The 54,333-nt window shown below is 75.9% G+C and carries 54 protein-coding genes, 1 pseudogene and 1 riboswitch (2 of these 56 only partly in view); of the genes and pseudogenes, 25 read left to right on the plus strand and 30 right to left on the minus strand.

Features of this window, described 5'->3' with window-relative positions; all coding sequences use genetic code 11:
- A protein-coding gene (locus tag ACFYUY_RS22530) for an amidase (RefSeq protein ID WP_387902881.1) crosses the window boundary here: on the minus strand, window positions 1–1,340 show its 5' portion. The gene continues 397 nt to the left of window position 1, outside the view; the window shows 1,340 of its 1,737 coding nt (coding positions 1–1,340); the start codon lies at window positions 1,338–1,340; its stop codon lies off the left edge, out of view.
- Between the two features lie 152 nt (window positions 1,341–1,492).
- Here ACFYUY_RS22530 and ACFYUY_RS22535 point away from each other — a divergent pair, with 152 nt between their 5' ends.
- On the plus strand, window positions 1,493–2,215 hold the full coding sequence (locus tag ACFYUY_RS22535; RefSeq protein WP_387902883.1) for a TetR/AcrR family transcriptional regulator: 723 nt from the start codon (window positions 1,493–1,495) through the stop codon (window positions 2,213–2,215).
- 116 nt (window positions 2,216–2,331) lie between these two features.
- Here ACFYUY_RS22535 and ACFYUY_RS22540 read toward each other — a convergent pair whose 3' ends face one another.
- The gene (locus ACFYUY_RS22540) at window positions 2,332–3,375 is read right to left on the minus strand and encodes a zinc-dependent alcohol dehydrogenase family protein (RefSeq protein WP_387902886.1); all 1,044 of its coding nucleotides are present in this window, start codon (window positions 3,373–3,375) and stop codon (window positions 2,332–2,334) included.
- Between the two features lie 112 nt (window positions 3,376–3,487).
- On the opposite strand from ACFYUY_RS22540, the gene ACFYUY_RS22545 reads away from it, so the two are divergent.
- Window positions 3,488–4,417: a LysR family transcriptional regulator gene (locus ACFYUY_RS22545; RefSeq protein WP_387902888.1), complete on the plus strand. Its 930-nt coding sequence runs from the start codon at window positions 3,488–3,490 to the stop codon at window positions 4,415–4,417.
- Between the two features lie 56 nt (window positions 4,418–4,473).
- Here the strand turns inward: ACFYUY_RS22545 and ACFYUY_RS22550 are convergent, their stop codons facing one another.
- The 4 genes from ACFYUY_RS22550 to ACFYUY_RS22565 form a co-directional block, all read right to left on the minus strand.
- A complete protein-coding gene (locus ACFYUY_RS22550) occupies window positions 4,474–5,250 on the minus strand; it encodes an anti-sigma factor domain-containing protein (RefSeq protein ID WP_387902891.1) in 777 nt (258 codons plus the stop codon).
- Window positions 5,247–5,831 (minus strand): ECF RNA polymerase sigma factor SigK, encoded by a 585-nt coding sequence (sigK, locus tag ACFYUY_RS22555; protein WP_387902894.1) that lies wholly within the window; start codon window positions 5,829–5,831, stop codon window positions 5,247–5,249. Before sigK ends, ACFYUY_RS22550 begins: the two co-directional genes overlap by 4 nt.
- A 211-nt stretch (window positions 5,832–6,042) precedes the next feature.
- On the minus strand, window positions 6,043–6,543 hold the full coding sequence (locus ACFYUY_RS22560) for an ATP-binding protein (protein ID WP_387902897.1): 501 nt from the start codon (window positions 6,541–6,543) through the stop codon (window positions 6,043–6,045).
- A gap of 156 nt (window positions 6,544–6,699) precedes the next feature.
- Window positions 6,700–7,065 (minus strand): hypothetical protein, encoded by a 366-nt coding sequence (locus ACFYUY_RS22565; RefSeq protein ID WP_387902900.1) that lies wholly within the window; start codon window positions 7,063–7,065, stop codon window positions 6,700–6,702.
- A 289-nt stretch (window positions 7,066–7,354) separates the two neighbouring features.
- Here ACFYUY_RS22565 and ACFYUY_RS22570 point away from each other — a divergent pair, with 289 nt between their 5' ends.
- The gene (locus ACFYUY_RS22570; RefSeq protein WP_387902903.1) at window positions 7,355–8,185 is read left to right on the plus strand and encodes a MerR family transcriptional regulator; all 831 of its coding nucleotides are present in this window, start codon (window positions 7,355–7,357) and stop codon (window positions 8,183–8,185) included.
- A 46-nt stretch (window positions 8,186–8,231) separates the two neighbouring features.
- On the opposite strand, the gene dmpI is transcribed toward ACFYUY_RS22570, so the two are convergent.
- The 5 genes from dmpI to ACFYUY_RS22595 all read right to left on the minus strand — a co-directional run bounded on the left by dmpI (window position 8,232) and on the right by ACFYUY_RS22595 (window position 12,440).
- Window positions 8,232–8,468: a 4-oxalocrotonate tautomerase DmpI gene (dmpI, locus tag ACFYUY_RS22575; protein WP_360216743.1), complete on the minus strand. Its 237-nt coding sequence runs from the start codon at window positions 8,466–8,468 to the stop codon at window positions 8,232–8,234.
- Between the two features lie 45 nt (window positions 8,469–8,513).
- Complete coding sequence (locus ACFYUY_RS22580) at window positions 8,514–9,407, minus strand: LysR substrate-binding domain-containing protein (protein WP_387902906.1); 894 nt, start codon at window positions 9,405–9,407, stop codon at window positions 8,514–8,516.
- Between the two features lie 125 nt (window positions 9,408–9,532).
- Complete coding sequence (locus ACFYUY_RS22585) at window positions 9,533–10,129, minus strand: GNAT family protein (RefSeq protein ID WP_360216748.1); 597 nt, start codon at window positions 10,127–10,129, stop codon at window positions 9,533–9,535.
- Window positions 10,130–10,239: 110 nt separating this feature from the next.
- Window positions 10,240–11,499 (minus strand): glutamate--cysteine ligase, encoded by a 1,260-nt coding sequence (locus ACFYUY_RS22590; protein ID WP_387902908.1) that lies wholly within the window; start codon window positions 11,497–11,499, stop codon window positions 10,240–10,242.
- The gene (locus ACFYUY_RS22595; RefSeq protein ID WP_387902911.1) at window positions 11,412–12,440 is read right to left on the minus strand and encodes an SDR family oxidoreductase; all 1,029 of its coding nucleotides are present in this window, start codon (window positions 12,438–12,440) and stop codon (window positions 11,412–11,414) included. The genes ACFYUY_RS22590 and ACFYUY_RS22595 overlap by 88 nt, the downstream gene beginning before the upstream one ends.
- A 159-nt stretch (window positions 12,441–12,599) precedes the next feature.
- Here ACFYUY_RS22595 and ACFYUY_RS22600 point away from each other — a divergent pair, with 159 nt between their 5' ends.
- Both ACFYUY_RS22600 and ACFYUY_RS22605 read left to right on the plus strand, forming a co-directional pair.
- Window positions 12,600–13,274 (plus strand): HAD family hydrolase, encoded by a 675-nt coding sequence (locus ACFYUY_RS22600; RefSeq protein ID WP_387902913.1) that lies wholly within the window; start codon window positions 12,600–12,602, stop codon window positions 13,272–13,274.
- 261 nt (window positions 13,275–13,535) lie between these two features.
- Complete coding sequence (locus tag ACFYUY_RS22605; RefSeq protein WP_360216760.1) at window positions 13,536–13,967, plus strand: ATP-binding protein; 432 nt, start codon at window positions 13,536–13,538, stop codon at window positions 13,965–13,967.
- Between the two features lie 95 nt (window positions 13,968–14,062).
- Here the strand turns inward: ACFYUY_RS22605 and ACFYUY_RS22610 are convergent, their stop codons facing one another.
- Window positions 14,063–15,016 (minus strand): TIGR03557 family F420-dependent LLM class oxidoreductase, encoded by a 954-nt coding sequence (locus tag ACFYUY_RS22610; RefSeq protein ID WP_387902915.1) that lies wholly within the window; start codon window positions 15,014–15,016, stop codon window positions 14,063–14,065.
- A 230-nt stretch (window positions 15,017–15,246) separates the two neighbouring features.
- On the opposite strand from ACFYUY_RS22610, the gene ACFYUY_RS22615 reads away from it, so the two are divergent.
- The 7 genes and pseudogenes from ACFYUY_RS22615 to ACFYUY_RS22645 all read left to right on the plus strand — a co-directional run bounded on the left by ACFYUY_RS22615 (window position 15,247) and on the right by ACFYUY_RS22645 (window position 19,088).
- Window positions 15,247–15,435, plus strand: a complete 189-nt coding sequence (locus ACFYUY_RS22615) for a hypothetical protein (RefSeq protein WP_360216766.1) — start codon at window positions 15,247–15,249, stop codon at window positions 15,433–15,435.
- Window positions 15,436–15,610: 175 nt separating this feature from the next.
- Window positions 15,611–15,817 carry a hypothetical protein gene (locus ACFYUY_RS22620; RefSeq protein ID WP_360216768.1) on the plus strand — a complete coding sequence of 69 codons (207 nt, stop codon included), beginning with the start codon at window positions 15,611–15,613 and terminating at the stop codon, window positions 15,815–15,817.
- A 121-nt stretch (window positions 15,818–15,938) separates the two neighbouring features.
- Window positions 15,939–16,262 (plus strand): STAS domain-containing protein, encoded by a 324-nt coding sequence (locus ACFYUY_RS22625; protein WP_360216771.1) that lies wholly within the window; start codon window positions 15,939–15,941, stop codon window positions 16,260–16,262.
- A 100-nt stretch (window positions 16,263–16,362) separates the two neighbouring features.
- Window positions 16,363–16,494 (plus strand): annotated as a pseudogene (locus ACFYUY_RS22630) (ANTAR domain-containing protein); the annotation flags it as partial.
- 490 nt (window positions 16,495–16,984) lie between these two features.
- Entirely contained in the window at window positions 16,985–17,698 is a 714-nt protein-coding gene (locus ACFYUY_RS22635; RefSeq protein WP_387902920.1) for a hypothetical protein, read from the plus strand.
- The gene (locus ACFYUY_RS22640; RefSeq protein WP_360216777.1) at window positions 17,695–18,042 is read left to right on the plus strand and encodes a hypothetical protein; all 348 of its coding nucleotides are present in this window, start codon (window positions 17,695–17,697) and stop codon (window positions 18,040–18,042) included. The genes ACFYUY_RS22635 and ACFYUY_RS22640 overlap by 4 nt, the downstream gene beginning before the upstream one ends.
- On the plus strand, window positions 18,039–19,088 hold the full coding sequence (locus ACFYUY_RS22645; protein ID WP_387902923.1) for an iron-containing redox enzyme family protein: 1,050 nt from the start codon (window positions 18,039–18,041) through the stop codon (window positions 19,086–19,088). Before ACFYUY_RS22640 ends, ACFYUY_RS22645 begins: the two co-directional genes overlap by 4 nt.
- Here ACFYUY_RS22645 and ACFYUY_RS22650 read toward each other — a convergent pair.
- From ACFYUY_RS22650 to ACFYUY_RS22660, 3 genes are all read right to left on the minus strand, one after another.
- Complete coding sequence (locus tag ACFYUY_RS22650) at window positions 19,008–19,325, minus strand: CDGSH iron-sulfur domain-containing protein (RefSeq protein WP_387902926.1); 318 nt, start codon at window positions 19,323–19,325, stop codon at window positions 19,008–19,010. The two genes, ACFYUY_RS22645 and ACFYUY_RS22650, sit on opposite strands and share 81 nt — an antisense overlap.
- Window positions 19,309–19,965, minus strand: coding sequence for a HemK2/MTQ2 family protein methyltransferase (locus ACFYUY_RS22655; protein WP_387902928.1), 657 nt, complete (start codon window positions 19,963–19,965; stop codon window positions 19,309–19,311). Before ACFYUY_RS22655 ends, ACFYUY_RS22650 begins: the two co-directional genes overlap by 17 nt.
- Before the next feature lie 76 nt (window positions 19,966–20,041).
- A complete protein-coding gene (locus ACFYUY_RS22660) occupies window positions 20,042–20,929 on the minus strand; it encodes a Rieske (2Fe-2S) protein (RefSeq protein WP_360216789.1) in 888 nt (295 codons plus the stop codon).
- Between the two features lie 239 nt (window positions 20,930–21,168).
- On the opposite strand from ACFYUY_RS22660, the gene ACFYUY_RS22665 reads away from it, so the two are divergent.
- Together ACFYUY_RS22665 and ACFYUY_RS22670 are read left to right on the plus strand one after the other, a co-directional pair.
- Window positions 21,169–21,891, plus strand: coding sequence for a GAF and ANTAR domain-containing protein (locus tag ACFYUY_RS22665; RefSeq protein ID WP_360216792.1), 723 nt, complete (start codon window positions 21,169–21,171; stop codon window positions 21,889–21,891).
- A gap of 10 nt (window positions 21,892–21,901) precedes the next feature.
- The gene (locus tag ACFYUY_RS22670) at window positions 21,902–22,684 is read left to right on the plus strand and encodes a GAF and ANTAR domain-containing protein (protein ID WP_360216795.1); all 783 of its coding nucleotides are present in this window, start codon (window positions 21,902–21,904) and stop codon (window positions 22,682–22,684) included.
- A gap of 41 nt (window positions 22,685–22,725) precedes the next feature.
- On the opposite strand, the gene ACFYUY_RS22675 is transcribed toward ACFYUY_RS22670, so the two are convergent.
- The 3 genes from ACFYUY_RS22675 to ACFYUY_RS22685 form a co-directional block, all read right to left on the minus strand.
- Window positions 22,726–23,370, minus strand: a complete 645-nt coding sequence (locus ACFYUY_RS22675; RefSeq protein WP_387902931.1) for an HAD-IIIA family hydrolase — start codon at window positions 23,368–23,370, stop codon at window positions 22,726–22,728.
- Window positions 23,371–23,451: 81 nt separating this feature from the next.
- Entirely contained in the window at window positions 23,452–24,012 is a 561-nt protein-coding gene (locus ACFYUY_RS22680; protein WP_360216800.1) for a hemerythrin domain-containing protein, read from the minus strand.
- A gap of 116 nt (window positions 24,013–24,128) precedes the next feature.
- Window positions 24,129–25,673, minus strand: coding sequence for a cryptochrome/photolyase family protein (locus tag ACFYUY_RS22685; RefSeq protein ID WP_360216803.1), 1,545 nt, complete (start codon window positions 25,671–25,673; stop codon window positions 24,129–24,131).
- A 243-nt stretch (window positions 25,674–25,916) separates the two neighbouring features.
- Between ACFYUY_RS22685 and ACFYUY_RS22690 the strand changes: the two genes are divergently transcribed.
- A complete protein-coding gene (locus tag ACFYUY_RS22690) occupies window positions 25,917–26,402 on the plus strand; it encodes a DUF427 domain-containing protein (RefSeq protein WP_360216806.1) in 486 nt (161 codons plus the stop codon).
- An 85-nt stretch (window positions 26,403–26,487) separates the two neighbouring features.
- Here the strand turns inward: ACFYUY_RS22690 and ACFYUY_RS22695 are convergent, their stop codons facing one another.
- Window positions 26,488–28,038: an MFS transporter gene (locus ACFYUY_RS22695; protein ID WP_387902935.1), complete on the minus strand. Its 1,551-nt coding sequence runs from the start codon at window positions 28,036–28,038 to the stop codon at window positions 26,488–26,490.
- 107 nt (window positions 28,039–28,145) lie between these two features.
- Between ACFYUY_RS22695 and ACFYUY_RS22700 the strand changes: the two genes are divergently transcribed.
- The 3 genes from ACFYUY_RS22700 (at window position 28,146) to ACFYUY_RS22710 (ending at window position 32,813) form a co-directional block, all read left to right on the plus strand.
- Window positions 28,146–28,811 (plus strand): TetR/AcrR family transcriptional regulator, encoded by a 666-nt coding sequence (locus ACFYUY_RS22700; protein WP_387902938.1) that lies wholly within the window; start codon window positions 28,146–28,148, stop codon window positions 28,809–28,811.
- Window positions 28,812–28,946: 135 nt separating this feature from the next.
- Window positions 28,947–29,609 (plus strand): TMEM175 family protein, encoded by a 663-nt coding sequence (locus tag ACFYUY_RS22705; RefSeq protein WP_360216815.1) that lies wholly within the window; start codon window positions 28,947–28,949, stop codon window positions 29,607–29,609.
- 186 nt (window positions 29,610–29,795) lie between these two features.
- Complete coding sequence (locus tag ACFYUY_RS22710) at window positions 29,796–32,813, plus strand: hypothetical protein (RefSeq protein WP_387902941.1); 3,018 nt, start codon at window positions 29,796–29,798, stop codon at window positions 32,811–32,813.
- A 133-nt stretch (window positions 32,814–32,946) separates the two neighbouring features.
- Here ACFYUY_RS22710 and ACFYUY_RS22715 read toward each other — a convergent pair whose 3' ends face one another.
- The gene (locus tag ACFYUY_RS22715) at window positions 32,947–33,711 is read right to left on the minus strand and encodes a TioE family transcriptional regulator (RefSeq protein WP_387902944.1); all 765 of its coding nucleotides are present in this window, start codon (window positions 33,709–33,711) and stop codon (window positions 32,947–32,949) included.
- 59 nt (window positions 33,712–33,770) lie between these two features.
- Between ACFYUY_RS22715 and ACFYUY_RS22720 the strand changes: the two genes are divergently transcribed.
- Window positions 33,771–34,985, plus strand: coding sequence for an erythromycin esterase family protein (locus ACFYUY_RS22720; RefSeq protein ID WP_387902947.1), 1,215 nt, complete (start codon window positions 33,771–33,773; stop codon window positions 34,983–34,985).
- A gap of 193 nt (window positions 34,986–35,178) precedes the next feature.
- On the opposite strand, the gene ACFYUY_RS22725 is transcribed toward ACFYUY_RS22720, so the two are convergent.
- From ACFYUY_RS22725 to ACFYUY_RS22735, 3 genes are all read right to left on the minus strand, one after another.
- On the minus strand, window positions 35,179–37,263 hold the full coding sequence (locus tag ACFYUY_RS22725) for a HelD family protein (protein WP_387902949.1): 2,085 nt from the start codon (window positions 37,261–37,263) through the stop codon (window positions 35,179–35,181).
- A 276-nt stretch (window positions 37,264–37,539) separates the two neighbouring features.
- On the minus strand, window positions 37,540–38,859 hold the full coding sequence (locus tag ACFYUY_RS22730; RefSeq protein ID WP_387902951.1) for a lipase family protein: 1,320 nt from the start codon (window positions 38,857–38,859) through the stop codon (window positions 37,540–37,542).
- Between the two features lie 176 nt (window positions 38,860–39,035).
- Window positions 39,036–40,487, minus strand: coding sequence for a condensation domain-containing protein (locus tag ACFYUY_RS22735; protein WP_387902953.1), 1,452 nt, complete (start codon window positions 40,485–40,487; stop codon window positions 39,036–39,038).
- A 423-nt stretch (window positions 40,488–40,910) separates the two neighbouring features.
- Window positions 40,911–41,114: riboswitch (cobalamin riboswitch) on the plus strand.
- A gap of 178 nt (window positions 41,115–41,292) precedes the next feature.
- On the opposite strand from ACFYUY_RS22735, the gene metE reads away from it, so the two are divergent.
- Both metE and ACFYUY_RS22745 read left to right on the plus strand, forming a co-directional pair.
- Window positions 41,293–43,608, plus strand: coding sequence for a 5-methyltetrahydropteroyltriglutamate--homocysteine S-methyltransferase (gene metE, locus ACFYUY_RS22740; RefSeq protein WP_387902955.1), 2,316 nt, complete (start codon window positions 41,293–41,295; stop codon window positions 43,606–43,608).
- A gap of 274 nt (window positions 43,609–43,882) precedes the next feature.
- On the plus strand, window positions 43,883–44,791 hold the full coding sequence (locus ACFYUY_RS22745) for a hypothetical protein (protein ID WP_360221114.1): 909 nt from the start codon (window positions 43,883–43,885) through the stop codon (window positions 44,789–44,791).
- Between the two features lie 40 nt (window positions 44,792–44,831).
- On the opposite strand, the gene ACFYUY_RS22750 is transcribed toward ACFYUY_RS22745, so the two are convergent.
- The 5 genes from ACFYUY_RS22750 to ACFYUY_RS22770 form a co-directional block, all read right to left on the minus strand.
- The gene (locus tag ACFYUY_RS22750) at window positions 44,832–45,452 is read right to left on the minus strand and encodes an L-threonylcarbamoyladenylate synthase (protein WP_387902957.1); all 621 of its coding nucleotides are present in this window, start codon (window positions 45,450–45,452) and stop codon (window positions 44,832–44,834) included.
- 72 nt (window positions 45,453–45,524) lie between these two features.
- Window positions 45,525–46,481: an SDR family NAD(P)-dependent oxidoreductase gene (locus ACFYUY_RS22755; RefSeq protein WP_387902960.1), complete on the minus strand. Its 957-nt coding sequence runs from the start codon at window positions 46,479–46,481 to the stop codon at window positions 45,525–45,527.
- 110 nt (window positions 46,482–46,591) lie between these two features.
- A complete protein-coding gene (locus ACFYUY_RS22760) occupies window positions 46,592–47,215 on the minus strand; it encodes a serine aminopeptidase domain-containing protein (RefSeq protein ID WP_387902963.1) in 624 nt (207 codons plus the stop codon).
- Window positions 47,216–47,346: 131 nt separating this feature from the next.
- Window positions 47,347–48,954: a molybdopterin-dependent oxidoreductase gene (locus ACFYUY_RS22765; protein WP_387902966.1), complete on the minus strand. Its 1,608-nt coding sequence runs from the start codon at window positions 48,952–48,954 to the stop codon at window positions 47,347–47,349.
- Between the two features lie 76 nt (window positions 48,955–49,030).
- Window positions 49,031–49,249 carry a DUF6480 family protein gene (locus ACFYUY_RS22770; protein ID WP_360221128.1) on the minus strand — a complete coding sequence of 73 codons (219 nt, stop codon included), beginning with the start codon at window positions 49,247–49,249 and terminating at the stop codon, window positions 49,031–49,033.
- A 329-nt stretch (window positions 49,250–49,578) separates the two neighbouring features.
- Between ACFYUY_RS22770 and ACFYUY_RS22775 the strand changes: the two genes are divergently transcribed.
- Entirely contained in the window at window positions 49,579–50,436 is an 858-nt protein-coding gene (locus ACFYUY_RS22775; RefSeq protein WP_387902969.1) for an S-methyl-5'-thioadenosine phosphorylase, read from the plus strand.
- Here the strand turns inward: ACFYUY_RS22775 and ACFYUY_RS22780 are convergent.
- Window positions 50,402–50,836 carry a hypothetical protein gene (locus ACFYUY_RS22780; RefSeq protein ID WP_360221134.1) on the minus strand — a complete coding sequence of 145 codons (435 nt, stop codon included), beginning with the start codon at window positions 50,834–50,836 and terminating at the stop codon, window positions 50,402–50,404. The genes ACFYUY_RS22775 and ACFYUY_RS22780 overlap by 35 nt on opposite strands.
- Window positions 50,833–51,948, minus strand: coding sequence for a molybdopterin-dependent oxidoreductase (locus ACFYUY_RS22785; RefSeq protein WP_387903130.1), 1,116 nt, complete (start codon window positions 51,946–51,948; stop codon window positions 50,833–50,835). The genes ACFYUY_RS22780 and ACFYUY_RS22785 overlap by 4 nt, the downstream gene beginning before the upstream one ends.
- Before the next feature lie 195 nt (window positions 51,949–52,143).
- Between ACFYUY_RS22785 and ACFYUY_RS22790 the strand changes: the two genes are divergently transcribed.
- From ACFYUY_RS22790 to ACFYUY_RS22800, 3 genes are all read left to right on the plus strand, one after another.
- Window positions 52,144–53,481 carry a glycosyltransferase 87 family protein gene (locus tag ACFYUY_RS22790; RefSeq protein WP_387902971.1) on the plus strand — a complete coding sequence of 446 codons (1,338 nt, stop codon included), beginning with the start codon at window positions 52,144–52,146 and terminating at the stop codon, window positions 53,479–53,481.
- Window positions 53,482–53,545: 64 nt separating this feature from the next.
- The gene (locus tag ACFYUY_RS22795; RefSeq protein ID WP_360221140.1) at window positions 53,546–54,259 is read left to right on the plus strand and encodes a molybdopterin-dependent oxidoreductase; all 714 of its coding nucleotides are present in this window, start codon (window positions 53,546–53,548) and stop codon (window positions 54,257–54,259) included.
- On the plus strand, window positions 54,243–54,333 hold the beginning of the coding sequence (locus tag ACFYUY_RS22800) for a cytochrome b/b6 domain-containing protein (RefSeq protein WP_360221143.1). The gene runs 530 nt beyond the window's last position; only the first 91 of its 621 coding nucleotides appear in the window; it begins with the start codon at window positions 54,243–54,245; its stop codon lies beyond the right edge, outside the window. The genes ACFYUY_RS22795 and ACFYUY_RS22800 overlap by 17 nt, the downstream gene beginning before the upstream one ends.

Consider the following 54,333-nt stretch of genomic DNA (forward strand, 5'->3'; position numbering starts at 1 on the left):
GTGAACGAGGCGTACGGGCGCTCGCGCACGAAGCGCGGGTACTCGACGATGGTGTCGTCGAAGCCGTCGTAGCGGTCCGGGAGTTCGCCCTGCTGCTTGGGCCAGATCCGGTCGCCGTCGACCTCGGTCAGGGTGGCGAGCGCCGGGTCGCCGTTGGCCCGCAGGAAGTCGTCCCACGCCCAGGCGGAGAGGTCCTCGATCTCGACCTTGAGGAAGTCGGCGCCGACCAGGCCGCGGGTGGCGAGCGAGGGGGCACCGGGGCGGTCGGACTCGTAGTTCGACACGACGGGGAAGTCGACCTCGACGACCTCGGCGCCGGCCGCCTCCAGGTCGCGGCGCGCGGCCTCCCACCGGTCGATCACCGAGGGGCGGGTGTCGATGCGCTGGCCGGTCTGGCCGCCGATGCCGCCCTCGGGGTTGGTGCCGGCCTCATGGTCGGCGTTGATGTACATCCGGGGGACGCCGACGCGCTTGCCGGCGAGCGCGTCGCGGGCCGCCTGCGCGTCCGAGGGGGCGAGCGCCGGGTACGAGGCGGGGCGGACCTGCGACGGGGCGGGCAGCTGCACCCACGGCTGGGCGCGCCACAGGTCGCCGCGGGTGTCCTGGTCGTCGGCCACGATGACGTCGAGCAGCTCGAACAGGTCGGCCATGGTGCGGGTGTGCGGGACGACGACGTCCATGGTCGGCACCAGCGGCCAGTTGCCGCGCACCGAGATCACGCCGCGGCTGGGAGTGTAGGCGCACAGCGCGTTGTACGAGGCGGGCGCGCGGCCCGAGGACCAGGTCTCCTCGCCGAGGCCGAAGGCGCCGAAGGACGCCGCGGTCGCGGTGCCCGAGCCGTTGGACGAGCCGGAGCCGTAGGCGCTGGTGAGCCAGTCGGCGCTGTACGGGCTCTCCGCGCGGCCGTACACGCCGCGCTGCATGCCGCCGTTCGCCATCGGGGGCATGTTGGTCAGGCCGATCAGGACGGCTCCGCCGGCGCGCAGCCGCTCGATGGCGAAGGCGTCGCGCTGAGCGACGAGGTGCTCGAAGGCGGGCGAACCGGCCGCGGCCGTCAGGCCCTTCGCGAGGTAGCTGTCCTTGGCGGTGTACGGGATGCCGTCCAGCGGGCCGAGCGTCTCGCCGCGCGCGCGGCGGGCGTCGGAGGCCTCGGCCTCGGCGCGGGCCTCGGGGTTCATCACGACCATCGCGTTGAGGGCGGTGGGGGTGCCGGGCCGGTCGTACGCGTCGATCCTGGCGAGGTAGGCGTCGAGGAGCTCGACCGCGGTGGTCTCGCCCTTCTCCAGCGCCGCGCGCAGAGCGGCGATACAGGTCTCCACAACGTCGAATCGGCGCGTCATTCGGGTGCCTCCTGGAGGGTTCGGGTCGTACGGGCGGACCGGGGGACGTCGCTCCGGCCGGCCGCGCATGCGGGGCCGTCGCGCGTCCGGTCGCACTGGCTAGATTTTCAGTCTAGACTAAGAATCTAGATCCCCAGCACCGAGGTGAGGCCATGTCGACGCCAGAGACCGAGCCCGCACCGCCGCAGCGACCCGTCCCGTCGGAGGGCGCGACCAGGCCCGCCACGGGCACGGAGCCGGGCGCCGCGCCCCAGCCCGCGCTGGCCTCGGTCGACCGGAAGCGGCAGCCCAGCGGTGACGAGGCGCGGGGACGGGCGATGCGGGCCGCCATCAGCGCCATCGCCGAGAAGGGCCCCGCGGCCGTGCGGATGACGGACATCGCCGCGCGGGCCGGGATGAGCACCGGCCACATCCTGTACCACTTCGGCAAGAAGGATCGTCTGCTGCTGGAGGTCCTGGCCTGGAGCGAGGCGGACCTCGTGGCGCAGTTCCAGCAGGCCGCGGAGCGGGCCGCGTCCCCCGCCGAGAAGCTGGCGCTGTTCGTCCGCTACTACCTACCCCGTCACCAGGGCGACGAGCGCTACGCCCTGTGGACGCAGGTCCTGGCGCAGCGCCACGACGACGCCGGCCGGCAGCTCCTCACCGCGCTGTCCGAGGCCTGGGAGGAGCAGCTGGAGGCCATCGTCCTGGAGGGGCGGGCCCTCGGGCAGTTCGCCGACGTGGACCCGTCCGAGTTCGTCATCAGGACGGTGGCCATGCTCAACGGGCTCTCCGGCGACGTGATGTTCGGGCGCCCGCGCTGGCAGCAGGACTCCGCGCACACCTTCGCCCTGTCCGCCCTCGAACGCGAGCTGCGGCCGCCCGGGAAGGCGTGAGGTGCGCAGCCGGGCGTGAGGTCGCCCGGGAGTGAGGCTGCCCGGGAAGGCGTGAGGCCGCTCGCCCTCCGCGGGAGGGCGAGCGGCCTCGGGCGTCGTCCGGGACGGACGCCGTGTCAGAAGGCGATGCGCACCTTCAGCGCGGTGCGCTCGTCCATCGCGCGGTAGCCCTCCGGCACGCCGTCGAGGCCGACGGTGCGGTCGAAGACCAGGCCGGGATCGATCGCGCCGGACAGCACGTCGGGCAGCAGCTCCGGGATGTAGGCGCGGGCGGGGGCCACGCCGCCGCGCAGCGAGACGTTCCGGTCGAACATCTGGGCGATGTCGACGCCGGCGGGGCCGCCGTGTGGCACGCCGACGTAGCCGACCGCGCCGCCGTCCCGCGCGATGGAGATCGCCGTGCGCATCGACTCCTCGGTGCCGACGGCCTCCAGCACGGCGTGTGCGCCCTGACCGCCGGTGAGCGTCTTGACCGCCTCGACCGCGTCCGCGCCGCGCTCGGCCACCACGTCGGTCGCGCCGAAGGTGCGGGCGATCGCCGTGCGCGCCTCGTGGCGGCCCAGTGCGATGATCCGGCCGGCGCCGAGGCGCTGCGCGGCGAGCACCCCGCAGAGGCCGACCGCGCCGTCGCCGACCACCGCGACGGTGCTGCCCGGCCGGACGCCGGCGGTGACGGCGGCGTGGTGGCCGGTGCTCATCACGTCGGAGAGGGCGAGGAGGGCGGGCAGCAGCTTCTCCTCGCCGGCCGCCTCCTTCGGCAGCCCGACCAGGGTGCCGTCGGCGAACGGGACGCGGACTGCTTCGCCCTGGCCGCCGTCGGAGCCGACCTCGCCCCAGAAGCCGCCCTGCGGGCAGGAGGTGTGCAGCCCCTCGCGGCAGTGGTCGCAGGTGCCGTCGGACCAGACGAAGGGGGCGACCACGAAGTCGCCGCGCGCGAAGCCGGTCACCTCGGCGCCGACCTCCTCGACGATGCCGAGGAACTCGTGGCCGATCCGCTGGCCGGGGACCCGGGACGCCACGCCCCGGTAGGCCCACAGGTCGCTGCCGCAGATGCAGGCGCTGACGACCCGCACCACGGCGTCGGTCGGCCGTTGCACGACCGCGTCCGGCACCTGCTCGATCCGGATGTCGTTGGGGCCGTGGATGACGGTGGCACGCACGAGGCACTCCTGGCACTGTTTGATGGGGGTGGAACCGGCAGCAGCCAGGGTCGCCGGACAGGGTGCACGGCGTCCAGCTACATCTCCTACAGTCGTTCGTTAAGATGGACTGATGCTCGATGTTCGTCGCCTCGTCCTGCTCCGCGACCTGGAGGTGCACGGCACGGTGACCGCCGTGGCCGATCTCCACGGCGTCACCCCCTCCGCCGTCTCCCAGCAGCTGCGGCTGCTGGAGGAGGAGACCCGCACCCGCCTGCTGGAGCGCACCGGCCGCTCCGTCCACCTCACCGCCGCGGGCCGCCGCCTGAACGGCGACACCGAGCACGTGCTCGCCGCCCTCGAACGCGCCCGCAGCCGCCTGCACACGGCCGCCGGTTCACCCGCGGGCCCCCTGCACCTCGCCTGCTTCCCCAGCGCCCTCGCGCCGGTGGCCGCGCCGCTGGCCACGGCCCTGGAGGACACCCACCCGGACGTCCGGCTCCACATCACCGAGGCCGAACCCGAGGCCGCCGTGCGACTGCTGCTGCAGCGCCGCGCCGACGTCGCCCTGGTCTACCGGTACGACAACCTGGCCACGCCCCCGCCCGAGGGCGTGGAATCCCGGACGCTGCTCACCGACCCCCTGGTCGCCGTCCTGCCCCGCCACCATCCGGCCGTCCGGCCGGACCGAGCCCCCCTCGACCTGCGGGAGCTCGCCGACACGACATGGATCACCGCCCCGGCGCAGACCGCCTGCGGGGACGCGGTGCTCCAGGCCTGCCGGTCGGCCGGCTTCACCCCCCGGGTGCGGCACGTCTGCACCGACTTCACGGCCATGATCGCCCTCGCCGGGAGCGCGGGCCACGCCGCCCTGATCCCCCTCCTGGCCGCCTCGCACCTCCCGCCCGCACTCACCGCGCTCCGGGTGACAGACACGGCCCTCGCCCGCACGATCGAGGCCGCCGTCCGCCCCGGCACGGGGCACGAGCCCGCGATCGCCGCCACCCTCGCCGCCCTGCGCGCCCTCCGGCCGGAGCCGGTCGGGTGGCCGCCGGCCGCCTAGACGCTCGGTGCGCCGCGCCGGGGTGTCCGGCGCGCCCGGGTGTGCCGGCCGCGCCCTCACGCGCTGCGCGAGGCGCCCAGGGGCAGCACCATGATCGGCGCGGTGGTCGGGTGCGGCGATCCGCCCGCGGGTTCGTCGGTGACGGCGACGGCGCGGGCGCGGTCGAGCGGGGCGGTGAGGACGAGCGAGCCGTCGCCGCCGGGCAGCAGGCCGGCCGGGCTCATGGTCCCGTCGTGGTTCAGCCACAGTTCGTAGACCCGCCCGGGAGCGGGCTGGGGCATCCCGGCGGCGAGGAACCCGGCCTGGTTGTGGCTGGGGGACCAGACCACGGTGCCGGTGCCGGTCCCGGGTGTTCCCGAGGCGGTGGTGGTGACGCGGGCGTCCGGGGCGGTGAGGAGCTCCCCGAAGACGGTCTGCTGCTCGCGGAGTTCGGCGGCCTGGCTGCGCGCGGTGTCGGCCCGGTCGTGCTGCTGGTAGGCGAGGACGCCCAGGGAGGTGGCGAGCAGCGTCGACGCGGCGAGCGCGAACCGGGGCCAGCGGGTGCGGCCCGGCCCGCGCCGCGGCGCGGGGAGCTGGGTGGACCGGGTGCGGGGCGGCAGCTGGCGGGTCTGCTCCAGCCGGCCCAGGACCCGGGGTCTCAGCGCGGGAGGGGGCAGGACGGCCTGGGCGGCGCCGAGCCGGGCCAGGGTGGCGGCGAAGCCGTCGACCTCCAGTGCGCAGGCCTCGCAGTCGGCGAGGTGCCGCTCGAACGCCTCGCTCTCGGCGGCGTCCAGGGCGTGGGCGGCGTAGGCGCCGGTGAGCAGGTGGACGTCGGCGTCGTGTGTGATGGTCATGAGCCGGCTCCCAGGCAGTCGCGGAGCCTGATCAGGCCGTCCCGCAGGCGGGTCTTGACGGTGCCGAGCGGTGTGTCGAGGTGGGCGGCGACCTCGCTGTAGGTGAGCCCCCGGTAGTAGGCCAGCAGCACGGACTGACGCTGCAGCAGCGTGAGTTGGCGCAGACAGCGGCGGACCTGCTGGTGCTCGAGGGCCGTCTCGACCTCCTCGGCGACGACGTCGAAGGGGGTCTCCCCGGTGGTGGCGGCGACCTTGCGGTCGCGCTCGGCCGCGGCGCGGCAGTAGCGGACCCGGTCCACGGCCCGCCGGTGCGCGATCGTCATCACCCACGGCACCACGTCACCGCGGTCCGGCTCGTAGCGGGCGGCGCTGCGCCACACGTCGAGCATCACCTCCTGGGTCACCTCCTGGGACTGCGCCTCGTCGCGCAGCACCCGGCGCACCAGGTTGTAGGCGCGGACCGCCAGCGCGTCGTACAGCTGCGTGTAGGCGTCCCGGTCGCCCTTGGCGACGCGGGCGACCAGCGGCTTCAGGTCGGGATCGGGCTCGGGGGCGGGGGACAGGTGGGCGATCGTGTTCATGGCCGGGCCCGTGCCGTCCGTCCGGAGCGGTGTCCTGGCGGAGGTGCGGTGCGGCCGGGTGTGACGGGCATGGGGATCTCCAGGGGAGGGCGGGCGGAGCGGTGGCGGGGGGCTGCTCCTACCTGGCATTCGAGGCCGCCGGGGTGGCCGATTGGTCCTCTTCCTCGCCGCGCCCTCGGGCCCGCCGCGGCGGTGCCGGCGGTTCTGCGGCCTACCAGGTCCGCGTGCGCCCCTCCGGCCGTGAGGTGGCCCGGGCCACCGGTGGCCGGTCGGTCAGCGTGGCGCGCAGGGTCTTGCCCGCGCCCGGGTCGAGCGTGACGTCGAGGCGTTCGCAGACCGCGGCGACGAGGACGAGGCCGCGCCCCGAGAGGCCGCCCGGGCTGCTCAGGCGGATGACGGGCAGTCGGCGGCTGCCGTCGCCGACCGTGACCTCGGTGCCGTCCGCCCGTGCGGTCAGGGTCAGCAGACCGGGGCCCTCGGTGTGGCGGACGACGTTGGTGGCCAGCTCGGTGACCACCAGCAGCACGTCCGCGAGGTGAGCGGCCCGCCCCGGGCGGGTGCGCAGGACGAACGTCCGCGCGAAAGACCGCAGTTCGGGGATCCGGCGGACGTCCCGGTCGAACCGGAGCGCGGCGGACGACGGGTCGGGCGGCAGCTGGTCGGCCGGGCGGTCGGTGCGGTCCGGCCGTCGGAGGGGTGCGGTGGTGGTCATGGCTCTCACGGCATTTCCACGGCGGTGCGCCGTCGGCAACGGCGGCGCGGGTGTCCTCGGACCTGCCGGCAGCCGTGCGGCGGCTGCCGGCCTCGCCGGTGCGCGGCCCCACGGGTGGGAGCCGCGCACCGGTGCGTGGACGGGGCCCGGGCAGGGTCACGTCCAGTAACCGGCGTACCAGACCTTCTCCCAGTGGGCGCTCTGCCAGCGGTTCTCCCACCAGCCCGGGTGCCACATCTTGTACCAGTAGCCGTGGTGCCAGTGGTGGTGGCCGTCCCACCAGCCGGGGTGCCACTGGGTCTGCCACCAGCCGGCGTGCCAGACCTTCTCCCAGCTCCCGGAGACGAGCTTGTTCTCCCACCAGCCGGGGTGCCAGGTGTACCGGCCCTGCTGCTGGGACTGGGAAGCGGCCGTGACGGGCGCCGCCGAGGCCGACGCGGCGGTGGTCAGGGCCGTACCGCCGGCCAGTGTCACCGCGACGGCGGCAGCCGCCAGCGAGTTCCTCATCCGGTTCGTGCGCATGGCTGTACACCTCCTCTCACAGACGTGCCGTCAGGGACGGGAAGGCGGCCGGGCGCACCCGGCGGACGAGCGCGGAGACCGCTCCCTCCGTGCGGAATCGGGCTCGGGGCTCCGTCCTGCAGGGGGCGGCTCCGGGGATTCACGCCGGTGGGCGGAGAATCCGTCGCCTTCCTGCCCTTGATTCGCCGCCACCCGCCGCGCCGGATTGCCGGGTTCCGTCTCCGGTCCGGACCGCGGCCGGAGCGGTGGGGCTTGCCCCTTCCCCAGGGGCAGACGGCACAGTGACGGCGTGCAAGAGGACTTGATCACCATCGGGGAGCTCGCGGCCAGGACCAGGCTCAGCCCCAAGGCCCTACGGCTGTACGGGGACCGCGGACTCCTGCCGCCCGCCCGGGTCGACCCGCGGACCGGGTTCCGCCACTACGGCCCCGCCCAGGTCGAACGGGCCCGCCGCATCGCCCTGCTGCGCGCCGCCGACATGCCGCTGGCACGGATCGCGGCGGTGCTCGACGCGGACGGCGAGGAGGCGGCGCGGCTGCTCGACGCCTACTGGCGGGAGCAGGAGTCCGTGCACACGGCCCGCCGGGAGGCGGTGGGCTACGCCCGGGCGGTACTGACCGGAGGGAACCCGACCATGTACGAGATCGCCGAGCGCGACGTGCCCGAACAGAAGGTGCTGTTCACCCGGCGCCACGTCACCGCCGCCGACCTGCCCGGCTTCCTCGCCGAGGCGAGCGAGCGGCTCTTCACGCGGCTGCGGGAGACCGGGGCGTGCCTGTCCGGCCCCGTCTTCGCCGTCTACCACGGCCTGGTGAGCGAGGACTCCGACGGCCTGGTCGAGGTCTGCGCCCCCACGCGGAACACGGTCGAACCGTCCGGACCGATCGGGGTGCGGATCGAGCCCGCGCACCGCGAGGCGTACACCGCCCTGACGAAGCGGCAGGACGGCTACCGGGCGATGGCCGCCGCCCACGACGCCGTCGGCGCCTGGCTCGCCGAGCACCGGCACGTCCGCAGCGCCGCCGACCGGGAGGTGTACTACCCGAACTGGGGCACCGCCGAGCCGGGCGAGCACGTGGCGGACGTCGCCGTGCCCTTCCACCCGCGCTCCGACGGGTAGGCGGGCGCTCCGGCCGGTGGGCGGGCGCTCCGACCGGGCCGCCCGGCTACCGGTCGGCGGTGAGCTTGCCGGCCACGCCCCAGTTCTGCGCCGGGTACTCCTGGATCCACACGAACACGCTCTCCGCGGGGACCTCCAGCGCCTCCACGAAGGCCTCGGTGATCTTCTCGACCAGCTCGCGCTTCTGCTCCACGTCGCGCGGGCCCTGCTGAATGGTGACGATCGGCATCCTCGGCTCCTCACCGGACTCCCGGCCGGTCTCTCCGGCCGGGAGACAGTCCATCCGATTCCGCCGCCCGCACCCAGACCCGAATCGCTCCGGCAGCGATCACGAATCGTGATCGTCGTAGCCCGGGAGCGTTCGGCAGGCCTCCAGGAGCAGCCGGGGGAGCGGGGCGGAACGCCGGACGGCGACCGAGGTGGGCAGGGACAGCGGGGTGCGGCAGGGGCGGAAGACGACCCGGCGGGCGTTGGTCATCCGGGCGTTGGCCGCGTACACCACCGTCCACATCGGGGCACCCGTGCCGATGGCGGCCAGGGTGTCCTGAAAGGTGGTGTGGGCGGGGCCGGGCACCGGGCGGAAGCCGGCCCGCGCACAGGCCTCCGTCACCAGGTCCACCAGCGCCGGGTGGTTGCGGCGTTCGGTCATCCGCAGCGGCAGGTCGGCGAGTTCGGCGAGATCGACCTCGGGTTGCCCGGCGAGGGGGTGCCGGGCGGGCAGCGCGATCACCAGTTCGTCCTGCCAGCCGGGCAGGAAGCGCAGGTCCGGGCTGTCGTCGGGGACGGCGCCGCGGACGAAGGCGGCGTCGAGCCGGCCGTCCGCCAGTCTTGCCAACCGGTCGCGGACCGGGGCGGCGTGGAGTTCGACGCGCACCCGGGGGGCACGGAGCTGGTAGGCGTCCAGGATCCGGTCGAGCCGCTCGCCGAGCCCGGTGACGGTGCCGAGCCGCAGCACGGCGGGCGCGGCCAGGTCGGCGGCGAGCGCGCGGGCGGCGCCCTCCGCGGCGAGGACGTCCCGCGCCGCGGGCAGGAAGCGCTCGCCGGCCGGGGTGAGCCGCACGTACCGGGGTGAACGGTCGAACAGCTCGACCTTCAACTCCCGTTCCAGCCGCCGGACCTGTTGGCTCACGGCGGGCTGGCCGAGCAGCAGCCGCTCGGCGGCCCGGCCGAAGTGCAGCTCCTCGGCCACGGCGACGAAGCAGCGCAGCTGCCGTAGCTCCATGCGGTCCCCCTGCTCGGTGCGGAAGGGGACATGGTCGCAGGCCGGCGCACGGCCCCGGGACGGCGGGTCGGTGGCCCGGGGCCGTGCGGGCGGGGGTCAGCGGTCAGGGTTTCAGTGGTCGGGTTTCAGCGGTCGGGGGTGGCGCGGGCGAGGCGTTCGGTGAGCGCCTCCCTGACCGCCGGCCAGTCCGGGCGGACGACGCTGAACAGCACCGAGTCGCGGACGTGGCCGTCGCGCATCACCATGTGCTGGCGCAGGACGCCCTCCTGGGTCGCGCCCAGCCGGGCGATGGCGGCCCGGGACGTCGCGTTGCGCAGGTCGGTCAGGAACTCCACCCGGTTCATGCCCAGCGTCTCGAAGGCGTGGGTGAGCATCAGGAGCTTCGCCTCGGTGTTGACGGCCGTGCGCTGCCAGGACCTGCCGAGGAAGGTGAAACCGATCTCCAGTCGGCGGTAGGGCAGGTTGACCGCCAGGAACCGGGTCGATCCGGCGACCCGCCCGGTCCGCGCGTCGACGGTGGCGTACGCGAGCTGGGTCCCGGCCACCCGGGCGGTGTGCGCGTCCTCGATGAACGACCGGACGTCGTCCGGGTGCGGCACCAGCGTCACCGCGAGGTTCCACAGCTCGCCGTCGCGGATCGCCGCGCACAGGCCGTCGTGGTGGCGGTGGTCGAGCGGCTCCAGCCGCACGTGGGTGCCGGCGAGCGGTGTGGCGTCGAGCATCGTGTCGTCCCCCGGGGGTCTCGTGGTCGTGCCGGGCGCACGCTACCGGTGGTCCCGTGCGGGCGGCGACGGATTTCGAGGGGCGGACGAACCGCGCCGGCGGGTCCTGCTCAGGGCACGGCGGCGGTGAGGTCGGCGAGTTCGTCGACGACGGCCGTCAGCCGGCGGTGGTGGTGGAGGGCGCGCCGCTGGCGGGCGGCGCCGGTGCCGAGCCGGCGCAGGCCGCCGAGGGCGTCCTCCACGAAGGCCAGGTCGCCGGCCGCGTCCAGGCCGGGGGCGGCGCGTTCCAGGAGCCGCTGGACGAGGACGGTCATCGGGGTGCGCCGCCGGGTGCCCGGGTCGACGCCGTCGCCGGCCAGCCCGGTGCGGGCGGCCTGCCAGTGGGCGGCGCCGAGGAGCCCGGCCGGGAAGGCGGGCGCCGGACGCCCGTCCTCGACCTCGCGGAGCAGGACGGCCGCGAGGCCGCGCAGCAGGGCGGCGAGCAGCAGGACGGTCGTCAGGTCGGCGTTGACGTCGGCGATCCGCACCTCCAGCGTGGGGACGTGCTCGGAGGGCCGGGCGTACCAGTAGATCATCCGGCGGTCGAGCAGGACGCCGCACGCCACCAGGGCGTCCGCCAGCGCCTCGTACTGCTCCTCGTCCAGGACGGGGGCGGGGCCGACGGTCGGCCAGCGGGCCCACTGGACGGTGCGCCAGCTGGCGAAGCCGCTGTCCCGGCCCGCCGTGAACGGGGAGTTGACGGTGAGTGACTGGAGGACCGGGAGCCAGGGCCGCAGGTGGTTGCCGAGGGCCAGGGCCTGCCCCCGGCCGGCCACGCCGATGTGCACGTGGCAGCCGCAGAGCGCGCCGTCGTAGCCGTCGAGCACGCCGGCGTAGTGGGCCGCGATGGTCCGGTAGCGGTCGCTGTCGGTGATGCGGTCGGGCCCGGGTGCGGACAGGACGGGGGTGCCGGAGGCCACCAGCAGGCAGTCGGCGCCGTCCGCGGCCGCGGCGACGACGGCGCGCAGCCGGACGAGGCCGGCGCGCAGGTCGTCGAGCCGCCCGGCGGGGCGGGTGCACACCTCGACCTGCACGGGGAAGAACTCCGCCTGGACCTGGTCGCCCAGCACCGTCGCCGCCTCGGCGATCACCTCGGGGGCGCGTTCGGCCGGAAGCCGGGTGCGGCGGTCGACCAGCAGGAACTCCTCCTCGAACCCCGAAGGTCGGTACGGCGGGTCGCCGGTCGGTCGCGGGCCTCTGCCGGTCCGTCGCGGGCACCTGCCGGTCCGTCGCGGGCATCGCGTCACCGCCCCCGGGCGAGGGCGCCGGCGGCCGCGCCGATCAACAGCACCGCGCCGGCGGCGAGCAGGCCGTGGTGCTGGGAGGCCCACAGCTGGGCGCTGCGCTCGCGCGCCTCGTCGTCGAAGCGGCCGTGCGCGCCGTGGTCGTCGGTGGAGTCGGCCGGCGCCCAGAGGTTGGCCCGCTCCCCGGAGCGGCGCGGCCGGTCGTCCTGCTGGGAGCCGATCCCGGTACGGGCGAGGTAGCGGTCGAGCAGGCCGGGCGCGATCGCGTTGGCGATCAGGGTGGCGGCGGTACTGGCGCCCACCCAGTACTCGCGGCGCCCCGGGTGGTCGGCGGCGTAGCGGACGCCGTGGGCGGCTACCTCGGGCTGGTGCACCGGCGGGACGGGCCTGGCCCGGCGGGGCAGCCGGTTGAGGACCCAGTCGAACTGCGGGGTGTTGACCGCGGGCAGCTGCACCATGGTGACCCGCACGCCGGATCCGCTCGCCAGCAGCTCGCAGCGCAGTGCCTCGTGCCAGCCCTGGATGGCGTGCTTGGCGCCGCTGTAGGCGGTCTGCAGCGGGATGCCCCGGTAGGCGATCGCCGAGCCGACCTGCACGATCGTGCCGTGGTCGCGCGGCAGCATGCGGCGCAGCGCGGCCCGGGTGGCGTTGACGTAGCCGAGGTAGGTGACGTCGGTGACGCGGCGGAACTCCTCGGCGGTGATCTCGGTGAAGGGGGCGAAGACGGAGGTGAAGGCGTCGTTGACCCAGACGTCGATCTGCCCGAACTCGGCCTCGGCACGGGCCGCGGCGGCCTCGCAGGCCTCCGGGTCGGCGACGTCGGCCTCGATGGTGCGTACCGGTGAGCCCGCGGCCTCGGCCTCGGCCGCGGCGGCGCGCAGTCCGGCCTCGCCGCGGGCGATCAGCACGAGACGGTCGCCGTCGGTGGCGAAGGCCCGGACGCAGGCGCGGCCCACGCCGGCGGTGGCGCCGGTGATGACCACGGTGCGGGGCTCCTGGCGGGGTTTCGGGTGCGCGCGGGTATTCATGGCAGGCGTCTTGCCGCGCCGGCCCGGCCGAAACACCGGCACGCGGCGGATGCCCGGAACGCGTCGCGGGGTTTCCCGGGCCGTGGAGCGGTCAGCCGCCCTGCGGGGGGCCGTCGGTGTGCGGGGGGAACACCGTGTCCGCGAGCGAAGGGACCACCCATGACACCCACCGCGGCAGCGCTGTTCGACGTGGACGGCACGCTGCTCGACACCACGTACTTCCACGCCCTCGCCTGGTGGGAGGCCCTGCGCCAGTACGACCGCACCGTCCCCGCCGCGCGGGCCCACCGGGCCGTCGGCATGGGTGCGGACCAGCTCCTCGACCACCTGCTCGGCACCGACCGGGACCGCGACGACGACGAGGCCATCACCGCCGCCCACGACGCCCTGTACGGCCGCTTCTGGCCGGCGATCACCCCGCTGCCCGGCGCCGCCGAGCTGCTCCGCGCCTGCGCGGCCCGGGGCTGGCTGGTGGTGCTGGCCAGCTCGGCGGCCGACCGCGAGCTCGCGGTGCTGCGCCGCGCCCTCGGCGCGGACGACGTCATCGCGGCGGCCACCACCGCCGACGACGTCGCCGCGACGAAACCGGCGCCCGACGTCGTCCGGGTGGCGCTCGAGCGCGCGGGTGCCGACCCCGGGCACGCCGTGTTCGTCGGCGACACCGTCTGGGACGTCACCGCGGCGGGCCGCGCCGGCGTGCCCTGCATCGCCGTGGAGAGCGGCGGCTTCTCGGCCAGGGAACTGCGCGCGGCCGGCGCCGTCGAGGTCCACTCGGGCCCGGCCGAGCTGCTCGCCGACCTCGACGGCAGCCCGCTGGCCCGCCCGCCGGCCTGACGGTCCGGGCGACGGATGCGGCGCGCAGCGTTAGCGACGGTGCTGCCCGGGTAGGCGCGGAGTGAGCGGGCCGACCGAATGCGGACGGAAGGAGATCCCCAGGATGCCGCCAGGACTCCTGACGACAGCGACCTCGCGCGCCTCCGGCGCCTTCGAGGGCCGTGGACGACCGGTCCGCCGCGGAGGCGGCGGCGACCACGCGCGGGCCCCCGCCCGCTCGGCGGGCGGGGGCACCCCGACCGGCGAGGGAGGTGGGGCGGCATGAACGGCACGCGGCTCTCTCCGACGGGGCTCGCCGAGCCCGCGGCGCGCAGGCTGCCGCTGACGGCCCGGCCCGGCGCGGTCGCCGAGGCGCGCGAGTTCACCGCCGCGTTCCTGGCCGACGTCGGGGATCCGATGATGGTGGCCGATGCCGTCCTGCTGGTCTCCGAACTCGTCGGCAACGCCGTGCGGCACACCCGCGGGCCGCGGGCGCTGCTGCTGATCCGGGCCGGCGGACGGCTGCGGATCGAGGTCAGCGACGAGAGTCCGCGCCCGCCGACGCCCCGGCCGCCGCACGGCCCGGACGAGAAGGGTGGCCTCGGACTCTTCCTGCTGCTCAGCATCGCCCTGCAGTGGGGCTGGCGTCCGATGGGCCCGGGCAAGACGGTCTGGTGTGACCTGCGGCTGCCGGGCGGCCCGCCGCAGGGGTGACGGCCTGCCCGACCGGGCGACCCGCCACCCGCGGTCGCCCGGCCGGGCCTGCACACCCGCCGCGGTCCTCCACAGGGCACGCACGCCCACCGGAGTCAGGCGGCCTGCGGCAGGATCTGCTCGCGGTAGAAGTCGAAGAAGCCCTCCTGCTCCGGGCCGATCTGGCCGACGTAGACCTCGTCGAAGCCCGCCCCCACGTACGAGCGCAGCCGGTCGAGGTGCTCCTCCGGGTCGTCCCCGCAGGTGACCGACTGGCCGACCATCTCCTCGGTGACCAGCTCGGTGGCCTGCTCGAAGTGCCGCGGCGTGGGCAGCACCTGGGCGAGCTCGCCGGGGAGCAGCTCGCTCGGCCACAGCCGGTGGGCCGTCTCCACCGCCCGTTCGCGGTCCGCCGACCAGCAGACCTTCAGCCCGCCGACCACCGGCCCGCGGCCGCCGGCCGCCCGGTAGCGGCCGATCAGCTCGGTGTCCGGGCCCATGGTGACCAGTCCGTCGGCGAACTCCGCCGCCGTTTCGGCGGCCTTCGGTCCGAACGCCGATACGTAGACGGGCAGTCGGCCGTCCTTCGGGGGCGTGTAGAGCCGGGCGTTCTCGACCGTGTAGTGCGCGCCGCGGTGGGAGACGAGCCCGCCGGTGAAGAGCTCGCGCAGCACCGCGACGGCCTCCGCCAGCATCTCCGCCCGGACCTCGTACGGCGGCCAGCGGTCGCCCAGCACGTGCTCGTTGAGCGCCTCCCCGGTTCCCACCCCGAGCCGCAGCCCGCCCGCCAGCTGCACGTCCGCCGTCGCGGCCGCCTGGGCGGTGACGGCCGGGTGCAACCGGACGGTCGGGCAGGTCACCAGGGTGGTCACCGGCAGCGGGACCGCCTGGGAGAGCGCCCCGATGACGCCCCACACGAACGGGCTGCTGCCCTGGGCGTCGTTCCACGGGTGGAAGTGGTCGGAGATCGCGAGCCGGGTGAAGCCGGCCCGCTCGGCCAGCCGCGCCTGCTCGACCAGCTCGGCGGGGGTGAACTCCTCGCAGGACAGGAAGTAGCCGAATTCGGTCATGTCAGCCTCACTCGCATGTCAACCTCGGTCGTCGACGTCCCCGGTTCCGTCGCCGGAGCGGCTAACCGGGGCGCGTGCGCCGAAACCTCGACGGCTCCCGCCGCGCTGGCTCCTCGCACCGTGCCGGCGCCCGGTGCCCGGACCACGTCGTCGTTTGTCGGTCGCGCCGCCGGGTAGCCGGTTCGGTCCGAGGCGCCCGCCCGGGGCGCCACACCCGGAGGTGACGGTCCATGGACGCGCGCGAAGGTGACGGTGGCCCGGCCCGGGCCGTCAGCACCCCCGGCCGGCCCGATGCCGGCAGGCCGGCCGACCGGTCCGAGGCCGGCGGGCCCGCCCGCCCCCGCCCGTCGGGCGCCTCGACCGACGAGAGCAGGGAGCGCGACGATGCGGAGACCTACGCCGTCCTCGGTGAGGACTGACCGGGCCGCGGGCGCCGTGCACGACCCCCGCCCGGGGCCCTCGCGCGCCGTCCGGCGGCCGGTTCGCCACCGGCCCGGCCGCCGTTGGCCGGGTGTCGGCCACGGCGCCCGCTACCCGGCCCAGCACGGGCTCCGACTCGAAGGCCGGGGCCGACGGACCTGAGGAGGAACGATCATGGAGGACACACCGCAGGGCGGCTCCGGAGGCGTCCCGCTGCACCACGACGACGACCCGCCCGCCGGGCGCGAGCAGCCCGACGAGCCCACGCCCGTCGAGACCGTTAAGACCGTCCGGGCCGGCACGTCCGTCGCGGACCAGAAGGCAGCGCTCGCCGGAGACGGCGACGCGGACGACGCGGCCGGGGAAACGGCCGGTAGCTGACCGGGGCCGGCCGGTTCCGCCACCCCCGCGCGCCGCTGCCCGGGGCGTTCTCGGCCTAGCCTGGAGGGCGGGGGCCGAGAAGCGGCCGGATGCGGCCGGGAACTGAGGACGGTCGGTCCGGATGAAGGACTTCCCGGAGGTCGACGGCTGGACGGTGGTCCCGCTCAGCGGGGACCTCGACGACTACACGGCGCAGGAAGTGCGCCTGCTCCTCGACGCCCTCGTCGCCGACGGCGCGACCAGGGTGGTGATCGACCTCGCCTCCGTGCCCTTCGTCGACTCGACCGGCCTCGGCGTCCTCATCGCCGCCGCCCGGCGCGCACGGGAGGGCGACGGCGCGATCCGACTCGCCTGCGTCGGCCCCAGGGTGCAGGACGTCATCGAGCTCAGCGGCGTCTCGGCGCTGCTGCGCACCTACCCGGACGTGGCGGCGGCCTGTGCCTGAGCACCGCGACCCCGGCGCAGCGGCCCGGCCCGACGACGGCGCGGTGCTGCGGGAGGCCGTCGAGCGGCTGCGCGCCGAGGCCGACGGGCTGCGCCGGGCGATGCGCACCCGCGGCGTCATCGAGCAGGCCAAGGGGATGCTCACCGAGCGGCTCGGCTGCACCCCCGACGAGGCCTTCGGTCACCTGGTGCAGCTCTCCCAGGACTCCAACCGGCGGCTGGTGGACATCGCCGCCGCCCTGGTGGGCCTGGCCGCACCGATCGCGGACCTCGGCGGGGACGCCCCGGCCCCCGGCCCCGACCCGGTCGCCGCCCGGCCACGGGCGCCCGCCGCGGTCCCCCCCGGGCCCGGGCCGCTGACCCCGGTGCCCGGCCTCGCCGCCCGCTACCACCTGGCGGCCTCGGCCCTCGCCGGGGCGGACACCCCCGAGGAACCGGCCCGCCTGGTGCACGAGGTGGCCCTGGGGCCGCTCGGCGTCGTCGCGGTGGTGCTGGGCCTGCTGGAGCCGGACGGCGCGCTCGCCCTGGCCGGCAGCCACGGGGTCGAGGCGCCGGGTCAGCCAGTGGAGGCGGATCCCGCCGGAGACCGGCGCGCCCCTCGTCACGGCGGCCCACGGCGGCGGCCCGGTCTGGGAGTCCGGCGCCGAGGAGGGCGACGGGCGGCCGCCCGGGGTGGACGGGACCGTGCGCGGGCGGATCGTGCCCGGACGTACGGTCTGCGCCGTGCCGCTGAGGCGCGGGGACCGGACCGTCGGGGCGATGGGCCTCGGCTGGCGGGAGCCGCTCCGCCGGGCCCGCGCGGCCGCCCGCTACGTGGACGCGCTGGCCGGGCTGGTGGCGGAGCACCTGGTGCGGGTGACGGCCACGGGCGGTGGCGAGCCGGACCTGGTCGTCCCGGGCGGCGAGTACTGGTTCCGGGCCGTGCTGGACGCCGTGTTCGAGCCCGTCCTGGGGCTCTCCGCCGTCCGCGAGGGCGTCACCGGCGGTGCGGTCGGAGACCTGCGCGTCGGGCTCGCCAACGCCGCGGCCGGCCGGGAGGCCGCGACGGGCCGGCTGGTCGGGCGGCGCCTCAGCGAGCTGCACCCCGGGCTGGTCACCGCGGGCGCCTTCGGCCGGATCCTGGACACCGCCGCGACGGGTGTCGGTTACGAGGGGCGGGTCGAGGGCCTTACGGGCAGCACCGCGCCGACCGCCCTGCGGGCGGCGCCCTTCCTGGACGGAGTGCTGCTCACCTGGCGGCCCGGCGAGGGCGCCGCGGAGCACGCGGCGGGTCCCGGCGGGGCGCAGCGGCTGGCGGGTCTCGGCTGCTTCGCCTGGCCGCCCGCCTCCCGGGGCGGTAGTGGCTCCCGGGGCGTTAGTTCCCGCGATTCCGGGGCACCCGCCCGCAGGACCCGGGGGGACGCGCCGGGGGACGGCCGTACGAGGAGGACAGGGTGAACGCACAGGAGCGGGACGTGCTGCTCGGGATCGAACGGGAACTGCGCCGGGACCGCGCCCTCGACGCGCGGCTGCGCGGGTTCGGCCTCGGACTGCGCAGCCGGGCCTGGGACATGATGCGGGGCGTGCGGCCGCGGACCGTCCTCGGGCTGGTCCTGCTGTCGCTGGGCCTGCTGACCGCGGGCCTGCGGACCTCGGCGGCGCCGGTGCTGTGGGCCTTCACCGGCTGCTGGGCGCTGACCCTCGCGATCGCCTTCGCCGTGCTCTGCGCCTGCGCCGAGGGCCGGGGCACCGGAGCCGGGGGCCGGGTCGGTGGAGCGGCGGGCCCGGGGAGCGGGCGATGAGCGGCCCGCTGCGCCCGCGCGGTCCGCTGTCGGCGGCGGTGCTCGGCCTGGTGACCGCCGGGCCGCCCGGCGCCGGGCGGCTGCTCGCCCCGCCCGGGCCGTTCGACGACCCCTGGGGCGAGGACCACCAGCTCGCGCTCTTCCTCTGCTACGAACTCCACGACCGCGGCCTGCCGGGCGTCCACCCCGGGTGGGAGTGGGAGCCCGAACTCCTCATGCTGAGAAGGGCGTTGGAACGCCCCTTCCTCGCGGCGGTGCGCGCCGCGGCGGAGCCCGTACCACCACTGCCGGAGGCCCTGGAACGGCTGCTGCTGGAGCCCGCCGGGGGCACCGGCCCCTCGCACCACCTGCTGGCCGCGGGTGACCGCACCCAGGCCCGGGAGTACCTGGTGCACCGGTCGCTCTACCACCTCAAGGAGGCCGACCCGCAGCTGTGGCTGCTGCCGCGGATCCACGGCCCGGCGCAGGCGGTGCTGATGGCGATCACCTTCGACGAGTACGGTGCCGGGCGCCCCGAGCGGGCCCATGCGCTGCTGTTCGCCCGCATGATGGCGGCCTTCGGGCTGGACCCGGCCTACCGGCACTACCTGGACCTCGTCCCCGCGTCCTCGCTGGCGGTGGTCAACCTGATGACGCTGTTCGGTCTGCACCGGGCTCTGCGCGGAGCGGCGGTGGGGCAGTTCGCCGCCATCGAGATCACCTCCTCGCCCGGCGCCGCCCGGCTGGCCGCCGCGCTGGACCGGCTGGGCGGCGGCCCGGACGGCACGCTGTTCTACCGGGAGCACGTCGAGGCGGACGCCGTCCACGAGCAGCTGGTGCGCCGTGGCGTCATCGCGGAACTGGTGTCCGCCGAGCCGGAGACGGCGCAGGACGTCGCGTTCGGCATCGCGGCCGCGGAGGTCGTGGACGGCCGCTTCGCGGAGCACCTGCTCGGGTGCTGGCGGTCCGGGCGGTCGTCGCTGCGTTCACCCCTGCCCGACCTGCCCGACCTGCCCGACCTGCCCGACCCGGCCACCCTGCCCGGCCCGGCCGCCGCCCGCGGCTGAACCGCCACCGCCGCCGTCCGCCGCCGGGTCGCGGTCCGGGCGGCGGTGCCGCCGGTGGCTGGTGTCGCAGAACGGGTACGTCCGGCTGCGCCGGCAGGCGCACAGCGCCACCACCGGCCGCTCCGAGACCCGGACGGTGCCGTCCGGCAGGACCACCTCCACCGGCCCCTCGACCAGCAGCGGGCCGCCCGGGACCACGACCACCCGGACGGCCTCCCGGTCAGTACCCGCGGACACCGCGCACCACCACCAGCTCCTCCTCGCGTTCGCCCGGGCTGATCAGCCCGAGGTGCTCGAACAACCCGGCCCGGGCCGTCATCACCGGCCCGAAGGGCTGCCACCGCCGGGCCGCCACGTCGGCCCGCAGCCCGGCCGCGCGCAGCACCGCGAGGGTCGCCGGGACGTCGGCCAGCGTGGACTGGACGAGCAGCAGGACGCCGCCGCGGGTCAGTACCCGCGGGGCCGTCCGGCAGATCCGGTCCAGCACCAGCCGGCCGTACGGTCCGGCGTCCCAGGCGAGGGCGGCGCCCCGGCCGGGACCGTCCCGGCCGGGGCCCGCCGGGACGTAGGGCGGGTTGGCGGTGACGAGGTCGAAGCGCTGCCCGGCCACCGGGGCGAGCAGGTCCCCCCGGTGCAGCCGGACCCTGCGGTGGTGCAGCCGGGTGTTGCACCAGGCGGTGGCCACGGCCCGGGTGGAGACGTCCACCGCGGTGACCCGGGCCCCGCGGCGCGCGGCCGCGAGCGCGACGGCGCCCGTCCCGGTGCACAGGTCGAGCACCCGGCTGGAGCCGTCCAGCGGCTCCCGGCGCACGCAGTGGGCGAGGAGTTCGGTGTCCCCCTGGGGCGGATAGACGCCCGGCGGTCTGATCAACAACATGCCGGGCGGCTGCCCGGGCCGGCGGCCTTCACACCTGCCGCGGCGGCCCCGCGCCCTGACCGGACCCACCTGGCGGTCAGGCCGCGCCGGGCCGGCGCACCTCCAGGTGCCCCGAGAGCACCCGGGTCTCCAGCACCGGCTGCGGCGCGGTCGCCGGGCCGCGCACCACCTCGCCGTCGCGCAGCCGGAACTCGCTGCCGTGCCAGGGGCAGTGCAGGCAGCCGTCGGCGACGGTTCCCTCGGCGAGCGGGCCCGACAGGTGGGAGCAGCGCCCGGCGAGCACGTGGAAGTCCCCGCCGTCGCGCACGACGACCACGCCGAGCTCGCCCACCGTCCGCTGCACGGGCTGACCGGGCGGGAAGTCGTCGACGGGGCCGAGTCCGATCCAGTCCGCCGGGGCCAGCCCGGGCACCGCGGCGGCCCGGTCCGGGCCGGCGGCCTGCCGGTACGCCAGGTGCCCGCCGAGCGTGCCGCCGACCGACAGGGCGGTGAGCCCGGCCAGGGCGAGCAGCCGGCCGCGGCCGCGCCGCCCGCGGCAGCGGGCCAGCATCGAACCGGCGTACAGCAGCACCCCGGTGGTGTTGCTCAGGGCGTGCACCAGGCCGGTGCGCCGGCGCGGCGGGTCGAGCCGGGACCAGTCCACCCAGCCCGCCAGGGCGGCCGGCCCGGCGGTCAGCAGACCGAGCGCGACGAAGGCGTCCGCGGGCCGGTGCCCGTGCGGCACGAAGTCCAGGACGGCCGCGGAGGACCAGAAGCCGATCGGCAGCTGGATCAGCACGGGGTGCAGCGGGTGGCCGAGCCAGACGCCGTGCAGGGCGTCCCGGTACGGTCCGAGCGGCAGCGCCTCGACCGCCTGGGCGAGCGGCCGGGCCGGGACGTCGAGGACCTCCCAGTGTTCCGGGGCGTCCAACGCGCCGCGCAGCCGTCGGGACCACGGTCGGGTGTGCAGAGGTGTGGTGTCCATACCGGGCGGTTAGCCGGACCGGGCGTCGTCAAACCCGGCGCCCGGTGTACCACGGGTGGATCCGGGTACACGCGCAGCGATGCACGGGCCGGTGCGGCATGTGGGCCGTCACGGCGCGGCCGCCCGGGCCCGGGGTCCCTATACTGCGGTGATCTTGCCGCGGTCAGGAGACGTGGCCACCGTGACGTCGGCCGCCGCCCGAGGGCGGCGGGGAGACGACAGAAGAACGAGGCGCGGAGATGGCCGATCTGACGCGCATCGCGCAGATCATGGCCGAGGCCGTCAACGGACCGGGCCGGCCGTCGGTGCCGGAGCGGCTCTGCGCCGCCTGCGTCGAGGCCCTGGCCGTGGACTCCGCCGCGATCACGCTGATGGCCGACACCGGCCACCGGGCCGGGATCTGGGCCAGTGACGACCGGGCCCGCCGGATGGAGGAGCGGCAGTTCAGTCTCGGGGAGGGCCCCGGGGTGGACGCCTTCCGTGGCAGGCGCCCGGTGGTGGTCGCGGACCTCCTCTCGGCCGCGGAGGTCCGCTGGCCGGTGCTGGTCGCCGACCTGGCCGCCGCAGCGAGCCGGGGGCTTCGCGGCGCCTACGCCGCCCCGCTGCACCTGGGATCCGCCAGCATCGGGGTACTGAGCCTCTACCGCACCGCACCCGGTGTGCCGGGCGTCGCGGAGATCGCCGACATCCAGGTGGCGGCGACCAGCGTGACCCTCGCCATCGTCGGGTCCTTCGTGTCGGCCCCCGACGGCTCGCCGGTCCAGCCCTGGCTGGACGATCCGCCGCTCGACGGCGTCGAGGTGGACCAGGCGGTCGGCATGGTCATGGTGCAGCTCGGCGTCTCCGCGGAGGAGGCACTGGACCGGCTGCGCGGGCACGCCTTCGCGCACGACCGGGACATCGACGGGGTCGCGCGCGACGTGGTGCGGAGGCGGCTGCGGTTCACGGAGGAGGACCGATGACGGATGACCGGTGGCGGAACGTGGGCGCAGCCTGGCCTGGAGGGGAGAGGAAGTCGGTCATGACGCGCGAGGCCCGCGTGAACGAGGCGTTCGCCGGGCTCACCGGGACGCTGACCGGGCCGGGCTACGACACCGTCGAGTTCCTGCACCGGCTCACCGAGGTCTGCACGGGCTCAGCGGGGCCGCCGGGGCAGGTCTGGTCGTCGCGGACCGGCACGGCACGCTGCGCGACATCGCCTACTCCAGCGACCGTGTGCGCAGGCTGGAGGCCCTGCAGATCGCCGCGGGCGAAGGGCCCTGCCTGGACTGCCACCGTACCGGCGAAACCGTCGTCGAAGCCGACCTCGACGCGGCCCGGTCCCGCTGGCCCCGGTTCGTCCCGCGGGCGCTGGACCTCGGCTTCCGTTCGGTGCGCGCTCTTCCGCTGCGTCTGGGCGGGCGGACGGTGGGCGCGCTGAACGTCTTCGACGACCGCCCGGGGGCGGATCCCGCCCGGAACGGCCAGGACGGCCGGGACGGCCCGGACGTCGTGCAGCCCCTCGCCGACCTCGCCCTCCTGCACCGCCGCTACGGGCGGGAACAGACCGCGACCGAGGAGATCAGCGCCGCCCTGGTCGACCGCAGCGCCGTCGAACGGGCCAAGGGCGTGCTCGCCGAGGCCGGCGGACTGGACATGGACACCGCCTTCGAGGTGCTCCGCTCGCACGCCCGACGCAGCGGCACCGGCCTGGCCGACGCGGCTCGCGCGCTGGTGGACGGCCACGTCGACCCGGCCGTCGTGCTGGCGGGCTGACGGCGGCCGCCCCGCCCACCGTCGGCCCGAACGGGCCTGGGTCAGTGCCGCAGCAGCAGGCTCGCCGCCTGCTCGGGGCCGTCGGCGGCCCGGCAGACCGTCAGGGTGCAGGGCGGGCACGGCGCGGCGGGCCGCCGGGCCGCCTCGGGGACCCGGATCGCGTGCGCACCGGCCGCGAGCGCGGCGGCGATCACCGCATCGCTGGACCCGATCACCGTGACGCGGGACGGCGGCAGGCCGAGCGCCCGGGAGGCTGCCGTCACCAGGGCCGGGGCGGGCATCCGGCAGGCGCAGCCCGCGTGCGAGCCGTGCGGGCACACAGCCCAGACGTCGAAGGGGCCCAGCAGTGCCTCGGCCCGGGTCTGGACGGCCTCGACCTGGCCCCGCCCGAGCAGGCCGGCGGCCACGCCCGGTTGGTTGCTCAGCACGCCGAGGGCGAAGCCGGCCCCGCGCAGTGCGGTCAGCGCGGACCGGATCCCCGCCATCGGGTGGACCATCGCCGGGTCGCCGTTGCGGACGACGTCCTGCAGGAGGGTGCCGTCCCGGCCGAACAGCACGGCGCCCGCCGGTCCGTCGGCCGGGGCCGGGCAGGGGCGGGTGAACAGCCACGGCCCCGGCCGGTCCGTGGGCCCGTCCGGGAGGCGGGGCTGCGGAACGGTCGGTACGGGTTCTCCGAGGTAGGCCATACTCCTGCGGGTTGCCGCCGGGCGGAGTGCCAAACGGCCGGCGCGGGCGGGCTGCCGGGACCCGGTCACGGGCGGCCCGGATCAGGGGGAGTGCCCCCGCTCGGACGTGTCGTGGCCGGTGAGGTGGTCCCGGACGGCGGCGATCGCCCCGGTGCCGGGCGGCAGGCCCCACACCGGTGCGTCCGGCCGCGCCCGGCGGCCGTCGCTCAGTCCGCGGCCGCACCGCCGCAGGTCGCGCGGTGCGGCGCGGGCGCGCAGTGCCGGGAAGAGCCGTTCCTCCTCGCCCCGCAGGTGGGTGCGGAGGACGGTCGACAGCGAGGCGGCGGCGCGTCGCCGGCCGGCGGCGGGCAGCAGCCCGTCCGTCGCCCGCTCCAGCAGCCGGCGGATCGTCGCGTGACTGGTGGCCGCGGCGTCGGCGAGCGCGGCACCGGACGGCAGACAGCGACGGACCAGCGGGTAGAGGTGGGCGTCCTCGGCGGCCAGGTGCGGCTCCAGCAGCCGCCGGAGCGCGTCGAGCAGGTGCAGGTCCTCGTCGGGGGCGGGAGCGCCGTGGTCGCGCTCGCCGTCCAGCCTCCCGAGCAGGGCCTCGATGGCCCGGTGTTCGGTGTGCAGCCTGCCCGGGAATCCGTCCGCGCCGTCCATGGTGGTCTCCGTCCGGCTGGAAAGTGGGGGAACCGGTGGACGGGGCGGCTGCCCGTTCCGCACCCGGGTCAATCGTCCGTTGGCGAACGGATCGGGGTGGGGGAGCGGCCCACCGGTCACGGTGGGGACTGGCCGCGGGTGCGTTCGGCGGCGAGGACCTCGGGGAGGCCGTCCAGGCGCCGCAGTCCGGCGACGGCCCGGGCGGTCCGGTGGTTGGCGGCGAGCAGGTCCCGGTGGCGGTGGACGAAGGCCCAGTAGCCGGTGGTGAACGGGCACGCGCGGTCGCCGAGCCGCTCGGTGGGGCGGTAGCGGCACGGCCGGCAGTGGTCGCTCATCCGGTTCAGGTAGGCGCCGCCGGCGGCGTACGGCTTGGTGGTGACGAGACCGCCGTCGGCGTACTGGGACATGCCGATGACGTTGGCGGCCATCACCCAGTCGTAGCCGTCGACGAAGCAGCGGTGGAACCAGTCGGTGAGCTCGCGGGGGTCCCACCCGTGCTGCAGGGCCCAGTTGCCGAGCACCATCAGCCGGGGGATGTGGTGCACCCAGCCGTGGTCGCGGACCTCGGTGAGGACGCGGGCCAGGCAGCGGGCGGTGACCGCCCCGGCGTCGAGGTCGCGGAACCAGGCGGGCAGCGGTTCGTGGTGGCCGAGGCGGTTGGCGTCGCGGTAGCCCTCCCCGAAGTGCCAGTACAGCTGCCACACGTACTCGCGCCAGCCGGCGATCTGGCGCACGAAGCCCTCGGCGCTGTTGAGCGGCACCCGCCCGGCCCGGTACGCCTCCTCCGCGGCGCGCACGCACTCGCCGGGGTCGAGGAGGCCGAGGTTGAGCGGGACGGACAGCGCGCTGTGCGCCATCCACGGGTCGTCGTGGAGCATGGCGTCCTCGAACCGGCCGAAGTCGGCGAGGCGGTGGGAGACGAAGTGCGCGAGGGCCTGCTCGGCCTCCGCGCGGGTGGCGGCGAAGCGGCGCGGACCGTCCCGGCCGACGAAGGCGACCTCGCCGGCGCGCTCCCAGCGGTCCAGGTCGGCCCGCACCCGGGCGTCGATCTCGTCCTCCTGCGGTTCGAACGGCGGTGGCAGCGGGAGCGTGGACGCGCCCCTGGGCGGCGGTTCCCGGTTGTCCCGGTCGAGGTTCCAGCGGCCCCCGGCCGGGGTGCCGTCGGGCTCCAGCAGCAGGTGCTCGGCGCGCCGCACGCGGTGGTAGAAGTCCTCCAGCAGCAGGCGTCGCTCCCCGGGCTCGCCCGCCCAGCGGCGGAAGTCGGCGAACGGGACGAGGAAGCCGCGCGGCGGCAGCACGGTGACCCGGGGCAGGCCGTGCACCAGGCCGAGGGCGGCTCGGGAGGTGGGATGGCACACGGTGAGGCGGCGCCGGCCGGCCGCCCGGGCCAGGCCCTCCCGGTAGGTCTCCGCCTGCACGTAGTGCACCCGGTCTCCCAGGGCCTCGGCGGCGTGGCGCATCGCGGACAGCACCAGGTGGGCCTTGGCCCGGTGGAAGCGCCGGCGTCGCAGCACGGAGCGGGCCTCGATCATGAGGACCGGCGCGTCCCGGTCCGGGCCGTCCTCGCCGGTGCCGTCCGCGCCCGTCCCGCCCGCGCCCGGGGCGAGGAAGTGCGGGCCGAGCTGGTCGCCGAAGACCCAGTGCGGTCGCGGCGCGCTCACGCGGGCCGTCCGGGTACGGCGTCCTGCGGTTCCATCGGTGACCCCGCTTCCTCGTCGGGTCCGTGTTCGCTGCCGGTCAGAGCATCGGCTCCCGGCCGGTCCGGTGCCGACTCGCAGCGTTCGTGCAGCGTCCGTGCGGCGTCGTCCTCGGACGCTGCGCGAACGCTGCGAGTGGCTCCCGCCGGTGCGACCTCGGCAGGGTGGACGGCGGGTGGGGGGCAATACGGGAAGGGAACGGGTGGCATGGCGGCGGCAGGGCGGAGCACCGAGTCCGTGTGGGAGTACCCGCGCCCGCCGGCCGTCGAGCCGGTGCCCGGCCGTCTGGTCGAGGTCCGGTTCGCCGGGATGCTGGTCGCGTCCAGCAGCCGGGCACTGCGGGTGCTGGAGACCAGCCACCCGCCGGTGTACTACCTGCCGCCCGCCGACGTGGCCACCGGTCTGCTGACGGAGGGCCGGGGAGTCAGCGTGTGCGAGTGGAAGGGCCTCGCCCGGTACTGGGACCTGCGGGTGGGGCCCCGGCTGGCGCCCTCGGCGGCCTGGAGCTACCCGGACCCGCTGCCCGGCTACCGCGCGCTGCGCGACTTCCTGGCGTTCTACCCGGGCCGGGTGGACGACTGCACCGTCGACGGGGAGGCCGTGCTGGCCCAGGAGGGGGACTTCTACGGAGGCTGGATCACCAGCGAGATCACCGGCCCGTTCAAGGGCGGCGCGGGCACCGCGGGCTGGTGACGCGAGGGCCCGGCGAACGCGCGCCCGGGAGCCGCTGGGACTCCGGACGCGCGCACCGGACGCGGGGCACGGGCATGCGCGCCGGCTACCCGCGGTGGGCCGGGACGGGCTGGACCGCCACCACCGGGTGCAGCGGAGCGCGGCCGGGGAGGGCGAGCCGGGCCGCGACCGCGCCGAGCAGGCACACACCGGCGGCGACCAGGCAGGCCACGTGGAACCCGTCCATGAACGCGGCCCGTACGGCGTCCAGCAGCTGCCCGCGCCCGTCCGGGCCGGCGGCCGCCGCGGTGCCCAGGGCGGAGGCCACCGAGTGCCCGGCGTCGGCGGCCACCCGCGGCGGCAGTGCGGCGAAGGCGGTCGTCGTGAGGTGGCTCGCGTAGAGCGAGGTGAAGACCGAGCCGAGGACGGCGACGCCGAGGGTGCCGCCGGCCTCGCGGGTCGCGTCGTTGACCGCGGAGCCGACGCCGGCCTTCGCCGGCGGGAGGACGCTGAGGATCGACTCGGTCGCCGGCGCGGTGGTGAGGCCCAGTCCGAGGCCGATGAGCACCATCTGCCCGACGACCTGCGGGTAGCCCGTGAAGGCCGACGAGGTGGAGATCCAGGCGAAGGACGTGCCCAGCAGTACCAGTCCGGTGGTCACCACGGCCCTGGTGCCGAGCCTGCCGACGAGGGCGACGCCGCCGATCGAGCCGAGGGCGATGGTGAGGGCGACGGGAAGGATCCGTACGCCGGTGGAGAGGGTGCCGTAGCCGCGGATGAACTGGAAGTACTGGGTGACGAGGAAGATGAAGCCGAAGAGGGCGAAGAAGGCGACGGTGACGGATCCGCTCGCGGCGGAGAAGGCCGGGGTGCGGAACAGGGTCAGGTCGATCATCGGGTGGGCGCGACCGCGTTCGATCCGGACGAAGACCGCGGTCAGCGCGATCGCGGCGGCGAAGCCGGCGATGCTGGCCGGGGCGCTCCACCCGCGGTCCGGCGCCTCGATGAGCGTGTAGACCAGGACGCCGATGGCGGCCGAGGAGGCCGCGAGACCGGCCGGGTCGAGGCGGGCCGAGGCGGGGTCGTTCGACTCCGGGACCCACCGCCAGGCCGCGACCAGCGCCAGCAGCGCGACGGGCACCAGGGCGAGGAAGACCGACGGCCAGGAGAAGTGCGCCAGCAGCAGGCCGCCGACGACGGGCCCGACCGCGACGCCGAGGCCGGTGACGGCTCCCCAGACGCCGACGGCCTTCGCGCGCGAGCGGCGGTCGGGGAAGGTGTTGGTGATGATCGACAGGGTGGTCGGGAAGATCACCGCGGCGCAGGCGCCCATCGCGAAGCGCGCCGCGATCAGCGGGCCCGGGGATCCGGCGGCGCTGCCCAGCACGCTGGTGACGGCGAACCCGGCCAGTCCGAGCAGCAGGGCGGGGCGCCGGCCGAAGCGGTCGCCGAGCGAGCCGGCGGTGAGGACCAGGGTGGCGAAGGCGAGGTTGTAGCCGTCGACGACCCACTGGAGGTCGCGGGTGCCGGCGCCGAGCTGCCGGCTCAGGTCGGGCAGGGCGACGTTGACGATGGTCGTGTCGAGGTTGATCGCGAAGGCGGCGAGGCAGACCGTGGCCAGGACGAGCAGCGGCCGTCGCGAGGGGGAGGCGGGCATCGGGGACTCCATCCGCCGTGCATGTTGACATCGGGAACATGCTCTCCTTGCCACCGTGGCACTCGCGGTGGACACTGTCAACATATCGGCGGAAAAGAGTCGGAAAAGTGGAAAAGCGGGCATATCACCACGGGGCGCTGCGCGAGGCGATGGTCGAGGCGGGTGTCGCCCTGGCCCGGACGGGCGGACCCTCGGCCGTCGTCCTGCGCGCCGTCGGCCGGCGGGTCGGCGTCTCCCACAACGCGGCCTACCGGCACTTCGCCGACCGGGAGGACCTCCTGGCCGCCGTCGCGGCCGGCTGCATGACCGAGCTCGGCCGACTGATGCTCCGGCGCACCGCCGAGGTCCGGGAGGACGACCCGGTCCAGCGGGCCTGGTCCAGGCTGGAGGCCATCGGGCGCGCGTACATCGACTTCGCCACCACCGAACACGGCTGGTTCCGCACGGCCTTCTCCGGCGCCACCGCCCACCCCGGTGCCGCTTCCAAGGCTGACGGACGCTCCGACCCGCCCTCCGGAGCCGGATCCGGGACCGAAGCCGGGGCCGGGGCCGACACCACCGACCCGTACGTCCTGCTCGGCCGTCAGCTCGACGAACTGGTCGCGGTCGGCGCCGTGCCGGCGGAACGCCGCCCCGGCGCGCACTACGCGGCCTGGTCCGCCGTCCACGGCCTCTCCGCCCTGCTCGTCGACGGCCCCCTGCGCGAGCTGCCCGAGGACGAACGCCGCCTGGCGGCCGACACCGTCCTCGCCACCGTCGCCCGCGGGCTCTGACCGCGAGCTCTGACCGGGGGTTGTGACCGCGAGCCGTACACTCCACCCGGGACCCGGGGCCGGCCGGCATCCACGGGTGCGCCGCCTGCCCGCCGGACCGTCCCGAGACCCCGCCCCGGAGACCGTGGAGCCCGCATGACCGACGCCACCGACAGCACGGCCGCACGGCAGCCGGAGGGCTTCAGCACCTCCCGCCTGGAGGCCTTCAGCGACGGCGTCTTCGCGATCGCGATCACCCTGCTCGTCCTGGACCTCCGCGTCCCGGAGCCCGACACCCTCCACGGCGAGTCGCTGGCCGCCGCGCTCGCCCACCAGTGGCCGGCCTATTTCGCCTACCTGGTCAGCTTCCTGGTGATCGGCATCATCTGGATCAACCACCACGGCATGTGCGTCCTCGCCGACCGGGTCGACCGCCGCACCCTGTTCGCCAACCTCTTCCTGCTGCTGACCGTCTCCGTCATCCCGTACCCGACGCGGATGCTCTCGGCGTACCTGACGGCCGGTCACGACGACGCCCACACCGCCGCCGCCCTCTACGCGGCCACCATGCTCGCCATGGGCGTCGCGTTCTCCCTGCTCTTCCTCTCCTTCACGCGGGACGCCCGCACCCTGCACCACCCGATCCCGCCGCAGGCCCTCCGGGCCGCGCTGCGCCGCTTCGGCACCGGCGGGCTCTGCTACGCCGCCACCATCGGGCTCGCCTACGTCAGCCCCGTCGCGATGCTCGCGACCCACGCGGCCCTGGCCGTCTACTACTGCTTCGACCAGCTCGCCCCCGCCCGCGCCGCGAGCGCGTGACGGCCCGGTCCTCCCGAGCCCCGCGGTGGACCGCCGCGTCCGACGCCCCGCACGGCCGTTCGTATCCACCCCCTATGATCGCGATCCGGGGGGAAGACCGTTGAGCTGCTCGGGCATTGCCGTGTCCGCTCCCTTCGGCGACGCACGCCCGCGCCGCCGATTCGACGACCGGGAGACGAAGACTCGGTGATACTCACTCAACGCCTGGGCCGCGGGCTACTGGCCGGCGCCTCGGCGCTCGCGCTGGCGCTGCTGCCCGCAGGCCTCGCCCCCACCACGGCGGCCGCCGCCCCGGTCGGCGCACCGGTCGGTGACGGGTCCGGGCCGGTGCCGGCGGACCTCGGTTCCACCCGCGCCTTCGCGGACACCTTCCAGCTGGACCCGGCCCAGGACACCGACCCGATGTACGGGCTGAACGTCGGGATCGACGCCCGGCAGTCGCCCCCGGCCGGGCAGCACGGGATCTCCTACACCCGGGTCTCCGGCCGGTGGGACACCACCGCCGCACCCGCCCAGTGGTTCGTCCAGACCAGCCACCCGAACCACCCGAACAAGCTGCTGTTCGCCAAGGGCGTCTCCGCGGTCATGCTCGGCGCGCCGGCCGTCGCGGACGCCACCGGCCACTACACCGTCTCGACGGTGATCGACCCGGTCGTCGGTGACACCGTCAGCAAGGACTGGGGCTCGATCGTGCTGAGCCGCAGCCACCGCAGCACCGGCTACGTCACCGGCGGCGACGTCGACCTCGGCCTGACCGTCACCTCGGGCGGCGAGCTCGCCCTCTTCCACGGCGGCGAGACCCCGTTCTGGACCGGCAGGGTGGCGCCCACGGCGCAGTACGCCGTCTCCCTCGCCGTCTCCACCGGGGCCGACCGCGCCCTCACCCTGACGGTGAACGGCACCCCGTTCACCGTCTCCGCGCCGGCCGGGGTGACCCGCTGGCCGGGCAGCGAGTTCCTCTACCTCGGCGCCTACCTCTCCACCGAGGACCGCGTCACCACCTTCGGCGACGGCGCCGGCCACGGCCTGAACGTCAGCAGGGTGGACACCGGCGCCATCCGCAGCGCCAAGCCGCTGGTCGACACCTTCGACGGCGCGCCCAACGCCACCGCCGACTCCGGGCTCAACCAGGACCTCAGCGCCCGCCAGCCGAGCCTGATCTCCGCCGACTACACCGCCGTCTCGGGCGTCCGGGGCCTGGCCCTCACCCCGCCGGCGGGCTCGGTGCAGGTCAACAGCCCGGCCAACCCGAACGTGCTGTCCTTCCCCAAGGGCACCGCGGCCGTCCGTCTGAACAAGCCGGCCACCTCGGACGTCCCGACCGGCGCCTACACGGTGCACGCCGCCCTGACGCCCGTGGTCGGCAGCACCTCCGGCCAGGACTGGGCCTCCCTCGCCGTCAGCAACGCCTCGGGCGGCACGGGCGCCGTGGACGCCGAGGACGTCGCGCTCGGCCTGCGCGTCCAGGCCGACGGCGGGCTGACGCTCCTCCAGGGCGGCACGCCGACCGCCCTGCCGGCCGTCCCGGCGGCGGGCTCCTACGAGGTGTCGGTCGCGCTGGCGACCGGCGACAAGCAGCGGGCGACCGTGACGGTCAACGGCGCGACGGTCTTCTCCGGCCGCACCGCCGCCCAGCTGCCCCGCGACGGCTACGTCTCGCTCGGCGCCCACCACTCGGCGGCCGGCCAGGTCACCACCGTGGACGACCTGCGGGTCTCCATGCTGGGCGGGCTCGGCTACTACGGGTACTTCGACATCCGGGACCCGAACGACCCCAACTTCAGCGTCAACCACGCGCCGGAGGTGGCGTCGTGGACGAACCTCAACACCTACCTGCGCGACCGGGACCCGCGCCTGGACTTCCTGGACCAGTGCCTGCCGTCCTCCTGCGTGATCGACCTCAACCAGGAGACGGTGCTCCCGCGGCCGGACGACTCCTGGCGCTTCGACCCGAACCCGAGCGCCGCGCAGAACCTGCTCGACCTGGCGAAGCGGATCGGGCCGAACCTCGACAAGATCGCCGCCGTCGACCTCAGCGACGAGGCCTACTCGCACGGGCTGAGCCCCGCACAGGTCCAGACTCAGGCCGCCCAGATCAAGGCCGCTTTCCCGGACAAGATGCTGATCATGAGCCTCGACCACTGGAACGCCGAGCAGACGGCGCCGATCCCGTCCGTCGTCGACATCGTCGGGTTCGACTACTACTGCGTGGGCCGGGGCGAGATCCAGCCGCGGCTGGCGAACCTCAAGACCTTCCTCTCCTCGCCGGACCAGCACCTGATGCTCTTCCCGGAGTCCACCAACCAGGAGAAGGTCGCGGACAACTGCTACCCCGACCGGACCGACGCCGACGTCGCGGCGTTCAACGCCGAGTACCGCGCGATCGCCGCGCAGGACCCGCGCGTGGTCTACCTGCAGAACTTCCGCTGGCTCGGCCCCGACCAGCCGACCAAGGTGCCGCTGACCGTCGCCGCGCAGCAGCGGATCGGCAGGGCCGTGGTGAACGCCACGCCCGGGCCGGCGCCCGCCTCGGTGGGCGTGTACCGCAAGGCGGACGCCAGCTTCGGCGAGGCCGCCCACAACGGCTGGTTCACCGGCCGGACGGTCTTCGGCGGCGGCGGGAACGCCGTCCCGCTGACCGGCCACTGGAACGGCCCGGGCACCGACACCATCGGCGTCTACCACCCCGAGACCGCGACCTTCCAGCTGTCGAACGACAACGCCACCGTGGCCGCCACCTTCCCGTTCGGCGTCCCCGGTGACATCCCCCTGGTCGGCGACTGGAGCGGGCAGGGGCGGACCACCGTCGGCGTCTACCGGCCCGGCGACCAGACCTTCTACCTCTCCGACGACAACTCCACCGTCAAGTACCGCATCCCGCTGGGCAACGCGGGCTGGAAGCCGCTGGTCGGCGACTGGGACGGCAACGGCACCACCACCGTCGGCGTCTACGACCCGGACACCCAGGTCTTCTACCTGAACGACTCCAACCAGACGGAGCACGTGCGACCGGGCATCAAGTTCGGCAACCCCGGTGACATCCCGATCAAGGGCGACTGGGACGGCACCGGCAAGGAGAGCATCGGCGTCTACCGGCCCGGCGACCAGGGCTTCTACGGCGCCGCGGAGAACTCGGACCTGGTGATCTACAGCAAGAAGTTCGGCAACGCGGGTGACGTCCCGCTGGTCGGCAACTGGGGCTGACCGGCCGTCCGACCGGGCGCCCTCCCGACCGCCGCACGGCGATCGGGAGGGCGCCCTTCGCGTCGGCGCGGAGACCGGCCCGGGCGCCCGCGAGCGGAGCCTCGGCCATGCGTCTCCTCGGCCGTGCGCCCCCTCAGCCCTGCGCCCGGAGGTACGCCGACAGTTCGGCGGCGCCGGACAGCAGCGCCCGCCCGCGGGCGGACAGCCGCTCGCGCCAGTCGTGCAGGGCGGCCTCCAGCGGCTCCAGCCCGCCGGCCGCCCGCACCTGGGCGATCAGCGGGGCGATCTGCTCCAGCAGGTAGCCGCCGCGCCGGAGTTGGTGGGCCAGCCGGGCGTCCCGGACGTCGGCCTCGCGGTAGACGCGGTACCCGGTCTGCGGGTCGCGGCGCGGGCGCACCAGCCCGGCGCGCTCCCAGGCGCGCAGGGTCGCGGGCCGGATCCCGAGCCGGCCGGCCAGCGGCCCGATGAACGTGCCGTCGGGTCCGGACGCCCGGCCCGGCCCGGACCCGGGCCCAGCCCCGGGTTCTGCCCCGGGTTCTGCCCCGAGGGGGCCCAGGCCGCGGAGGGCGCTCTCCACCGCCTCAAGGGTCCGGCGGTCCTCGAGGAGCTGGGCGTGGCTCTCGTCGACGAGACGCAGCGCCTCGTCGGCGCCGCCCTCGTTCACGGCCCGCATGATCGCCGCAGCCGTCCGGTGGCCGTGCCCGGGCACCAGGGCGAGGAAGGCGCGCAGGGCCTGCGCGTGCAGCCCGGTGTAGGTGCGGTAGCCGGTGGGCGTGCGACCGGCGGCCGGGAGGATGCCGGCCTCCTCGTAGTTCCTGACCGCCTGCGTCGACAGCCCGTGCGCACGCGCCAGATCGACCGGCCGAAGCCGATCACCGCTTTGAGGGTTGGAGCCCATCCACCTGGCCGATCTCACCGAGAAGTCTCAACCGAAGCTTCAACGATACCGTTGAAGCCATGGCCACCGACATCAAGAACGCCGTGCACGCCGTCGATGCCGCCGCCGTCCTGGGGCTGCTCCCTGCCCGGCCGCGGCTGCTCGCCCTGGGCGAGCCCACCCACGGCGAGGACGCGCTGCTCGACCTGCGCAACGACCTCTTCCGGCAGCTCGTCGAGCAGGAGGGGTACCGGACGATCGCGATCGAGAGCGACTGCCTCGCGGGCCGGCTGGTGGACGACCACGTCACCGGGGGCACCGGCACCCTGGACGAGGTCATGGAGCACGGCTTCAGCCACGAGTGGGGCGCCCTCGCGGGCAACCGCGAGCTGGTGCGCTGGATGCGCGCCCACAACGATGGCCGGCCCGCCGCCGACCGGGTCCGTTTCGCCGGGTTCGACGGCCCGCTGGAGATCGCCGCCGCCGCGAGCCCCCGACAGGCCCTCACCGCGCTGCACGGCCACCTCGCGGCGCACCTCGACGCGGAGCTGCTCCCGTGCACGGCGGAGACGCTCGACCGCCTGCTCGGGCCCGACGACCGGTGGACCGAACCCGCCGCCATGACGGACCCGGCCCGGTCCACCGGCCGCTCGGCCGAGGCCGAGCGGCTCCGGCTGCTCGCCGACGACCTGGGGGCGCTGCTCGACGCGCAGGCGCCGCACCTGCTCGCCGCGACCTCGCCGGAGGAGGTGGAACGGGCCCGCCTGCACGCACGCACCGCCACCGGCCTGCTCCGCTACCACCACGCGATGGCCGACCCGTCGCCGGCTCGGATGAGCCGGCTGTGCGCCCAGCGCGACCTGATGATGGCCGAGAACCTCCTCGCCCTCGCCGACCGGGGCCCGGTCCTCGTCCACGCCCACAACTCCCACCTCCAGCGGCGGAAGAGCTCGATGCGGATGTGGCAGGGCCCGGTGGAGTGGTGGAGCGCCGGTGCGCTGGTCAGTGCCCGGCTCGGCGCGGAGTACGCCGTCGTGGCCACCGCCCTCGGCACGATCCGCCACCGGGGCGTGGACACCCCGCCCGACGACACCCTCGAAGGCCTCCTGTACGCGCTGCCCGGAGACCGCTGCGTCGTCGGCGCCGCCCGCCTGGCCACCGCCCTCGGCGATCCGGGTCCGGCACCCCGGACGTCCCCCTGGTTCGGCTACGCGCCGTTCGACCCGACCCACCTCGCGGACACCGACGCCCTCGTCTTCGTCCGCGACGTCCGGCAGGTTCCGGCGGACGCCTGATGCCTGGCCCCTGGCCCCTGGCCCCTGGCCCAGGGGCCAGGTGACATTACGTCGCGATGACCGATGCCGGTCACGGAGTGGCCCGCATACCGTCGGCGACGTCACCCACGCAGCAGCAGAAGCGGGCCCCGCAGCGCGCCGTCGGCGACCCGCGGTCGGCGTGGCGCGGTCGGCGGGGCCCAGGCCGCGGCGCTCAGGCCGACGGCACGGTGACCGTGCACAGCCGCTTGGTGGCCCGGGTGAGTGCGACGTAGAGGTCGCGCTCCCCGCCCGGGCGGGCGGCGGTGATGCCGTCCGGGTCGACGACGACGGCGGCGTCGAACTCCAGGCCGCGCGCCTGCGAGGCCGGGACCAGGACGGCGTGCCGCTCGACGCCCGCGGCCGCGAGCTGCTCCGCCCGGCCGTCGGCGCAGACCACGCCGACCAGCTCGCCGGGGTGCGCGGCGTGCTGCGCCCGCAGCTCCCGCAGCAGCTCGGCGACGAGCGACCCCGGGGCGGTGGCGAGGGTGCGGGGCGTCTCACCGTGCCGGATGGAGCGGATCGCCGGCTGGTCCGGGGCGATCCGGGCGAGCAGCTCCTCCGTGCCGGCGAGGATCTCCTGGGTGGTGCGGTAGCTGACGGTCAGGGTGCGCAGGTCGAAGCGCGGGCCGAGGTGCGGGCCGAGCGCCTGGTGCCAGTCCCGGGCCGTCGTGGCCGGCCCGGCCTGGGCGAAGTCCCCGACCAGGGTCATCGACCTGCCCGGGCAGCGGCGCACCACCATCCGCCACTGCATGGCGGTGAGTTCCTGCGCCTCGTCGACGACGACGTGGCCGAAGACCCGCGCGGGCGGCCCGTCGACCAGGCTCGCGGCCTCGTCGAGGAGCGGCACGTCGGCGTCCGTCCAGGGGGCGTCGGGCGCCCGCCGCAGCAGGGCCCACTGGTCGTCGGTGAACCCGGGCAGGTGCCCGGCCGCCCCGTCGTCGCCCGCCAGCAGGGCGTCGACCACCTCGGTGGGCGTCAGCCGCGGCCAGAGCTCCTCGACGGCGCGGTCGAGCGCGGCGTCCTCCAGCAGCTCGGCACGCACGGCGTCGGCGTCGAACTCGTCGGCGCCGGTGGCGGGCGCGGCGTCGACGCCGAGGCGGCGCAGGTCCGCCGCCGCGACCCGGTCGAGGTCGAGGCCGGTCAGCTGCGCGACCTCGGCGTCGATCTGCTCCAGGGCGTCGGCGCTGCTGCGGGCGAGCTCCCGCACCAGGGCGTCGACCAGCAGCTCCTTGAACAGCCGGCGCGCCGGGTTGTGCGCGCGGCCGCCCGCCCGCGCCGCCCGCCGGGCCTGGGCGACGTCGCCGTCCGGCAGCCGGATCCACTCCTGCCCGACCCGGACCTCGAAGCCGCCGGCCGGGGCCTGCCGGGCGCGGACCAGGGCGGCCAGCGCGTCGGCGAGTTCGGCGCCGCCCTTCAGCCGCGCCGCCTCGAAGGCGTCCGCCGCGCCGGGTACGACGCCGGCCAGCTCCTCGCAGGTCGCCAGGACGACGTCGTTCTCGCCGAGCGAGGGCAGCACCTGGCCGATGTAGTCCAGGAACCGCGCGTTCGGCCCGAGCACCAGCACGCCGCGCTCGGCCGCCTTCGGGAAGGCGTACAGCACGTACGCGGCGCGGTGCAGCGCCACCACCGTCTTCCCGGTGCCCGGGCCGCCCTGCACGACCGTCACCCCGCGGTGCGGCGAGCGGACGATGGTGTCCTGTTCGGCCTGCAGGGTGGCGACCGCCGTCCCCATCCGGCCCGTCCGCCGCTCCTGGAGCGCGGCCGTCAGCGGGCCGTCGCCGACCACGTCGTGGGCGGTGGGCTCGGAGCCGTCGAGCAGTTCGTCGCTCACCCCGACCACGGTGCGGTCCGCCGTCCGCAGGTGGCGGCGCCGGCGCAGGCGCATGGGGTGGACGGGCGTCGCCTCGTAGAAGGGCCGCGCGGCCTCGGCGCGCCAGTCCACCAGCACCGGCAGCTCGTCGGTGTCCCGGTGCAGACCCAGCCGTCCGATCCGCAGGACGGTGCCGTCCGCCAGGTCGATCCGGCCGAAGACCAGCCCGCCCTCGGCCCCCTCCAGCCGGCGGACCTCCGTCGCCAGGCGCCCGGCCGCCACCTCCCGCTCGTACACCTCGCCCGCGCCGTCGGACGTCGAGGCGAGCACGCGCGCCAGCTCCTCCCGGGTGCCGGCGAGCCGTTCGTCGAACAGCCCGGCTATGACGGCGACCTCGGCCCGCTCGCGTTCCACCTCGCGCGCGCCGGCCTCGTTGATCTGGGACAAGAAACGGTCCTCCCCGCTCGACCTGCGGATCTGTCGATCCGTCACTGTGTCGACGCGTCACTATGCAGACCGTTTCCGGAAATGTAAACGTTGACCGGACCGGCCGTTGTATGGCCCCGGGGCCCGGCGGACGGCCCGTGGGCAGGCGTGCGCGGGGCCTCGTCGGGCGGGCGGCGGGCGGACGGCCTCCGGATCCGGGCGGCGCCACGAACGGCCGGGTGCCCCGGCGCGACGGGCCGGGGCACCTCGGTCAGGGGGGGCAGGGGGAGGGGCGGGTCAGCAGTTGCCGGGGGCCGGCCGGTGGGCGAACCGGTCGGCGATCCAGCTCAGGTACTCCTGCTGGGCGACGAAGGGCACGGTGTTGTGGGTGGCGCCCTGGTAGGTCGTGTACTCGACCGGCTGGGAGAAGCCGCAGGCGCGCCTGACGTACTGCTCGGTGGAGTGCGGGTTGATCACGGTGTCGTCGGTGCCCTGCATCACCAGGATCGGTGCGAGGCCGGTGGTGTAGCCGGGCGTGTTCTCGTGGAAGCGGTCGCGCCAGGACCGGGGGACGTCCCTGATCGGCTGGAACAGCGTGTCCAGCTGGTGCGTGTCGCCCACGTTGTTCTGGATGACGTCGGCGAAGTGCTCGATGCAGGCGGTGGCGTCGCCCTGGAGGGCCTCGATCCCGGCCGGCTTGAGGACCCCGGAGGCCTGCAGCTCCGGGTAGGCGGCGAGGAAGCCGCGGTAGAGGTTGATCCGCAGGGCCGCGTTGTGGGACTCGGAGGAGTCGCTGCGCGGGCCGGGCAGCACCTGTCCTTCGAGCTCAGGCCCGATGTCGGCGGCGGGGGCCAGCGCGGCGACCCCGACGAGGTCGACCCCCCGGGCGTACCCGGAGGCGTCCTGGCCGACGAACAGCCCGGCGCCGCCGCCCTGCGACCAGCCGAGGACGGCCGTCTGGCTGCCCGCGTGCGCCTCCCGGAGCCGGTGGACGGCGAGGACGGAGTCCAGCACGTTGCGGGTCTCGGTCGCGCCCACCACGTACTGGTGCACGCCGGGGGTGCCCAGCCCCTGGTAGTCGGTGGCGACCACGACGTCGCCGGCGGCCAGGAAGTCGGTCAGCGCCGGGATGCCGACGTCGATCGAGTACGGGCTCTGGTAGCTGAAGTAGTCGATCAGGTTGACGGCCGGGTCCGGTGCGGCCGAGGGCGCGCACTGGCGGGGGCCGCCGACGGTGCCGTGCGCCCAGGCCACCACGTTGCGCCCGCCGCGGGGGGAGGAGGGGCCGTCGGGCCAGACCACCAGGCCGGACACCGCCACGGCGGCCCCGTCGTGGAGGGTGGAGCGGTACAGGATCCGGCAGGCGTGCGCGTGCTCCGGGGCGGGGACCTGCCGGGCCCAGATCAGAGTGCCGTGCGGGCCGTCCGGCAGCGGGGACGGCGGCTCGTAGAAGTCCGGGCCGTCCGGACCGAGCGGGACACCCGGCGCACACCGGGCGGTGTCGCCGCCGTGGTCGTCGCCGTGCCCCCACGCGCCGCCCGCGGCCGCGGCCGGTTGCCCCGCGGACACCAGGGTGAGCAGAGCGGCCACCGCGCCGGCTCGAAGCCATGCCCTCATTCGTCGATTCCTCTCGCTGCACAGGGTGACGCCACGTCACCTGATGTGACGATGCTCACTCGGTGCGGAGGGCGGGGCAATCGCTGCGGCCGGATGGCGGACCGGCCCGTCGGTGGCGGGCCGGGGGCGGAGGGGCGGAGGGGCGGGATCGGGGCTCGGACGGGCGCGCCGGTGCGTCAGGAGGCGTCGGTGAGCACGCGGGTGAAGCCGTCCAGCAGGGCCCGGTTGGTGGCCCGGGCCTGCGGGGTGTCGACGTGGATGGTGTTGACGAACAGACCGTCGTCGGTGCGGTGCAGCCACTGCAGCAGTCCGTTGCAGCCCGAGACCCAGACGTGCAGGCGGGCCCGCTGGGCGGCGTGCCGGTCGGCACCGGGCAGCCGGCGGAAGTCGATGTAGGAGTAGAAGTTCACCGCGTGCGGCCAGTAGTGCAGCCGCGCGTACTCGGCGGGGGCGAGCAGCCGCCAGGCCTTCACGAAGTGCACCCCGGCGTGGGCCTGCAGCTGCCCGTAGGCGTCCTGGGCTGCGGTCAGCACCTCGCCGAAGCCCGCCCGCGGCCCGACCGGGAACTCGATCGGCAGGGTGTTGATGAACCACCCCATCGACTCCGCGTAGACGCCCCGGCCGCGTTCGTTGACCGGCACCAGGCCGCGGTAGACCTCGGGCCCGCCCTCCTGCCGCAGGGCGATCGCCAGCCCGGCGAGCAGCCCCATCGACAGCCGCCCGCCGCGGGCCCGGCAGGCGGTGCCGAAGGCCTCGGCCTGGCGGGCGCTGAGCAGGCGCTCGGTGCCGGCGGTCGGCGCGTACAGCCGGCCGGGCCGGACGCCGAGGTCGAGCGGGAAGCGGGGGAAGAGGCCGCCGTTGCGGTCGCGGAACGCCCGCCAGTAGTCCAGCCGCGCGTCGTCGGCGCGCATGGCGCGGTTGGCCCGGCGCTGGCCGCGGCTGAACTCCAGGTAGCTGCCCGGCTGTTGGGCCGCATCCTCGGTGCGGGCCGGGCGTGCCGGGCGGACCCGGTCGGCCTCGGGTCCGTCAGCGGCTTCGGTGGCGGCTTCGGTGGCGGTTCCGGCCGCGGTGAGGCTCCGGTAGGCCGTGGTGATGTCGTTGACGGCGATCGCGCTGGAGAGGCCGTCGGTGACCAGGTGGTCGCAGGAGAACCAGACGGTGGTCGACTCCGGCCGCACCACCGCGCCCATGGTGATCAGCGGCCAGGAGAGGGTGTCCACCTCCTTGAACGCGTCGTGGAGGTGGCGCTCGACCTCCGCGGGCGTCTCCAACGGGCCGGCGTAGACGTGCTTGAGGGCCACCTCCCCGGGCGACAGGACCTCGCAGCCGAGGTCCCCGCCCAGCGGCTGGTAGACCGCCCGGAGCACCTCGTGACGTCGCACCAGGTGGAGCAGCGCGACCGCCAGCGCGTCCAGGTCGACCGGACCGGCCAGTTCGAAGCTGGCCGCGACGTAGGAGCGGATCGGCTCGTCGACGCTCTGGGCGTGCTGGGCCACGGTGAAATGTTTCGCCTGGTTGTAACCGGTCATCCGGCGCGGGGCGGGGTCGCCGCCGGTCAACGGGACCAGGTGCCACCGGTGGGCCTCGCCCGGGCCGATCTCGGAGTCCTCGACTGAGATCTGGAGCATGTCGCCCTCTTCTGCCGCTGTCGTCGTCGGGTGGTACCAGAGCGGTCGGATGTCGGCCCACCAGCTGGTGCCGTACCAACGCGACGGCCCGGCGCTCGGATACGGGCAGCCGCCGTTCGGGTGACGGTGACCGGACGCCGGGGCCGTGCCCTCCGGCGCGTCCGCGGACCGGGCTCGGCCCGCCGGGATCCCCTCACGGCTGGGCCGTCGGCGTACGAGCGCACGCCGGAGCTGCGGGGACCCGCGGTCGAACGGCGGGTCGAGCGCCGCGTCGGAGTGCGGTCGGGCCCGTCGCGGTGGGCGGATTCCACGGCCGCCGCGACGGCCGGTGCCGCCGGGGGACCGGCCACGTCTCACCCCGTGGACACGTGGTGGGATTTCCGCGCCCCCGGCCGCGGGTTCGCACTAGGCTGGCCGGGCAGCTGGTTCGCCCTGTCCGCCAGGCAGGCGCGTCGCAAGAGGGAACCCGGTGACGCCATTCACGTGGCCATTCCGGGACTGCCCCGCAGCGGTGAGTGGGAACGACCGCCGTCATACGCACTGGGCCCGGACGGGCCTGGGAAGCGACGGCCAGTAGGTGACCGCCCTGACCAGGGCGGCCGCGCCCGCGAGTCCGAAGACCTGCCACTGCCCGCACGCGACCGATCGCGCGCGGACATCCCGGTGACCTCGTGGGCGGGTCGGCGTGCACACCAGGCGGGTCCGGCGCATCCCTGCGCCCGCGGCCGCGCCCGGTCGGGCACCCCTTCGCACCCTCGTCCCGTCCCCGGGGACCAGAGGAAGCAGACTCGCGAAGGAGAGTCCCTTGACGACGAAGTCCGCAGCCGCGGCAACCCGCGCCACCACCCACGGCTACCCCCGCCAGGGCCGCGACCGGGAGCTCAAGAAGGCGGTCGAGGGGTACTGGAAGGGCGCCGTCACCGCCGACGCCCTGCTCGCCACCGCCGCCGACCTGCGCCGGGAGAACTGGCGGCAGCTCGCCGAGGCCGGCGTCCACGAAGTCCCCACGGGCGACTTCTCGCTCTACGACCACGTGCTGGACACCACCGTCGCCGTCGGCGCCGTCCCCGCCCGCCACCGCGCCGCGGTCGACGCCGACCCGCTCGACGGGTACTTCGCCATGGCGCGCGGCACCCAGGAGGTCGCTCCGCTGGAGATGACCAAGTGGTTCGACACCAACTACCACTACCTGGTGCCCGAACTCGGCCCCGACACCGTCTTCACCGCCGACCCGGACCACCAGGTCGCGCAGCTGCGCGAGGCCCTCGGCCTCGGTCACGACGCCCGCCCGGTGCTGGTCGGCCCCGTCACCTACCTGCTGCTCGCCAAGCCCGCCCCCGGCGTCGCCGAGGACTTCCAGCCGATCACCCTGCTCGACCGGCTGCTGCCCGTCTACGCGCGACTGCTCGCCGAACTGCAGGCGGCCGGTGCGCAGTGGGTGCAGCTGGACGAACCCGCGCTCGTCCAGGACCGCACCCCGGCCGAGCTGAACGCCGCCGCCCGCGCCTACCGCGAGCTGGGCGCCCTCACCAGCCGGCCCAGGCTGCTCGTCGCGAGCTACTTCGACCGCCTCGGCGCGGCCCTGCCGGTGCTCGCCGCAGCCCCGGTCGAAGGCCTCGCCCTGGACTTCACCGGCCCCGCCGCCGCCAACCTGGACGACCTCGCCGCCGTCGGCGGGCTGCCCGGCAAGCGGCTCGTCGCCGGCGTGGTCGACGGGCGCAACATCTGGATCAACGACCTGGAGAAGTCGCTCGCCACCCTGGCCACCCTGCTCGGCCTCGCCGGCAGCGTCGACGTCGCCACCTCCTGCTCGCTGCTGCACGTCCCCCTCGACGCCACCGCCGAACGGGACCTGGACCCGCAGATCGCCCGCTGGCTCGCCTTCGCCAGGCAGAAGACGGCCGAGACCGCCCTGCTCGCCCGCGGCCTGCGCGAGGGCACCGGCGCGATCGCCGCCGACCTCGCCGCCAACCGCGCCGACCTCGCCTCGCGCGCCGGCTCCCCGATCACCCGGGACCCGGCCGTCCGCGCCCGGGCCGCCGCCGTCAGCGCGGCCGACGCCCGCCGCCCGCAGGCCTACCCGCAGCGCGCCGAGGCCCAACGCGCCCGCCTCGGACTGCTGTTGCTGCCCACCACGACGATCGGCTCGTTCCCGCAGACCACCGAGCTGCGCACTGCCCGCGCGGACCTCGCCGCCGGGCGGATCGACGCCGACGGCTACCGCGGGCGCATCGAGGCCGAAGTCCGCGAGGTCATCGCCTTCCAGGAGAAGGCCGGCCTCGACGTCCTCGTCCACGGCGAGCCCGAACGCAACGACATGGTCCAGTACTTCGCCGAACAGCTCACCGGCTACCTCGCCACCCGGCACGGCTGGGTGCAGTCCTACGGCACCCGCTACGTGCGCCCGCCGGTGCTCGCCGGGGACATCTCCCGGCCGCACCCGATGACCGTCGACTGGTTCCGCTACGCCCAGGGCCTCACCGACCGCCCGGTCAAGGGCATGCTCACCGGGCCGGTCACCATGCTCGCCTGGTCCTTCGTCCGCGACGACCAGCCGCTCGCCGACACCGCCCGGCAGGTCGCCCTCGCCCTGCGCGACGAGGTCGTCGACCTGGAGGCCGCCGGCGCCGCCGTCGTCCAGGTCGACGAGCCCGCCCTGCGCGAGACCCTCCCGCTGCGGGCCGCCGACCGCCCGGCGTACCTGGCCTGGGCCACCGAGGCGTTCCGCCTCGCCACCTCCGGGGTGCGCGCCGACACCCAGGTCCACACCCACATGTGCTACGCCGAGTTCGGCGCCATCATGACGGCCATCGACGACCTCGACGCGGACGTCATCTCCCTGGAGGCCACCCGCTCCCACATGCAGGTCGCCGGTGAGCTCGCCGCCGCCGGCTACCCCCGCGAGGTCGGCCCGGGCGTCTGGGACATCCACTCCCCGCGGGTGCCCGGCACCGAGGAGGCCGTGGAACTGCTGCGCGCCGGGCTGGCGGCGATCCCGGCCGAGCGCCTCTGGGTCAACCCCGACTGCGGCCTGAAGACCCGGGGCTGGCCGGAGACCCGCGCCTCGCTGGACAGCCTGGTCGGCGCGGCCCGCCGCCTCCGGGCCGAACTCGCCGGCTGAGCCACGGCCCCGCACCGGGGCGGGCCCGTTGCCCGCCCCGGTGCGGGGCCTCCGGCGCGGTCGGGACGGACGGGTGACGGCGACCGAGGGCGGCGCCCGTGCGGCGGGTTGCCGGGGTCGATCGGGATCCGGGGCGGCAGGATGGCCCCGGCGGGGTGCCGCCGCGCGGACCGGAGGGCCCGCGGGAGCACCCGCCGACCACACCCGCTCCCCCCGACGACACCTCGTCGCCGCCACTCCGGAGGGTCACACGACACGGATCACCCGCGAGACCGTGCTGCGGACGGCGACCTTCTGGCTCCGCCCGGCGTTCGCGCTGCGCGTGTTCGGCCGGTTCCAGCGGCTCGTGGGCTTCGACCGCTCGATGGCCCTGGCCTCGGCCGCGCTGACCGCGCTGGTGCCGCTGGCCATCGTCTGCAGCTCCCTCGTGGTCCGGCTGGGTGGCAAGGACGTCGCCGAACGCGTCATCGACCGCTACGCCCTCACCCAGGACGGCGCCGAAGCCGTCCGCCACATCCTCTCCTCGTCGGGCGGCTGGAGCAGCGTGGGGCTCTTCGGCCTCGCCTTCCTGCTCGTCTCGGCGCTGAGCTTCGCGCGGGCCGCCCAGCGGCTCTTCGAGCAGGGCTGGGAGCTGCATCCCCTGAGCGTGCGCAACACGGTGAACGGTCTGAAGTGGATCGCCCTGCTGGCCGGGTACGCCGCGCTGAGCGGCTGGGTCCACGCCGTGCTCGGCCGCGGGACGCTGGAGCTGGGCGCGTCCCTCCTGGTGGCCCCGGTGACGGCGGTCTTCCTCGTCTGGAGCGGCCGGCTGCTGTCCGCCGCCCGGATCAGCAGGGGCGACCTGATGCCGTTCGGCTTCATCGGGGCGGCCCTGCTGGCCGGCTACTCGGTGGCCATGAGCGTCTACCTGCCGTACCTCTTCAACTCAACCACGAACCGTTACGGGGCGATCGGGGCGGTGTTCGCGATGCTCTCCGCCCTGTTCGGGGCGATGTTCGTGGCCGTGTCCTCGGCGGCGCTCGGACGGGAGGTGCAGGAGGAGCTCGACCGGATCGGCCGCGGCGAGCGCCCCCCGGACAACGAGGTCCGCCAGGAGTGGGACACGGTGATCCGCCAGGCGCGGTCGCGTTGGGAGACGACCCGCGGCCCGAGCGTCCTGGGCCGTCTGACGCGGAAGCACTGAACGGGCCGTCGGGTCCGCGCCCGGGGGCGTCGAGCGGGTGCTACTCGAACCGCGACGGGTCCCCGGCGCCCTGACGGACGATCTGCGGCGTCCCGTCCGAGAAGTCGACCACGGTGGTGGGCTCGGTGCCGCAGTCCCCGGAGTCGACGACGGCGTCGAGCACGTGGTCGAGGCGCTCCTTGATCTCCCAGCCCTGGGTCATGGGTTCGGCGTCGCCGGGCAGCAGGAGCGTGCTGGACAGGAGCGGTTCGCCGAGTTCGGCGAGCAGGGCGCGGGTGACGGCGTGGTCGGGGATCCTGACCCCGACGGTCTTCTTCTTGGGGTGCATCAGCCGGCGGGGCACCTCCCTGGTGGCCGGGAGGATGAAGGTGTAGCTGCCGGGCGTCGCCGCCTTGACGGCGCGGAAGACGGCGTTGTCGATGTGGACGAACTGCCCGAGCTGGGCGAAGTTCTCGCACATCAGGGTGAAGTGGTGGCGGTCGTCGAGCCGCCGGATGGAGCGGATCCGTTCCAGGCCCTCGTGGTTGCCCATGGCGCAGCCCAGGGCGAAACAGGAGTCCGTCGGGTACGCGATGAGGGCCCCCGCGCGGAGACTGTCGGCCACGGTGCCGATGGTGCGGGCCTGCGGGGTCTCTGGATGCACGTCGAAGTACTTCGCCATTCGCCCGACCCTACGGGATCCGCCCGCCCCGCCGCGCGCAGCCCCGCGGTGCGGACCGGCCGCGGCCCCGGGTCACCGTGGGTGCCGGAGCGGGCCGGTGCCGGGGTCGGCGCCGGTCAGGTCGCGGCTGAGGTCCCACAGGTGCGCCGCGACGGCGGTGTCCGTGAGGGTGCGCCAGCGAGGTTCCAGCCGGGGCCTGCCGCGCAGGCCGGCGACGCGCGGGCCCCACAGCTGGCCGCCGCGCACCGCCGGGTCGAGGACCGCCCGCACGGCGGGCCAGGCGCCGGCGTGCTTGCCCTGGAGGAGCACGGCGGCGGGCGCCCCGCGCAGCGCGGTGCCGGGCGTCCGGGCGTGCACGGGCGGGCGTGCCGGGGTGAGCGAGTCCAGGGCCCCGCCGGGGTGGGCCAGCACGCTCGCCACCGTGCTGCCGGCCGCGCGCAGACGGCGGTCGAGTTCGAGGCCGGCGTGCATCTGCGCCAGCTTGGACCGCGCGTAGGCCCGCTTGGGCACGTAGTCCCGCCGGGACTGCGGGTCGGCGAGGTCCAGGTGTTCGGACTTCGCCGCGAAGCTGCCGATGGTCACCACGCGGGCCGCCGGGGCGGCTGCCAGGAGCGGCATCAGCCACCCGGTCAGCGCGAAGTGCCCCAGGTGGTTGGTGCCGAACATCAGCTCGTGGCCGGCCGCGGTCTCCACCCGCGGCGGATCGTCGAGCGCGACCCCGGCGTTGAGGACCACCGCGTCGAGGCGGGGTGACCCGAGGGCGTCCGGCACGGTGCGCAGCGACGGGAGGTCGGCGAGGTCCAGCTGCAGCGTGCGGACCCGGGCGCCCGGCACGCGGTCGCGGATCACGGCCCGGGCGGCCTCGGCACGCGCCGGACTCCGGCTGCCGAGCACGACGGTGGCTCCGGTGGTGGCCAGCTGCTCCGCGATGAAGTACCCGATCCCGGCGTTGCCGCCGGTGACCAGGACGACCTGCCCGTCGGCGCGGGGCGGTCGGTGCACGTTCCACGGCAGGGGTACGGACGGCATAGGGGTGGCTCCTGGGCGTTCGAAGGACCGGCGGTGTCCCCACGGGGAGTGGGTGTGCCAAGCCTCGGCGCGGCCGCTCACAGATCGCCGACAGGTCACCGTCGGCGCGGTCAGCCGGGTGTCAGGCCGGGTGCGGGCGCGTCCGGGGGCGCTCCGGGCAGCGGTCCCGCGGCCAGCAGCGCCGTGACGGCCGAGGCCGCGAGGCGGTGCCAGTCCCCGGCCCCGGCGAGCATGGCGTGGCCGCCGCGCGGCACGTCGAGGTAGCGGACGTCCGCGCCGGCCCGCGCGGCCCGGGTGGCGAAGGCGCGGGACTTGCGGGCGCTGGTGACCTGGTCCGCCGGGTCGTGGAGGACGACGATCCGTCGGCCGCGCAGGTGCTCCGCCCCGTCCACGGGCTCGCACCACGGCGCCAGGAGCACCGCGCCCACCACCTGGGGCTCGTCGGCGGCGGCGAGGGCGGCCCGGCCGCCCATCGAGTGGCCGAGGAGGACGATCCGGACGTCGGGCGCGTGCGCGACGAGCTCCCGCACGGCCGCGCGGGCGTCGGCGACCGGGTGCGCCTGCGGGCCGTTCCAGCCGCGGTGGCGGTAGTGCACCTCGGCCGTGGTGAGCGCGGCGTCGCCGACGCGGCGGCGCACGGCCGCGGCGAACACCCGCATCCGGAGCCTGGCCAGGCCCAGTCTGGGCGGTGGGTCGAGGCTCTCGGCGCGGCCCCCGGGCAGGACGAGCAGCACGGCCGGACGCTCCTCGGGGTCCGGCGGCGAGGGGTCCGGCGGCGAGGGGTCCGGCGGCGAGGGGTCCGGGGGCGGGGGGTCCTGGGGCGAGGGCTCCGGAGGCGAGGGGTTCGTGGGCATGCCGGGCCCGCTCAGGTGACCGTGACGACGGTGCTGTGCCAGCCGGTGGCGCCCGCCGGGAAGGGGGTGGCCCGCTCCTCGGTCTGGACGGCGCCGGTGGCGTCGGTGGCCCGGGCCTCGAGCCGGTGGGTGCCGGGCGTGGCGCCGGCCCAGGTGTGGCTCCACTGCCGCCACAGGTCGGGGCCGCCGTCGGCGGCGAGCAGGGCCTGCCGCCAGGGGCCGCCGTCGACGCGGACCTCGACGGCGGCGACGCCCCGGTGGGTCGCCCAGGCGGTGCCGGCCACCGTGACCTCGCCCGCCGGGACGCGGGCGAACGGCGCCGGCACCTCGATCCGCGCGGCCGTCCGGACGGCCCCGGTGCGGTCCCAGCCGCGGCGCACCCAGTACGGGTCGAACGCGGCGAAGGTGGTGACGTCGAGGTCGACGAGCCACTTGGTCGCGGAGGCGTAGCCGTAGAAGCCCGGGACGATGCTGCGGCAGGGGAAGCCGTGGGCGACGGGCAGCGCCTCGCCGTTCATCGCGACCGCCAGCAGCGCGCGCCGGCCGTCGAGGACCGACTCCAGCGGGGTGCCGATCGTCATGCCGTCCTGGGAGCGGCCGACCAGCTGGTCCGCGCCGGGCCGCACGCCGGCCCGGCGCAGCAGGGCGGGCAGGGAGGCGCCCAGCCAGCGGGTGGTGCCGACGTAGGGCCCGCCGACCTCGTTGGAGACGCAGGACAGCGTGTGGTCCAGCTCCTCCAGCGGCTCGTGCAGCAGGTCGTCGAAGGTCAGCAGGAGCGGGTGGTCGACCATGCCGTGGATCCGCAGGGCCCACTGCCGCGGGTCGATGCGTGGGAGGGTGAGGGCGGTGTCCACCCGGTAGAAGTCGGCGTTCGGGGTGACGAACGGGGACAGGCCCGCGACCTTGGGCCGCAGTGCCGCCGGGGGCGGCGGCAGCGGGTCCGCGGCGGGCGGGATACGGACGGCGTCCCGGGCTGCGGCGACGTCGGTGCGGCGGTCCGACAGCGTGCGGCCGCCGACGCCGGCGAGTGCGCCGGCCACGACCGTGCCGCCGGTGGCGGCCAGGACGGTCCGGCGGCTGCTCCCCGCTCGCCCGGCGGGTACGGCCGCCGCGGCGGCAGTCACCGACGTGGGCCCGGTGGTCCGCAGCAGGCGTGCCAGCGCGAGCACGGCGGCCGCGCCGACCAGACCCGCCGCCAGGGCGGGCGCGGCAGCCGCCGGGTGCGCGTCCGGGCGGGACGCCGCGGCCCAGGCGCCCGCGAGGGCGAAGACGCCGAAGACCCCGGCGCCGTACGCCGGGCGGCGGGCGGCCAGCAGTCCGGCGAGGGCGGCGAGCAGGGCCGTGGTCAGCAGGATCCCGCCGAGCAGGACCGGCTTGTCGTCGGTGCCGAAGGTCCGGACGGCGTACTCCTTGAGCGGGGTGGGCGTCAGGTCGATCGCCGTCGAGCCGACGGCGATGACGGGCGCCGTGTCCGGGCCGGTGAGGGCGGCGAGCAGCTCGCCGGCTCCGAGGGCGGCGGTGGCCGCGGCCAGCCCGGCCGTCGCGGCCGCGCCGGCCCGCAGCAGGCGGGCGCGGTGCGGTCGGGGGTGCGGAGGGGGCTGGGAGGGGTGGTTGCTCACGCCCGGGATTCGGGGCACCCGGCACGGCGGATGGGTGGGCGGCCGCGCGGGAGCCGGGCTGTGCACCGGCCGGGCCTCACCAGCCCGCGATGCGCCCCACCGCGAAGCCGACGCAGCAGATCACCAGCACGGCGATGACGAGCAGCGGGATCCAGCCGGGCCAGGCGGTGTGCAGTTCGACGGCCTCCGGCGTCGAGATGCCCGCGGACGTCGAGCCCTCGCACTCGGGCGTCTCGGTCGGTCGCGGTGCGGCGGCCGGGCGCAGCGGCGGTGTGGCGGCATGGGTGGTGCTCATCGTTCCTCCCGGGCGGTCGGGGGCCCTGTCCGGCGCCGACCGCCGGGTCCGGGCGGGCCCGCGGTCGCGGGTCACCGGGAAGGCCGGGCGCCTCACTCGATCGTGCGCCGCCGGGGCCCCGGCCGCCAAACCGCAGCGCTTCCGCAGCGCGCGGGGGCGGCCGCCGGCGGTGCCGCTCCGGGCGGTGGGGCGGGCGGCACCCCGGGGGGCGGGGGCGGGTCGTCGCCGCGCCGGACGTTCGTGAGTCGTAAGGTCCGGTGCCCCGCCCCCGCCCCCGTCCGTTCCTACAGTGGCCGGGACGTTGTTCGCGAGAAGAGAGGTGGACCGGGATGACGGTCGACCAGAACGCCCTGCCCACGGCCGAGCTGGGCGTGATCGGCGGCTCCGGGCTCTACGAGCTGCTGGAGGACGTGACCGAGGTGCGGGTGGCCACCCCGTACGGCGAACCGAGCGACGCGCTGTTCGTGGGCGAGGTGGCCGGCCGCCGGGTGGCCTTCCTGCCCCGGCACGGGCGCGGCCACCGGCTCCCCCCGCACCGCATCGACTACCGCGCCAACCTGTGGGCGCTGCACTCCCTGGGCGTGCGGCAGGTGCTGGCGCCCTGCGCGGTGGGCGGCCTGCGCCCGGAGTACGGGCCGGGCACCCTGCTGGTGCCCGACCAGTTCGTGGACCGCACCTCCGGGCGGGTGCAGACCTTCTACGACGGGCTGCCGCTGCCGGACGGCACGGTGCCCGAGGTGGTGCACGTGTCGGTGGCCGACCCGTACTGCCCGGCGGGGCGGCGGGCGGCGATGGAGGCCGCCCGGGAGGCCGCCTGGGAGCCGGTCGACGGCGGCACGCTGGTGGTGATCGAGGGTCCGCGCTTCTCCACCCGCGCGGAGTCCCGGTGGTTCACCGCCAACGGGTGGTCGGTGGTCGGCATGACCGGGCACCCGGAGGCCGTCCTGGCTCGTGAACTCGGGCTCTGCTACACCTCGGTGGCCCTGGTCACGGACCTCGACGCCGGTGTGGAGAGCGGCGAGGGCGTCACCCACGGCGAGGTGCTGGCGGTGTTCGCCCGCAACGTCGACCGGCTGCGCACCGTGCTGTTCAAGGCGCTGGAGGGCCTCCCGGTGGTCCGGGAGTGCCCGTGCGGTCACGCCCTGGACGGTCTCACGACCGGTCTGCCCGGGGTGCCGGGCGCCTGACGGCCCGCCCGCGGCGCCGCCACCGCCCGACGAGCGCGACCAGCAGCGCGACGCCGGCGGTGGCGGCCAGCACCAGCAGCCAGTTGCGCAGGTACGGCAGCGGCAGCACCGACGGGTTGCCGTGGTCGTCGTCGGCGCGCAGCACGGCGGGCAAGCCGACGGCGGTGACGGCCGCCGCGACGACCAGCCAGCCGCGCAGCACCGGCCCGCGGACCGCGAACGCGCCCAGCAGGCAGACCAGCGGCACCCACAGCCCGTCGTGGAGCACCAGCCCGCCGATCCCCCAGACCGCGACGTCCAGCGGGTCGGTGATGTACGGGTCTGCGAGCAGCCCGGAGAGGCCGTAGCCGATCACGGCGAGGCCGGCGGCCAGCAGCAGGGCGCGCAGGGCGGCGGTCATGCGATCACCTCGATGCGGGTGACCCACTTGGTCTGCAGGACGCCGGGCCGGTTCGGCGCGATGACGCGGGCGGGGAAGCCGTGGTCCGCGGCCAGGACCTCGCCGTCGACCCGCAGGGCGAGCAGGCTGAGCGGATCGTCGACGTAGGGTGCGGGCATCTCCATCACCCGGTACGGCCCGTCGGCCTCCAGCGACGTGACCCGTACCGCCGAGCCGGGCGGGGCGCCGGCCCGTCGGACCAGGTCGGCCATCCGGACCCCCGTCCACCGGGCCGCCGCGCTCCAGCCCTCCACGCAGGAGATCGGCAGCTCGGCGGAGTGCTGGGGGAGTTCGCCGAGCTCGGCGAGGGTGAGTTCGAACGGCTGCGGCCCGTCCACCCGCAGCCGCCAGTCCGCGGGCACGGTGACGGTGCCGGCCTGGGCGGCGGTGCGGTTCACCGGCAGGCCCTGCGGGCCGATGTCGGGGCGGCGCGGGGCCAGCAGGTCCAGGGAGCGCAGCCAGGGCACGCTCTGACCGGCGGTCACCAGGGTCACCACACCGGCGGCGGCGGTGGTCGCGGCCAGGAACGCCCGGCGCTGCGCCAGGGCCGGAGCGGCCCGGCGCCACCAGACGGCGGCGATCAGCGGAGCCTTGACCGCGAGGTGCACCAGCAGCCCGCCGGTGGCCAGCCAGCCCAGCCAGAAGTGGGTCTGCCGGAACGGGAACGGCCACGGGTACCACTGCAGGGTGTTCAGCAGACCGGTGAACAGCTCCAGCAGGACGGCCGCCACCAGGACGGCGATGCCGAGCCGCTCCAGGGCGTGCAGCACGCTGCGCGCCGGCGGCCACTCGAAGAGCCGCGGGTAGACCGCCCAGAGCTTCGCACCGACCAGCGGGATCGCGGCCAGACCACTGATCACGTGCAGCCCCTGGGTGACCCGGTAGCCGTTCACCGGCCGCGCGGGCAGGTGCGGCGCGAGCCACCCGGGCGGGTCCTGGAGCAGATGGCTGGTCAGACCGGTCAGGAAGCAGACCAGGAGGGCGGCGCCCAGCCAGCGGCCGACGACGACCACCGTCCGCGGTTCGTGCAGCGGAGAGCTGAACGCCCCGTCGCGGAAGGGCCCGCGGCGCAGGAACGCCGGGGGAGCGGGCAGTGGCGGGTCGTAGCGGCGGCGGGGGGCCGGGGTGCCGGAGTCGGCGGGTTCGGTGTCCACCCGTCCATCGAAGCGCCCCGCAGCGCCCGGCCGGTGGTCCGACGTGCTTACGTGTTTCGAACGGCGGCCTCGCCACCGGCCTCGCAGCGGCGGCCCGGTGGGAGGGTGGCAGGCGTGATCCCCCGTACCCTCCTGCCCTGCCTCCTCGCCCTCGCCGCCCTGGTCACCGCCCTGGCGCTGACCGTCGCCGGCGCCGTCGCCCTCCCGCGGCCCGGCTGGTACCTCCTCGACCTCGCCCTCTTCGCCGCCGCCGTGCTGACGCTGCGCAGGGTGCCCGGCGCCCAGGTCGTGCCGCTGGTCCTGGCCGGCGGCGTCGCCGTGGCCGCCGTCGGGCTGCTGGCGCCGCCGCGCAGCAGCGACGACGCCTACCGCTACGTCTGGGACGGCCGGGTCCAGGCCGCCGGGATCTCGCCCTACGCCCGCACGCCGGACGATCCGGCGCTGGCCCCGCTGCGCGACCCGGGGCTCTTCCCCGTCGGCGACGGCTGCACGGGCTGGGACGAGCGGCGCACCACGGCGGGGGACTGCACCCGGATCAACCGGCCGGCCGTGCACACCGTCTACCCGCCGGTGGCGCAGGCGTGGTTCCTCGCGCTGCACCCCTTCGGCGGCGGGGTCCGCGGTGTGCAGGCCGGCGGCGCGGTGCTGGCGGTGGCGACCACCGGGCTCCTGCTGGCGGTCGGGCGGGAGAAGTGGCAGGCCGCACTCTGGGGGTGGTTCCCCGGAGTGACGGTGTGGGCCGTCAACGACGCGCACGTGGACACGCTCGGCGTGCTGCTCACGGTCGGCGGGCTCGCCTGCGCGGCGCGCGGGCGGGCCGTGCGCGGCGGGCTCCTGCTCGGCGGTGCGGTCGCGGCCAAGCTGCTGCCGGCCCTCGCCCTGCCCGGCGCGCTGTCCGGTCTCCTGGCCAGGCGCCCGACCCGCGGCGACCTCCTGCTCGCCGGATCCGCCCTCGGTGCCTTCGCCCTGGCCTACCTGCCATACGTCCTGGCCTCCGGAACCTCCGTGCTGGGCTACCTGCCGGGCTACCTGCGGGAGGAGGGCTACGAGCAGGGGCACATCGACCGCTTCGGGCTGCTCCGGCTGGTGCTGTCCGATGGCCTCGCGCCGTGGGCGGCGGCGCTGGTCCTCGCGGCTGTCGTGGTCCGGGTCCTGCTCCGGGGCGACCCGCACCGGCCGTGGGCCGGCGCGCTCCTGGTGACGGGCACCGCGCTGCTGCTGGTCGCGCCCTCCTACCCGTGGTACGGGCTGCTCGTGGTCGGGCTGGTCGCCCTCGACGGCCGCTGGGAGTGGCTGGCCGTCCCGGCCGCCGGGCAGGCGCTCTACCTCGCCGGCGGCCAGGCGGCGCAGCAGCTCTCCTACGGGGCGGCGCTGTGCGTCGTCCTCCTCGTCCCGCTGCTGCGGCAGCGCCGCGGGGCACGGCCGGCCGTGGCGGTGGGCGCCGAGAAGTGACGGAAGTCTGACGTCCCGGTGCCGGGCCTGGCGGTTTCGTCCCCCGCCTGGTCGAATCGGCGGCGTGAGCGAACAGATCGAAGAGGGCCGGGGCACCCCGGTGGGCCGCCGCGTGGTGCTGGGCCTGCTGGGGCTCGGCGCGGCGGGAGTCGCGGTCGGCCCGTACCTCCAGAAGGCCCAGGACGCGGTGGCCGGCAAGGACCCGACGGGCCTCACCGGCCTGCTGCCGGGCGGCGGCGGGTTCCGGTACTACTCCGTGGTCCCGTCGGTCCCGACGAAGGGGCCGGACACGTACGCCCTGACGGTGGACGGGCTCGTGGAGCGCCCGGGCAGCTACCGCCTGGCCGACCTCCAGGCGATGCCGCAGCGCCGGATCGTGCGGGACGTGCAGTGCGTGACCGGCTGGCGGGTGCCGAACACGCCGTTCGAGGGCGTGCCGCTGGCGCACCTGCTCGACGCCGCCGGCGTCAGGGCGGGCGCCGGCGCGGTGCGGTTCAGCTGCTTCGACGGCGAGTACACCGAGAGCCTCACCCTGGAGCAGGCCCGGCGGGACGACGTGGTCGTCGCGCTCAAGCTCCAGGACGCCCCGATCTCCCACTCGCACGGCGGGCCGGTGCGCCTGTACGTGGCGCCGATGTACTTCTACAAGTCGGCCAAGTGGCTCTCCGGGATCACCGTGACCGCCGGGGTGGAGCCGGGCTACTGGGAACAGAACGGCTATGACGTCGACGCCTGGGTCGGCCGCTCGAACGGACGTGACGATGCCCCGACCGGCTGACCTCCTGCTGCGCTTCACCCGCGCCGAGCGCTGGGTGCACCGCACCACCGCCGCTCTGATGCTGACCTGCCTGG

The sequence above is a fragment of the Kitasatospora sp. NPDC004745 genome (assembly GCF_042873275.1).
Taxonomy (GTDB): domain Bacteria; phylum Actinomycetota; class Actinomycetes; order Streptomycetales; family Streptomycetaceae; genus Kitasatospora.

Excerpts from the sequence above, each read along its gene's own strand:
- ACFYUY_RS22535 (WP_387902883.1), top strand. The coding sequence starts at position 1,493 with ATGTCGACGCCAGAGACCGAGCCCGCACCGCCGCAGCGACCCGTCCCG.
- ACFYUY_RS22545 (WP_387902888.1), top strand. The coding sequence starts at position 3,488 with ATGCTCGATGTTCGTCGCCTCGTCCTGCTCCGCGACCTGGAGGTGCAC.
- ACFYUY_RS22550 (WP_387902891.1), bottom strand. The coding sequence starts at position 5,250 with ATGACCATCACACACGACGCCGACGTCCACCTGCTCACCGGCGCCTAC.
- sigK (WP_387902894.1), bottom strand. The coding sequence starts at position 5,831 with ATGAACACGATCGCCCACCTGTCCCCCGCCCCCGAGCCCGATCCCGAC.
- ACFYUY_RS22560 (WP_387902897.1), bottom strand. The coding sequence starts at position 6,543 with ATGACCACCACCGCACCCCTCCGACGGCCGGACCGCACCGACCGCCCG.
- ACFYUY_RS22565 (WP_387902900.1), bottom strand. The coding sequence starts at position 7,065 with ATGCGCACGAACCGGATGAGGAACTCGCTGGCGGCTGCCGCCGTCGCG.
- dmpI (WP_360216743.1), bottom strand. The coding sequence starts at position 8,468 with ATGGACTGTCTCCCGGCCGGAGAGACCGGCCGGGAGTCCGGTGAGGAG.
- ACFYUY_RS22580 (WP_387902906.1), bottom strand. The coding sequence starts at position 9,407 with ATGGAGCTACGGCAGCTGCGCTGCTTCGTCGCCGTGGCCGAGGAGCTG.
- ACFYUY_RS22585 (WP_360216748.1), bottom strand. The coding sequence starts at position 10,129 with ATGCTCGACGCCACACCGCTCGCCGGCACCCACGTGCGGCTGGAGCCG.
- ACFYUY_RS22595 (WP_387902911.1), bottom strand. The coding sequence starts at position 12,440 with ATGAATACCCGCGCGCACCCGAAACCCCGCCAGGAGCCCCGCACCGTG.
- ACFYUY_RS22600 (WP_387902913.1), top strand. The coding sequence starts at position 12,600 with ATGACACCCACCGCGGCAGCGCTGTTCGACGTGGACGGCACGCTGCTC.
- ACFYUY_RS22605 (WP_360216760.1), top strand. The coding sequence starts at position 13,536 with ATGAACGGCACGCGGCTCTCTCCGACGGGGCTCGCCGAGCCCGCGGCG.
- ACFYUY_RS22610 (WP_387902915.1), bottom strand. The coding sequence starts at position 15,016 with ATGACCGAATTCGGCTACTTCCTGTCCTGCGAGGAGTTCACCCCCGCC.
- ACFYUY_RS22615 (WP_360216766.1), top strand. The coding sequence starts at position 15,247 with ATGGACGCGCGCGAAGGTGACGGTGGCCCGGCCCGGGCCGTCAGCACC.
- ACFYUY_RS22620 (WP_360216768.1), top strand. The coding sequence starts at position 15,611 with ATGGAGGACACACCGCAGGGCGGCTCCGGAGGCGTCCCGCTGCACCAC.
- ACFYUY_RS22625 (WP_360216771.1), top strand. The coding sequence starts at position 15,939 with ATGAAGGACTTCCCGGAGGTCGACGGCTGGACGGTGGTCCCGCTCAGC.
- ACFYUY_RS22645 (WP_387902923.1), top strand. The coding sequence starts at position 18,039 with ATGAGCGGCCCGCTGCGCCCGCGCGGTCCGCTGTCGGCGGCGGTGCTC.
- ACFYUY_RS22655 (WP_387902928.1), bottom strand. The coding sequence starts at position 19,965 with ATGTTGTTGATCAGACCGCCGGGCGTCTATCCGCCCCAGGGGGACACC.
- ACFYUY_RS22660 (WP_360216789.1), bottom strand. The coding sequence starts at position 20,929 with ATGGACACCACACCTCTGCACACCCGACCGTGGTCCCGACGGCTGCGC.
- ACFYUY_RS22665 (WP_360216792.1), top strand. The coding sequence starts at position 21,169 with ATGGCCGATCTGACGCGCATCGCGCAGATCATGGCCGAGGCCGTCAAC.
- ACFYUY_RS22675 (WP_387902931.1), bottom strand. The coding sequence starts at position 23,370 with ATGGCCTACCTCGGAGAACCCGTACCGACCGTTCCGCAGCCCCGCCTC.
- ACFYUY_RS22680 (WP_360216800.1), bottom strand. The coding sequence starts at position 24,012 with ATGGACGGCGCGGACGGATTCCCGGGCAGGCTGCACACCGAACACCGG.
- ACFYUY_RS22690 (WP_360216806.1), top strand. The coding sequence starts at position 25,917 with ATGGCGGCGGCAGGGCGGAGCACCGAGTCCGTGTGGGAGTACCCGCGC.
- ACFYUY_RS22695 (WP_387902935.1), bottom strand. The coding sequence starts at position 28,038 with ATGCCCGCCTCCCCCTCGCGACGGCCGCTGCTCGTCCTGGCCACGGTC.
- ACFYUY_RS22705 (WP_360216815.1), top strand. The coding sequence starts at position 28,947 with ATGACCGACGCCACCGACAGCACGGCCGCACGGCAGCCGGAGGGCTTC.
- ACFYUY_RS22715 (WP_387902944.1), bottom strand. The coding sequence starts at position 33,711 with ATGGGCTCCAACCCTCAAAGCGGTGATCGGCTTCGGCCGGTCGATCTG.
- ACFYUY_RS22720 (WP_387902947.1), top strand. The coding sequence starts at position 33,771 with ATGGCCACCGACATCAAGAACGCCGTGCACGCCGTCGATGCCGCCGCC.
- ACFYUY_RS22730 (WP_387902951.1), bottom strand. The coding sequence starts at position 38,859 with ATGAGGGCATGGCTTCGAGCCGGCGCGGTGGCCGCTCTGCTCACCCTG.
- ACFYUY_RS22735 (WP_387902953.1), bottom strand. The coding sequence starts at position 40,487 with ATGCTCCAGATCTCAGTCGAGGACTCCGAGATCGGCCCGGGCGAGGCC.
- ACFYUY_RS22750 (WP_387902957.1), bottom strand. The coding sequence starts at position 45,452 with ATGGCGAAGTACTTCGACGTGCATCCAGAGACCCCGCAGGCCCGCACC.
- ACFYUY_RS22755 (WP_387902960.1), bottom strand. The coding sequence starts at position 46,481 with ATGCCGTCCGTACCCCTGCCGTGGAACGTGCACCGACCGCCCCGCGCC.
- ACFYUY_RS22770 (WP_360221128.1), bottom strand. The coding sequence starts at position 49,249 with ATGAGCACCACCCATGCCGCCACACCGCCGCTGCGCCCGGCCGCCGCA.
- ACFYUY_RS22775 (WP_387902969.1), top strand. The coding sequence starts at position 49,579 with ATGACGGTCGACCAGAACGCCCTGCCCACGGCCGAGCTGGGCGTGATC.
- ACFYUY_RS22780 (WP_360221134.1), bottom strand. The coding sequence starts at position 50,836 with ATGACCGCCGCCCTGCGCGCCCTGCTGCTGGCCGCCGGCCTCGCCGTG.